At 59.5% G+C, this 56,799-nt stretch carries 55 protein-coding genes (2 of these 55 only partly in view); 41 read left to right on the plus strand and 14 right to left on the minus strand.

Features of this window, described 5'->3' with window-relative positions:
- The 4 genes from ACODR9_RS05675 to ACODR9_RS05690 form a co-directional block, all read right to left on the minus strand.
- Positions 1-340, minus strand: partial view of a DciA family protein gene (locus tag ACODR9_RS05675; protein ID WP_089082893.1) — the 5' portion only. It extends 95 nt beyond the left edge of the window; 340 of the gene's 435 nt are visible here — the first part of the coding sequence; it begins with the start codon at positions 338-340; its stop codon lies beyond the left edge, outside the window.
- A 132-nt stretch (positions 341-472) separates the two neighbouring features.
- A complete protein-coding gene (locus tag ACODR9_RS05680) occupies positions 473-1,522 on the minus strand; it encodes a fimbrial protein (RefSeq protein ID WP_488808095.1) in 1,050 nt (349 codons plus the stop codon).
- A 913-nt stretch (positions 1,523-2,435) separates the two neighbouring features.
- The gene (locus tag ACODR9_RS05685; protein ID WP_488808097.1) at positions 2,436-3,752 is read right to left on the minus strand and encodes an ABC transporter ATP-binding protein; all 1,317 of its coding nucleotides are present in this window, start codon (positions 3,750-3,752) and stop codon (positions 2,436-2,438) included.
- 14 nt (positions 3,753-3,766) lie between these two features.
- Positions 3,767-5,506, minus strand: a complete 1,740-nt coding sequence (locus ACODR9_RS05690) for an ABC transporter permease (RefSeq protein ID WP_488808098.1) — start codon at positions 5,504-5,506, stop codon at positions 3,767-3,769.
- 189 nt (positions 5,507-5,695) lie between these two features.
- Here ACODR9_RS05690 and ACODR9_RS05695 point away from each other — a divergent pair, with 189 nt between their 5' ends.
- The 8 genes from ACODR9_RS05695 (at position 5,696) to ACODR9_RS05730 (ending at position 14,288) form a co-directional block, all read left to right on the plus strand.
- Positions 5,696-5,923 (plus strand): hypothetical protein, encoded by a 228-nt coding sequence (locus ACODR9_RS05695; RefSeq protein WP_488808099.1) that lies wholly within the window; start codon positions 5,696-5,698, stop codon positions 5,921-5,923.
- Positions 5,924-5,992: 69 nt separating this feature from the next.
- The gene (gene secA, locus ACODR9_RS05700; protein WP_488808100.1) at positions 5,993-8,710 is read left to right on the plus strand and encodes a preprotein translocase subunit SecA; all 2,718 of its coding nucleotides are present in this window, start codon (positions 5,993-5,995) and stop codon (positions 8,708-8,710) included.
- A gap of 178 nt (positions 8,711-8,888) precedes the next feature.
- Complete coding sequence (locus ACODR9_RS05705; protein WP_488808101.1) at positions 8,889-9,485, plus strand: Maf family protein; 597 nt, start codon at positions 8,889-8,891, stop codon at positions 9,483-9,485.
- A gap of 14 nt (positions 9,486-9,499) precedes the next feature.
- Complete coding sequence (gene rng, locus ACODR9_RS05710) at positions 9,500-10,996, plus strand: ribonuclease G (RefSeq protein ID WP_488808103.1); 1,497 nt, start codon at positions 9,500-9,502, stop codon at positions 10,994-10,996.
- A gap of 49 nt (positions 10,997-11,045) precedes the next feature.
- Positions 11,046-11,831 carry a serine O-acetyltransferase gene (gene cysE, locus ACODR9_RS05715; RefSeq protein WP_488808104.1) on the plus strand — a complete coding sequence of 262 codons (786 nt, stop codon included), beginning with the start codon at positions 11,046-11,048 and terminating at the stop codon, positions 11,829-11,831.
- Positions 11,828-12,607, plus strand: a complete 780-nt coding sequence (locus ACODR9_RS05720) for a DUF3658 domain-containing protein (protein ID WP_488808105.1) — start codon at positions 11,828-11,830, stop codon at positions 12,605-12,607. Before cysE ends, ACODR9_RS05720 begins: the two co-directional genes overlap by 4 nt.
- 104 nt (positions 12,608-12,711) lie before the next feature.
- Positions 12,712-13,554: an isopenicillin N synthase family dioxygenase gene (locus ACODR9_RS05725; protein WP_488808106.1), complete on the plus strand. Its 843-nt coding sequence runs from the start codon at positions 12,712-12,714 to the stop codon at positions 13,552-13,554.
- Positions 13,555-13,751: 197 nt separating this feature from the next.
- Entirely contained in the window at positions 13,752-14,288 is a 537-nt protein-coding gene (locus ACODR9_RS05730; RefSeq protein WP_488808108.1) for a cell division protein FtsI, read from the plus strand.
- Here the strand turns inward: ACODR9_RS05730 and ACODR9_RS05735 are convergent.
- Entirely contained in the window at positions 14,275-14,964 is a 690-nt protein-coding gene (locus ACODR9_RS05735) for a flagellar basal body L-ring protein FlgH (protein ID WP_488808110.1), read from the minus strand. The genes ACODR9_RS05730 and ACODR9_RS05735 overlap by 14 nt on opposite strands.
- A gap of 192 nt (positions 14,965-15,156) precedes the next feature.
- Between ACODR9_RS05735 and ACODR9_RS05740 the strand changes: the two genes are divergently transcribed.
- The gene (locus ACODR9_RS05740; RefSeq protein WP_488808111.1) at positions 15,157-15,384 is read left to right on the plus strand and encodes a hypothetical protein; all 228 of its coding nucleotides are present in this window, start codon (positions 15,157-15,159) and stop codon (positions 15,382-15,384) included.
- A gap of 17 nt (positions 15,385-15,401) precedes the next feature.
- Here ACODR9_RS05740 and ACODR9_RS05745 read toward each other — a convergent pair whose 3' ends face one another.
- Positions 15,402-16,205, minus strand: a complete 804-nt coding sequence (locus tag ACODR9_RS05745; RefSeq protein WP_488808113.1) for a substrate-binding periplasmic protein — start codon at positions 16,203-16,205, stop codon at positions 15,402-15,404.
- Between the two features lie 157 nt (positions 16,206-16,362).
- On the opposite strand from ACODR9_RS05745, the gene uvrD reads away from it, so the two are divergent.
- From uvrD to ACODR9_RS05835, 18 genes are all read left to right on the plus strand, one after another.
- A complete protein-coding gene (gene uvrD, locus ACODR9_RS05750; protein WP_488808114.1) occupies positions 16,363-18,513 on the plus strand; it encodes a DNA helicase II in 2,151 nt (716 codons plus the stop codon).
- Positions 18,514-18,547: 34 nt separating this feature from the next.
- Positions 18,548-20,260: a response regulator gene (locus ACODR9_RS05755; RefSeq protein ID WP_488808115.1), complete on the plus strand. Its 1,713-nt coding sequence runs from the start codon at positions 18,548-18,550 to the stop codon at positions 20,258-20,260.
- On the plus strand, positions 20,248-20,982 hold the full coding sequence (locus ACODR9_RS05760) for a LytR/AlgR family response regulator transcription factor (RefSeq protein ID WP_488808116.1): 735 nt from the start codon (positions 20,248-20,250) through the stop codon (positions 20,980-20,982). Before ACODR9_RS05755 ends, ACODR9_RS05760 begins: the two co-directional genes overlap by 13 nt.
- Before the next feature lie 215 nt (positions 20,983-21,197).
- Complete coding sequence (locus tag ACODR9_RS05765; protein WP_488808117.1) at positions 21,198-22,643, plus strand: diguanylate cyclase domain-containing protein; 1,446 nt, start codon at positions 21,198-21,200, stop codon at positions 22,641-22,643.
- Positions 22,644-22,751: 108 nt separating this feature from the next.
- Positions 22,752-22,931: a DUF3460 family protein gene (locus ACODR9_RS05770; protein WP_488808118.1), complete on the plus strand. Its 180-nt coding sequence runs from the start codon at positions 22,752-22,754 to the stop codon at positions 22,929-22,931.
- Between the two features lie 120 nt (positions 22,932-23,051).
- Positions 23,052-23,717: a class I SAM-dependent methyltransferase gene (locus ACODR9_RS05775; protein WP_488808119.1), complete on the plus strand. Its 666-nt coding sequence runs from the start codon at positions 23,052-23,054 to the stop codon at positions 23,715-23,717.
- A gap of 143 nt (positions 23,718-23,860) precedes the next feature.
- On the plus strand, positions 23,861-24,274 hold the full coding sequence (locus ACODR9_RS05780; protein ID WP_488808120.1) for a biopolymer transporter ExbD: 414 nt from the start codon (positions 23,861-23,863) through the stop codon (positions 24,272-24,274).
- A 3-nt stretch (positions 24,275-24,277) separates the two neighbouring features.
- Positions 24,278-25,243 carry a TonB C-terminal domain-containing protein gene (locus ACODR9_RS05785; protein WP_488808122.1) on the plus strand — a complete coding sequence of 322 codons (966 nt, stop codon included), beginning with the start codon at positions 24,278-24,280 and terminating at the stop codon, positions 25,241-25,243.
- Positions 25,244-25,300: 57 nt separating this feature from the next.
- Positions 25,301-26,602, plus strand: a complete 1,302-nt coding sequence (gene tolB / locus ACODR9_RS05790; RefSeq protein WP_488808123.1) for a Tol-Pal system beta propeller repeat protein TolB — start codon at positions 25,301-25,303, stop codon at positions 26,600-26,602.
- Between the two features lie 31 nt (positions 26,603-26,633).
- A complete protein-coding gene (gene pal, locus ACODR9_RS05795) occupies positions 26,634-27,164 on the plus strand; it encodes a peptidoglycan-associated lipoprotein Pal (protein ID WP_488808125.1) in 531 nt (176 codons plus the stop codon).
- Positions 27,165-27,296: 132 nt separating this feature from the next.
- The gene (gene ybgF / locus ACODR9_RS05800) at positions 27,297-28,061 is read left to right on the plus strand and encodes a tol-pal system protein YbgF (RefSeq protein ID WP_488808126.1); all 765 of its coding nucleotides are present in this window, start codon (positions 27,297-27,299) and stop codon (positions 28,059-28,061) included.
- A 53-nt stretch (positions 28,062-28,114) separates the two neighbouring features.
- Positions 28,115-28,936, plus strand: coding sequence for a CPBP family intramembrane glutamic endopeptidase (locus tag ACODR9_RS05805; protein WP_488808127.1), 822 nt, complete (start codon positions 28,115-28,117; stop codon positions 28,934-28,936).
- A gap of 121 nt (positions 28,937-29,057) precedes the next feature.
- Positions 29,058-29,546, plus strand: coding sequence for a 5-(carboxyamino)imidazole ribonucleotide mutase (purE, locus tag ACODR9_RS05810; protein WP_287880358.1), 489 nt, complete (start codon positions 29,058-29,060; stop codon positions 29,544-29,546).
- Positions 29,547-30,677, plus strand: coding sequence for a 5-(carboxyamino)imidazole ribonucleotide synthase (locus ACODR9_RS05815; protein ID WP_488808129.1), 1,131 nt, complete (start codon positions 29,547-29,549; stop codon positions 30,675-30,677).
- Positions 30,678-30,681: 4 nt separating this feature from the next.
- On the plus strand, positions 30,682-31,095 hold the full coding sequence (locus ACODR9_RS05820; protein WP_488808130.1) for a VOC family protein: 414 nt from the start codon (positions 30,682-30,684) through the stop codon (positions 31,093-31,095).
- Positions 31,096-31,159: 64 nt separating this feature from the next.
- Complete coding sequence (locus ACODR9_RS05825; RefSeq protein WP_488808131.1) at positions 31,160-32,041, plus strand: phosphoribosylaminoimidazolesuccinocarboxamide synthase; 882 nt, start codon at positions 31,160-31,162, stop codon at positions 32,039-32,041.
- A 138-nt stretch (positions 32,042-32,179) separates the two neighbouring features.
- Positions 32,180-32,761 carry a GNAT family N-acetyltransferase gene (locus ACODR9_RS05830; protein ID WP_488808132.1) on the plus strand — a complete coding sequence of 194 codons (582 nt, stop codon included), beginning with the start codon at positions 32,180-32,182 and terminating at the stop codon, positions 32,759-32,761.
- Between the two features lie 134 nt (positions 32,762-32,895).
- The gene (locus ACODR9_RS05835; protein ID WP_488808133.1) at positions 32,896-33,840 is read left to right on the plus strand and encodes an alpha/beta hydrolase; all 945 of its coding nucleotides are present in this window, start codon (positions 32,896-32,898) and stop codon (positions 33,838-33,840) included.
- Here the strand turns inward: ACODR9_RS05835 and ACODR9_RS05840 are convergent.
- Positions 33,837-34,205 (minus strand): DUF1294 domain-containing protein, encoded by a 369-nt coding sequence (locus ACODR9_RS05840; protein WP_488808134.1) that lies wholly within the window; start codon positions 34,203-34,205, stop codon positions 33,837-33,839. The genes ACODR9_RS05835 and ACODR9_RS05840 overlap by 4 nt on opposite strands.
- A 222-nt stretch (positions 34,206-34,427) precedes the next feature.
- Between ACODR9_RS05840 and ACODR9_RS05845 the strand changes: the two genes are divergently transcribed.
- A complete protein-coding gene (locus ACODR9_RS05845; protein WP_488808136.1) occupies positions 34,428-36,449 on the plus strand; it encodes an oxidoreductase in 2,022 nt (673 codons plus the stop codon).
- 80 nt (positions 36,450-36,529) lie between these two features.
- On the opposite strand, the gene ACODR9_RS05850 is transcribed toward ACODR9_RS05845, so the two are convergent.
- Complete coding sequence (locus ACODR9_RS05850) at positions 36,530-37,018, minus strand: TlpA family protein disulfide reductase (protein ID WP_488808137.1); 489 nt, start codon at positions 37,016-37,018, stop codon at positions 36,530-36,532.
- A gap of 137 nt (positions 37,019-37,155) precedes the next feature.
- Between ACODR9_RS05850 and ACODR9_RS05855 the strand changes: the two genes are divergently transcribed.
- The 5 genes from ACODR9_RS05855 (at position 37,156) to ACODR9_RS05875 (ending at position 42,063) form a co-directional block, all read left to right on the plus strand.
- Entirely contained in the window at positions 37,156-38,103 is a 948-nt protein-coding gene (locus tag ACODR9_RS05855; RefSeq protein ID WP_488808138.1) for a carbohydrate kinase family protein, read from the plus strand.
- 187 nt (positions 38,104-38,290) lie between these two features.
- Positions 38,291-39,574, plus strand: a complete 1,284-nt coding sequence (gene gshA, locus ACODR9_RS05860) for a glutamate--cysteine ligase (RefSeq protein ID WP_488808139.1) — start codon at positions 38,291-38,293, stop codon at positions 39,572-39,574.
- Positions 39,575-39,578: 4 nt separating this feature from the next.
- The gene (locus ACODR9_RS05865; protein ID WP_488808141.1) at positions 39,579-40,511 is read left to right on the plus strand and encodes an XAC2610-related protein; all 933 of its coding nucleotides are present in this window, start codon (positions 39,579-39,581) and stop codon (positions 40,509-40,511) included.
- Between the two features lie 57 nt (positions 40,512-40,568).
- Complete coding sequence (gene gshB / locus ACODR9_RS05870; RefSeq protein WP_488808142.1) at positions 40,569-41,525, plus strand: glutathione synthase; 957 nt, start codon at positions 40,569-40,571, stop codon at positions 41,523-41,525.
- 151 nt (positions 41,526-41,676) lie between these two features.
- Positions 41,677-42,063, plus strand: a complete 387-nt coding sequence (locus tag ACODR9_RS05875) for a diacylglycerol kinase (protein WP_488808144.1) — start codon at positions 41,677-41,679, stop codon at positions 42,061-42,063.
- Here the strand turns inward: ACODR9_RS05875 and ACODR9_RS05880 are convergent.
- Positions 42,060-42,809, minus strand: coding sequence for a hypothetical protein (locus tag ACODR9_RS05880; protein WP_488808146.1), 750 nt, complete (start codon positions 42,807-42,809; stop codon positions 42,060-42,062). The genes ACODR9_RS05875 and ACODR9_RS05880 overlap by 4 nt on opposite strands.
- Before the next feature lie 124 nt (positions 42,810-42,933).
- Here ACODR9_RS05880 and ACODR9_RS05885 point away from each other — a divergent pair, with 124 nt between their 5' ends.
- Positions 42,934-43,314: a DUF1622 domain-containing protein gene (locus tag ACODR9_RS05885; protein WP_488808148.1), complete on the plus strand. Its 381-nt coding sequence runs from the start codon at positions 42,934-42,936 to the stop codon at positions 43,312-43,314.
- Here ACODR9_RS05885 and ACODR9_RS05890 read toward each other — a convergent pair.
- The 5 genes from ACODR9_RS05890 to ACODR9_RS05910 all read right to left on the minus strand — a co-directional run bounded on the left by ACODR9_RS05890 (position 43,305) and on the right by ACODR9_RS05910 (position 49,085).
- On the minus strand, positions 43,305-43,703 hold the full coding sequence (locus ACODR9_RS05890; protein ID WP_488808149.1) for a hypothetical protein: 399 nt from the start codon (positions 43,701-43,703) through the stop codon (positions 43,305-43,307). The two genes, ACODR9_RS05885 and ACODR9_RS05890, sit on opposite strands and share 10 nt — an antisense overlap.
- A gap of 297 nt (positions 43,704-44,000) precedes the next feature.
- Positions 44,001-46,298: a type I DNA topoisomerase gene (topA, locus tag ACODR9_RS05895; RefSeq protein ID WP_488808150.1), complete on the minus strand. Its 2,298-nt coding sequence runs from the start codon at positions 46,296-46,298 to the stop codon at positions 44,001-44,003.
- A gap of 170 nt (positions 46,299-46,468) precedes the next feature.
- The gene (locus tag ACODR9_RS05900; RefSeq protein WP_488808151.1) at positions 46,469-46,927 is read right to left on the minus strand and encodes a Smg family protein; all 459 of its coding nucleotides are present in this window, start codon (positions 46,925-46,927) and stop codon (positions 46,469-46,471) included.
- A gap of 41 nt (positions 46,928-46,968) precedes the next feature.
- Positions 46,969-48,051 (minus strand): DNA-processing protein DprA, encoded by a 1,083-nt coding sequence (dprA, locus tag ACODR9_RS05905; RefSeq protein ID WP_488808152.1) that lies wholly within the window; start codon positions 48,049-48,051, stop codon positions 46,969-46,971.
- Positions 48,048-49,085: a LysM peptidoglycan-binding domain-containing protein gene (locus ACODR9_RS05910; protein WP_488808153.1), complete on the minus strand. Its 1,038-nt coding sequence runs from the start codon at positions 49,083-49,085 to the stop codon at positions 48,048-48,050. Before ACODR9_RS05910 ends, dprA begins: the two co-directional genes overlap by 4 nt.
- Before the next feature lie 126 nt (positions 49,086-49,211).
- Between ACODR9_RS05910 and def the strand changes: the two genes are divergently transcribed.
- From def to ACODR9_RS05945, 7 genes are all read left to right on the plus strand, one after another.
- Entirely contained in the window at positions 49,212-49,715 is a 504-nt protein-coding gene (def, locus tag ACODR9_RS05915) for a peptide deformylase (protein ID WP_159880031.1), read from the plus strand.
- A gap of 84 nt (positions 49,716-49,799) precedes the next feature.
- On the plus strand, positions 49,800-50,720 hold the full coding sequence (gene fmt / locus ACODR9_RS05920; RefSeq protein ID WP_488808156.1) for a methionyl-tRNA formyltransferase: 921 nt from the start codon (positions 49,800-49,802) through the stop codon (positions 50,718-50,720).
- 43 nt (positions 50,721-50,763) lie between these two features.
- A complete protein-coding gene (gene htpX / locus ACODR9_RS05925) occupies positions 50,764-51,606 on the plus strand; it encodes a zinc metalloprotease HtpX (RefSeq protein WP_488808175.1) in 843 nt (280 codons plus the stop codon).
- Positions 51,607-51,716: 110 nt separating this feature from the next.
- Positions 51,717-52,970: a 16S rRNA (cytosine(967)-C(5))-methyltransferase RsmB gene (gene rsmB / locus ACODR9_RS05930; protein ID WP_488808157.1), complete on the plus strand. Its 1,254-nt coding sequence runs from the start codon at positions 51,717-51,719 to the stop codon at positions 52,968-52,970.
- Positions 52,957-53,529, plus strand: coding sequence for a DUF4390 domain-containing protein (locus tag ACODR9_RS05935; protein WP_488808158.1), 573 nt, complete (start codon positions 52,957-52,959; stop codon positions 53,527-53,529). The genes rsmB and ACODR9_RS05935 overlap by 14 nt, the downstream gene beginning before the upstream one ends.
- On the plus strand, positions 53,478-55,634 hold the full coding sequence (locus ACODR9_RS05940; protein WP_488808160.1) for a sensor histidine kinase: 2,157 nt from the start codon (positions 53,478-53,480) through the stop codon (positions 55,632-55,634). Before ACODR9_RS05935 ends, ACODR9_RS05940 begins: the two co-directional genes overlap by 52 nt.
- A protein-coding gene (locus tag ACODR9_RS05945; RefSeq protein ID WP_045846398.1) for a sigma-54-dependent transcriptional regulator crosses the window boundary here: on the plus strand, positions 55,634-56,799 show its 5' portion. Its footprint extends 103 nt past the window's final position; only the first 1,166 of its 1,269 coding nucleotides appear in the window; its start codon is at positions 55,634-55,636; its stop codon lies off the right edge, out of view. The genes ACODR9_RS05940 and ACODR9_RS05945 overlap by 1 nt, the downstream gene beginning before the upstream one ends.

The following is a 56,799-nucleotide window of genomic DNA, read 5'->3' on the forward strand; positions in this document are numbered from 1 at the left end:
GTGCCTGCTGGCTGATGCCAATGCGCTTGGGCGGCGGCGGGGGAGGCGTCAGGTGGATGTCCACCTTGATACGTACTTTGCTGGCGCTATAGCCGCGTGCCTCCAGCGGTGCCAGCAGGCTGTTGCCCATCATGCGCAGCCGGGCTGCAACAATGCCGTTATTGGCAAATACCACCAGCTCGCCATCGCGAATGCGCACCGCACGGCAGGCCTCGGCCAGCTGCGGTGGCAACTGGCTGCGGAATACCTGGTCCAGCGCCATCAGCGCATTGGCCTCGCGCGTAAGCTGGCGCAGCGTGCTGTCGCCACGGGCGATATCTTCAAACTGGCGTTCTGACATAGGGCATCGCAGTAGAAACAGAGCAGTATTGTAGCCGATCTATCTGACGCGAGGGTGCGGCCTTGATCAACGATTGCTGACGGCGAACTTGACAGGCATGGGTTAATTCACCGTCAGCAGAATCATGTGCTGTTATTGATATGAGAGTGTGAAGGTTGTAATAGCCTTCACGGAACCTGCAGTGATGGTGCCAGTACGAATATAATTGGCACTAAATGGCAGGTTTACCGTGCCACTGGTCGAGCCCACCTGGAACTGATTGGTGTTATTGGCCACGCTGGAATCGGGGCCCATATAGACGGGCTGGCCATTGCGTTGAATCTGTATTCCCACTCCTTTGGCGCTGGAATCGCTAGTCAGGCTAATAATATTGCTGGTCTGTCCGGGATTGCTTTTATCTGTGATAGTCATAAACAAATTAACCGGACTAGGGCAGTAAAGAGGCAGGTTGAATGCTGTGTTGCCGGTAGTGGAGTTAATACTATTCAGCTGAATAGCGTCAACTTTGGGTAACGTTACTTGTAGATTTGAAGACAGGACACTGCATGTCTGAAAAATGCTGTTGGTGAAGGTTGCTGCAGGGTTGGGCGCATTAAACCGTGAGTAATTATTACTGAACGTCGCATCGGTGGGTTTTCTCCAATAAGGAACAAAGTATGTATAACCGATTCCGTTAATTGAATTTGTGTTTTGTAGTGCAGCAATGCGTATTGCACGCACCTTGTAAGTTGCATATGCCTGACCAGTAGCGTCGGCATTGGTATTGAATTCATTCATGGTTCCTGCTGGTATATTAGACCCACTCTTCTGCAATGCAGGTTGCATGGTGCCACCCACTGGGCCTGCTCCTGTAATATAGCCAACGGCTTCCGGTAGAGTAGAACTATAATATACATAGATTGGGTAGACTTTACCATCGGCTGGATCGGTAAAGTAGCTGCCGGCGAAACGGGAATTTCCGGCTGAAATGCCAATAATTAGCGGCTCATTGGCTTTGCAGCCATAAAAAATACCTACGGTTGACGCGACCCATGGGCTTAAAGGAGTGATTAGTGGGGCATTTGGACCGGGTACGGTTAATGAGAGCTGAATGTTAGAGATTGCACTATAACTGCCGGAACAGTCGGCATGGCTTGATGTGGCCTGAAGCAGGCAGAACAAGACAAGTAAATAACGTAACATGGATTATCTCACTGCGATTGATTGGTATTGTGGCACTGACTTGATATTGCGGGCTTAGTATTGATACGAATTGTAAGTAAATTTATAATGACAAACTAATCAATGATCATGCTTATGGCGGATATATTTCAGCAAAGCAGCGTGAAAAAATTGAATCGTGGGTTGAAATCTCAGTGTTATCGTTAAGCGTACAATTGATTCAGTGGTTTTCTTCTCGCCAATCCTGCTCAAGGCTAATGCCAGCCCAGTTACTTTCTTGGCCTCTTATTCAGCTTGCCGTACAGCAAGGGTAACTTCCCCTTGCTTGGGCGAGCTGGAATCCGACCTCTTCAGATAAGTATTGCTCAAGCAGTCCGTTCAGATTTTGCTTGCATCTTCTCCGCCTGAAACTGTAGATGTCTGTAAAGAAACACGCCGCCTTCAATTGCCTGGCAGGCTTCTGACAACAAGCTAACTTTTTGCCGTTATAGAGCATGGTCGTTCGTTTTGCAGTGCGTTTTTGGCCTGGTGTCGATTGGCATGCTGGTTTCTGCCTGGTACATCTGCGGAGAATGTTTTTACAATGACAAATGCGTTGATTGCTAGCTGTTTGACCTAAGCCTTGGGTATTGCGGACTTGAATCTGATGCCTTTGTTTCAGGTTAGGTGATGGTGTTTCATTCTTGTGTTTCAAACAGGCCAGTCTAAGGAACAGGGGAACTTACCTCATCTCACTAACTGCCTTCAGGCATGCCCGTCGTTGTACTTACTACTTGAATCCACTAATGGTAAGTTGGAAAGATTTTGTTGGAATTGTGCTTGCCTGGGTATGAGAAATTTCCTAATTTAAAAACAAAGGCCGCACCAAAAATGGTGCGGCCTTTAGTTTTGTCAAGGATGACGGCGGCAAGGAGCTTGCCGGTTGGCTGCTGGCTTACTGCGCGCCTTCCACGTCTTCCATACTGAAGGTTTCGGTGTGGTCGTTGTAGGAGAAGATTTCTGCGTAACGCCCCCAACTGATTACCGTATCCAGCGTTTCCTCGGCAGCGCTGTCGCTGAGCGAGTCTTCCAGTTCCTGTTCAAAGCGCAGGCGTGGTGCGCGCTGACCGGGGCGTTCCTGCAGCACGCGGCGAATACGGGCTGCCAGCGGGATATGGCGCAGCAGGTGCTCGGCAAACATTACCTTGCGCTCCTGGGTACCATAGTCGGCAAACAGTTTGCCGGCAGCGGTCAGCTCGATATCGCCGTCACGCAGTTCGACAAAGCCCAGATGTTCCAGCGTTTCGGCCACCGGGAACAGGTCGTCCACTTCCAGCAGTAGCTTGCTGCCAATTTCCGGCAGGTCGGCGCGGCCGTTGTACGGTGCGGCGGCCAGTGCTTCCATCAGGCCGGCCATCAAGTTGGTGGACACTTCGGTCAAGGGGCTGCCGATTTCCAGTTGTACCTTGTGCAAGGTGTCGGCGCTGCGGCGCTGGGTCATCAGTGCATAGATGTCGTCCACCATTTTGCGGAATACCGGGTCCAGCCGGTTACGCGGGTGGGCAAACGGTACCTTGATCTCGGCCACCACGCGGCCAGGATTGGACGACAGCACCATGATGCGGTCGCACATGAACACCGCTTCTTCGATGTTGTGGGTAACAATCAGGATGGACTTGATCGGCAGTTGCTTCTGGTTCCACAGGTCCAGCAGGTCGGTCCGCAGGGTTTCGGCCGTCAGTACGTCCAGCGCGGAGAAGGGCTCGTCCATCAGCAGCAAGGTGGGGTTGACCACCAGGCCACGGGCAAAGCCCACACGCTGGCGCATGCCGCCGGACAGTTCGCGCGGGTAGGCGTTTTCAAAGCCATCCAGGCCAATCAGGTCGATGGCGGCCAGGGCGCGGCGGCGGCGTTCCTTGGGTTCCACGCCCAGTGCTTCCAGTCCGGCTTCCACGTTTTGCAGCACGGTCAGCCAGGGGAAGAGGGCGAAGGTTTGAAACACCATGGCTACGCCTTCAGCCGGGCCGGTGAGCGGTTGGCCGCAGTAGTTCACTTCCCCGGCGCTGGCTTGAATCAGCCCGGCAATGATGCGCAGCAGGGTGGATTTGCCCGAGCCGGAACGGCCCAGCAAGCCGACGATTTCACCCTCATGCAGGGTGAGGTTGACGTCGTCCAGTACCTGGATGTCTTCTTCGCCACCCTTGTGATAGCCCTTGTCGACATGTTTGAGGGAGAAGATTTCCTGTCGCAGGGTTGTGGTTTCGTTGTGCATGCTTTTCCCCCTGGTCAGTTGAGACGGAGTTTGTTTTCAGCGATGGCGTACAGCGGGCGCCACAGCAAACGGTTGAACAACACGACAAACAGCGACATCACGCAGATGCCGAGCAGAATCTTGGGAAAATCGCCGGCAGCGGTAGTCTGGGCGATGTAGGCACCCAGACCGTGGGCGGCCAGCTTGTCATTCCCCCAGGACACCATTTCCGACACGATGCTGGCATTCCAGGCACCGCCAGACGCAGTGATGGCACCGGTGATGTAATAGGGGAAGATGCCCGGCAACATGACTTGCCGCCACCATTGCCATCCTTTGATATGGAAGTTGGCAGCGGCTTCGCGGAAATCATTGGGGAAGGCACTGGCACCGGCCACCACGTTAAACAGGATGTACCACTGTGTACCCAGCACAATAAGCGGCGACAGCCAGATATCCGGGTTCAGCTTGAAGTGAACGATGAACACCACGAAGACCGGAAACAACAAGTTGGCCGGGAAAGCAGCCAGGAACTGCGCTATCGGCTGGATCATCTCGGCCAGGCGCGGACGCAGGCCGATCAGCACGCCCAGCGGCACCCAGACGATGGAGGCCAGCGCAATCAGCAAGGTAACGCGAATCAGGGTGATGAAGCCCAGGCCAATTACCTTGAAGGTTTCACCCAGCCCCACTTCGCTACTGATAAAGCTGTACAGCTTCCAGCTGACATAGCCACACAGCAACACCATGACACCACCCCACACGATATCCAGCCCACGCGATACGCTGGAATGTGGTGCGCTGTGGATGACGCGAGGCAGGGTAATGTTCAGCCGCATGCGCGCCAGTTTTTTCAGCAATTTGCCAAAGGGGCGTAGCAATTGCTGGATAAAACGGGTGCGCTGGATCAGGTTCAATACCCAGGATTCCGGTGCCGCCTGCGACATGGTGTCTTCCAGGCGGAATTTGTCAGCCCAGGCTACCAGCGGACGGAACAGGAACTGGTCATAAATGATGATGACCACGGTCATGGTGAGGATGACCCAGCCCACTGCGGCCAGGTTCTTCTGTGCAATGGCCATTGCGAGATAGGAGCCCACCCCCGGCAGGGTGACGGTCTTGTCGCCCACGGTAATGGCCTCGGAGGCCACCACGAAGAACCAGCCGCCTGACATGGACATCATCATGTTCCAGATCATGCCCGGCATGGAGAAGGGGACTTCCAGCTTCCAGAAGGTCTGCCAGCCGGACAGGCGCAGGTTCTGTGACACTTCTTTCAGATCGTTGGGCACGGTGCGCAGCGATTGATAAAAGCTGAAAGTCATATTCCATGCCTGCGAGGTGAAAATCGCAAAAATGGCAGCAAATTCAGCCCCCAGCACCCGACCGGGAAACAGCGCCAGGAAAAAAGTGACAGTAAAGGAGATGTAACCCAGCACCGGCACCGATTGCAGGATGTCCAGAATGGGTACCAGCAATTGCCCGGCGCGACGGCTCTTGGCTGCCAGCGTGCCGTAAACCAGGGTGAACACGATAGATGCCAGCATGGCCGCCAGCATGCGCAGCGTGGTACGCACGGCGTATTCGGGCAGATTGGCCGCATCCAGCGAGATCGGTTCGGTCTGCAAGGCACTGATGGGTGCCCAAGTACCTTCGATGCCGGTGGTGGCAAACAACAGGAAACCCAGAATCAGCGGGAAAGCAATCAAGTCCCAGCGATTGGGTAGCAGCCTTTTGGCTGTGGCGGGAATAAATGGACGGATAACGCTAGTCATCAGGCCTCTCCGATTGGTGTGGTTAACCTGGCGGTACGGTGCAGGCTCCGTTCCGCTTCTTCATCAGATGAGCACCATCTTTTGTTATGTCACGGCGGGCCGTGGGCAAACATCAAACTGGCTCTGCAAACGCGCACGAATGATAACAAGGCAAACATCAAGTTTTGATGAAATCTGACAAATTTTTGTATGGATTATGTAACGACAACATTAGCTGAAAAATATCTGCAACATCCCGATTTGCAAGTATTAAAAGTGATCAGCACCCGCGCTGGCAATTTATCCATGTTGCCGTGCTTTAAGGGTGGCGGGGCCTTTGCTGCAGGCCATGGCTGGCAGCTTGCCATCGCGGCCTCGCTCCGGCGACTATTTGGCTGCCATGGCTTGATTCAGCGCAAGCTCGCCCCCATAACCTAGTCTCGCGGATGTGCTACACTTTCGCCTATTTTGTTTTGTCGGCCCATCCGGGCCTCTGGATTGGAATACATGATTTCCTCGCTACTCAAGAAAGTATTTGGCAGCCGCAACGACCGTCTGCTGAAGCAGTATCGTCAGGAAGTGGCGCGCATCAATGCCCTCGAAGATGGCATGCAAGCGCTGTCCGACGAGGCTTTGGCGGGAAAAACCGCCGAGTTCAAAAAGCGCATCGCAGATGGCGCCACACTTGACAGTATCCTGCCGGAGGCTTTTGCCGTTTGCCGCGAGGCCTCGCGCCGCGTGCTGGGCATGCGCCATTTCGATGTCCAGCTGATTGGCGGCATGGTGCTGCACAACGGCAAGATTGCCGAAATGCGTACCGGTGAGGGCAAGACCCTGGTAGGTACCCTGCCGGTGTACCTGAATGCGCTCACCGGCAACGGCGTGCATGTCATCACCGTCAACGACTACCTGGCCAGCCGTGACGCCGGCATCATGGGCCGGCTGTACAACTTCCTCGGCCTGACCGTGGGCGTGAACCTGTCGCAGATGGCGCATGACGACAAGCAGGCTGCTTATGCTTGCGACATTACTTACGGCACCAACAACGAATTCGGCTTTGACTACCTGCGCGACAACATGGTGTTCACCACCGGTGAAAAAGTGCAGCGCAAGCTGTCGTTTGCCGTGGTCGACGAAGTGGACTCCATCCTGATCGACGAAGCGCGTACCCCGCTGATTATCTCCGGCCCGGCCGAAGACAATATCGACATGTACCAGCGCATGAACGCGGTACCGCCGCTGCTCAAGCGTCAGGAAACCGAAGACGGCGAGGGCGACTACTGGGTGGATGAAAAAGCCCATAGCGTACTGCTGTCAGAAGCCGGTCACGAACACTGCGAAGACATCCTGGTCCAGCTGGAGATGCTGAAAGAAGGCGACAGCCTGTATTCCGCCACCAACATCACCCTGATGCACCACCTGATGGCCGCTTTGCGCGCCCATTCGCTGTTCCATCTGGATCAGCACTATGTGGTGCAAGATGGTGAAGTGGTGATCGTGGACGAATTCACCGGCCGTCTGATGGCCGGTCGTCGTTGGTCCGAAGGCCTGCACCAGGCGGTGGAAGCCAAGGAAGGCGTGGAGATCAACCGCGAAAACCAGACCCTGGCATCTATTACCTTCCAGAACTACTTCCGCCTGTACGGCAAGCTGTCCGGCATGACCGGTACCGCCGATACCGAAGCCTACGAATTCCAGAGCATTTATGGTCTGGAAACGGTGGTGATCCCCACCAACCGCCCGATGCAGCGTAAAGACGCGCAGGACAAGGTTTACCGCTCCTCTCGCGAGAAATACGACGCCATCCTGGCCGATATCAAGGACTGCCAGGAGCGTGGCCAGCCGGTGCTGGTGGGTACCACCAGCATTGAAAACTCCGAGCTGATTGCCGAGCTGCTTAAGCAGGCCAAGCTGCCGCACAACGTGCTTAACGCCAAGGAACACGCGCGTGAAGCGGACATCGTGGTGCAGGCTGGTCGTCCGGGTGTGATTACCGTGGCCACCAATATGGCCGGTCGTGGTACCGACATTGTGCTGGGCGGTAACCCGGAACCGGAAATCCGCGCGGTGCAGAAGGACGACAGCCTGTCCGAAGACGAGCAGAACGCCCGCATCGAAGCCATCCGCGCCGAATGGAAGCTGCGCCACGACGCCGTACTGGCGGCTGGCGGTCTGCACATCATCGGTACCGAACGTCACGAATCGCGCCGTATCGACAACCAGCTGCGTGGCCGTTCCGGCCGTCAGGGCGATCCGGGTTCCTCCCGCTTCTACCTGAGCCTGGAAGACCCGCTGCTGCGTATTTTCGCCTCCGACCGCGTGGCGGCCATCATGGACCGCCTGAAAATGCCGGACGGCGAAGCCATCGAACACCCGTGGGTTTCCCGCTCCATCGAAAACGCCCAGCGCAAGGTGGAAGGCCGCAACTTCGACATCCGCAAGCAATTGCTGGAATACGATGACGTGGCCAACGACCAGCGCAAGGTGATCTACCAGCAGCGCAACGACATCCTGCAGGACGAGGATGTCAGCGATGTGGTGGTCAATATGCGCGAAGGCGTGCTGTCTGACCTGGTTGACCTGCACCTGCCGCCGGAAACCATGGAAGAGCAGTGGGATCTGGTTGGTCTGGAGAAAACCCTGGAAGCCGAATTCCAGCTGGTCGCCCCGGTGGCCGACTGGATCAAGGCCGAATCCACACTGGATATTCCGGATATCAAGCAACGCATCATCCAGCTGGCTGCCGATACCTATCAGGCCAAGGTGGAACTGGCTGGCGAACAAGTGATGCGTCAGTTCGAGCGCAGCCTGGTATTGCAGATGCTGGACACCCACTGGCGCGAACATCTGGCCGCCATGGACCACCTGCGTCAGGGCATCCACCTGCGCGGCTATGCGCAGAAGAACCCCAAGCAGGAATACAAGCGCGAAGCGTTTGAACTGTTTGCCGACATGCTGGAGCGCATCAAGCGCAGCGTGGTGAATGTATTGATGACGGTGCAGATTCGCGGTCAGGAAGACGTGGACGCAGTTGAGCCGCATCAGTTGGGCGAGTATGAAATGCAGCATGCCGAGCCGGGTTCCTCGCTGGGTGCGGAGGACGACGAGGAAAACCCGCTGTCGCCGGACGTGCTGGCCGAGCAAGGCCTGCGCGTTAGCCGCAACGATCCTTGTCCCTGCGGCAGCGGTAAAAAGTACAAGCAGTGCCATGGCCGTCTGGCCTGAGTCTGACCACCGTCTGACCATGCCATGACCCACCAAACGCCCTGCCTTGTTGCAGGGCGTTTTGCGTAGGTGCTTCTACCAAGCCGGGCGCTTTTGCGGTGCAGCAGATAGTCGGCCATGGGCCGCTCTGCTAACCTTGCAGCTCATAAATATTGATAACACTGGCAGCGACAACATCATGACCCCAAGCGATACCCGTATTTACCTGGCATCCGGCAGCCCGCGTCGTCGCGAACTGCTGGAACAGCTGGGCGTGCATCTGGAACGCATCCATGCCGATATTGACGAATCCGTGCTGCCCGGCGAAAACGCCGTAGCCTATACCGAGCGCCTGGCGCGTGAAAAAGCCGCTGCCGGTTGGGTGGTGGTGCAAAACTGTGGCCTGCCCTCGCGCCCGCTGCTGTCCGCCGACACCACCGTGGTGCTGGAGGGGGAAATTTACGGCAAACCGGCAGATGCCGCCGATGCCGCCCGCATGTTGCGCGCTTTTTCCGGTCGCAGCCATCAGGTGGTCACCAGCGTGGCCATCCGTCAGGATGAGCGGGTTGAACTGCGTACCAGCATTACCGAAGTCCATTTCCGCGTGCTGAGCGAAACCGACATCCAGCGTTACATCGATAGTGGCGAGCCGTTCGACAAGGCGGGTGCCTACGGCATTCAGGGCCTGGCGGCGGTGTTCATCGACCATATCGCCGGCAGCTATACCGGGGTGATGGGCCTGCCGATGTTTGAAACTGCCGAACTGCTGGGCCTGTTCGGCTACGCATTCCCTTGAGCGGAGGTAAGACCATGCTGCATCAGTCCATTCCGCTGCCGCGCGATATCCAGCGCCCCAAGGAACAAATCCTCGTCAACATTACGCCGCAGGAAACCCGCGTGGCGGTGTTGGAAGATTCCATCGTGCAGGAGCTGCACGTAGAACGTGCCGCCAGCCGTGGCATTGTTGGCAACATCTATCTGGGCCAGGTCAAGCGGGTGTTGCCGGGCATGCAGAGCGCCTTTATCGAAATCGGCCTGGAACGCGCGGCTTTCCTGCACATCGCCGATGTGCTGGAGCAGCGTCAGCACCCCACCGAACCGCAGCGCATCGAAAAAATGCTGTTCGAAGGCCAGACCGTGCTGGTGCAGGTGATCAAAGACCCGATCGGCACCAAGGGTGCGCGCCTGTCCACCCAGATTTCGCTGGCCGGACGTTTTCTGGTGCACCTGCCGCAAGAAGAACACATCGGCATTTCGCAGAAGATTGAGAGCGAAGCCGAACGCCACAGCCTGAAGGCGCGGCTGGAAAAGCTGCTGCCGCCGGAAACACCACGTGGCTACATCATCCGCACCAGTGCCGAAACCGCCAGCAATGCTGAGCTGCAGGCCGACATCGAATACCTGTCCAAGCTGTGGTCCGACATCCGCCACAAATCGCAGCACCTGCCGGCGCAAAGCCTGCTGTACGAAGACCTGCCGCTGGCGGTGCGCGTGCTGCGCGACATGGTGAGCGACACCACCGAGCATGTGATTGTCGACTCCACCGAAAACTACAGCCGCATGGTGGAGTTTGCCGAGCAATACGTGCAGTCTGCCGTGCGCAAGATCGAGCGCTATTCGGGCGAGCGCCCGCTGTTCGAGCTGTTTTCCATTGAGGCGGAAATCGACAAGGCGCTGTCGCGGCGGGTGAACCTGAAGTTTGGCGGTTATCTGATCATCGACCAGACCGAGGCGATGACCACCATCGACGTCAACACCGGCGGCTTTGTCGGCAACCGCAACTTTGACGAAACCATCTTCAAGACCAATCTGGAAGCCACCCAGGCCATTGCGCGCCAGCTGCGGCTGCGCAATCTGGGCGGCATCATCATTGTCGATTTCATCGACATGGACAATGAAGAACACCAGACCGCCGTGCTGACCGAAGTGGCCAAGGCGCTGGCGCGCGACCGCACCCGCGTTACGCTTAACGGCTTTACCAGCCTGGGCCTGGTGGAAATCACCCGCAAGCGCACCCGCGAAAGCCTGGCGCATGTGCTGTGCGAACCTTGTCCCACCTGCCAGGGGCGCGGGGAGATCAAGACCGCCCAGACCGTGTGTTACGAGGTGCAGCGTGAGATTGTGCGCGAAGCACGCCAGTTTGATGCCAAGGGTTATCGCATCCTGGCGGCCCAGCCGGTGATCGACATGTTCCTGGACGAGGAATCGCAAAGCCTGGCCATGTTGGTGGACTTTATCGGCAAGCCGATTTCCTTGTCGGTGGAAAGCACCTACACCCAGGAACAGTTCGACGTGGTCCTGTTGTAAGCACCGGCCCGGCATGATCCGGGCGGGGCGTGGTAAGGGAGTTACAAGCATGAAGCAAGAATCCGGCGATGCCCTGTGGCTCGCCATCCTGCAGGAAGCCGAGCAGGCCGCGCGCGACGAGCCGATGCTGGCCAGTTTTCTGCACATGACGGTATTGCGGCACAGCACGCTGGAAGACGTGCTGGCCTTTCACCTGTCCAGCAAGCTGGCCAGCCCGGTGATGGACGCGCGCGCGCTGATGGAACTGTTTCGCGAGGCGCTGGCCTCGGACCCCAGCATCAGTGCCTCGGCACGGGCGGATATCCGCGCCTGTTTCGAGCGCGACCCGGCCTGTGACAGCTATTCCACGCCGCTGCTGTATTTCAAGGGTTTTCATGCGCTGCAAAGCCAGCGCATCACCCATTGGCTGTGGCAGCAGCAGCGCAAGACATTGGCCTTGTTCTTGCAAAACCGTATTTCCGAAGTTACCGGTGCCGACATCCACCCGGCCGCCCGGATTGGCCAGGGCGTGATGCTGGACCACGGCACGGCGCTGGTGGTGGGCGAAACCGCCGTCATCGGCAATAACGTCTCCATCCTGCATGGCGTCACCCTGGGTGGTTCCGGCAAGGACAGGGGCGATCGCCATCCCAAGATTGGAGATGGCGTGATGCTGGGTGCCGGTGCCGCCGTGCTGGGCAATATCCGCGTAGGTGACTGTGCCAAGGTGGGCGCAGGCAGCGTGGTGCTGGAAGACGTACCGCCGCATACCACGGTGGCTGGCGTGCCGGCCCGCGTGGTGGCGCAAACGGTGGAAGGCGCCATGCCCGCCCTCGACATGGACCAGCGCGTGTGACCCAGCCCACCGTGCATCTGCTGACCGGCCCTTCCGCCGCCCAGGCCTTGCGCACCCTGTTGCCGGGGGATGAGGTGCTGGAGGTGGTGGAAGACTTTGCCCATGGCCCGCTGGCCGATGCCGACGCCATCGATCCGCAAGTACGCGTGGCCTGGTGGAACCGCATCTGGTGGTCCATGCGCTGGCTGCCGGATATTGACGAAGCCTTTCTCAAGGACTACTGGCACTGCCGCAAGCAGTTGTTCCGCGTGTTTGCCCAGCGCCAGCCGCTCTGCCTGTGGCTGGGTGACAGCGCACATGAGCAGCTGCTGCTGGCCATGGTGTGCGCCCATGCGCATGCCAGTCAGCCGCTGTCGCTGGTGGAAGCCAGTGGCAAGGTGGTCGTGCAGTACAAGGGGCATGTCGCCATGGGCATGTGCGGCCAGCAAGACATTCAGCCGCTGATCGGTACCGCAAGGCCCATCGAGCAGGCAGAGCGTCAGCGTCATGCCGCCGCATGGGAACACTGGCAGCAAGTGGGTGCCGGTTGGCGTGAACTGCGTGATGGGCAGTTGAGCGAGACCGGGGCGGATTGTTTCGATGCCGCCTTGCTGGACGTCTTGCGCAGCGATGGCCCGCAGGCGGCGACACGTCTGGTTGGCACCGTCATGGGGCAATATGCCACGTCTTTTGTGCCGGACTGTTATCTGTTCTGGCGTTTGGCCATGCTGGCCGAAGCGGGCAAGGTGGTGTTGACCCCACAGCCGGATGCCCCGCCGAATGTGGTCTTGCGCTGAACATCAAAGGCACTGCTTTGCGTGACGCGGCAGCACGGGTAGAATCCGCCGCCGTAGTCCGTCCCGATCTTGCCTGACGGCTACCCCCGCAAGGATTCCCATTCATGAACGTTCGCGTTGTCGACTACCGCGCAGCCGATGCAGCCGAGCAATTTACCCGCTCGCTGCACGAAACCGGTTTTGGCGTGCTGGTGAACCACCCCATCGACCAGCAACTGGTGGAAAAAATCTACACCGACTGGCTGGCCTTCTTCAGCACGCCACAAAAACATGATTACGCCTTTTCCGTGGAGAAGCAGGACGGCTATTTCTCCCCGGCCATTTCCGAAACCGCCAAGGGCGCCAGCCTGAAGGACATCAAGGAATACTTCCACATCTACCCCTGGGGCCGGGTGCCAGCGGAGTTGGCCGATGATGCCCGTCGCTATTACGACAGCGCCAATGCACTGGCGCGTGAGCTGCTGGGCTGGGTAGAGCAATACACCCCTGCCGACATCGCCGCGCACTATAGCGAACCGCTGTCCGGCATGATTGCCGACAGTCAGCAAACCCTGCTGCGCGTATTGCGCTATCCGCCGCTTACTGGCGCAGAGCCAGCGGGTGCACTGCGTGCCGCCGCGCATGGCGACATCAATCTGCTGACCATTTTGCCCGCCGCCAACGAGCCCGGCCTGCAAGTGCAGGACATGAATGGCAACTGGGTGGATGTGCCGTGTGACTTCGGCATGCTGATTATTAATATCGGCGATATGTTGCAAGAGGCATCACAGGGCTATTACCCCTCCACCCAGCACCGGGTGGTAAACCCGCAAGGAGAGGCCGCACGCCACAGCCGCGTCTCGCTGCCCTTGTTCCTGCATCCGCGACCGGAAGTCGTGCTATCCCAAAGGCATACTGCTGGCAGTTATCTGGATGAGCGACTACGCGAACTGGGCGTTAAAAAATAAACTGCCAGCAGGTTGATTTATTTGGCTATGTAAATGTCTGTAAATGCCCTTCGGGGCATTTTATTTTGCTGCTAGGGTTGCTCTGTTTTAACTGTCTGGCGGGTTTAAAGGTGAATGTTCTGTGGCGCTGTCTTATTGCACCTGTGGCCCTTTCTTTAAGTGCATGCAGCCTGATTACCTCACCGCTGGTGGCTGGTGTGCAATTGGCCAGTACCGCCGTTACATCGGTTGCCAATATGGCACCCAATACCAGCACCAATGGCATGGCGCATCCGCATGATGAGCTACGCAATATCTGTATCGAGCTGAATTCAACGGTGATTGTGCAGGATTTTATTCCCGAACTGCAGCAACAGCTGCGTGACCGGGAAATTGAAAGCCGGGTTTATGCAGTTGGCAATGCACCAGCCAATTGTGATGCCGTGCTGTATTACACCGTGCTGACGCAGTGGGGTTCCCCCATGTTCAGTGATGAGTTACGCGCCTATATCACCGATATCAATCTGCTATTGAAGAAGAATGGCAAGGTGTTGGCCAATGCGGCCTATCGGCTGGATGGCATGGCTTATGATAAGTGGAGTTCCACCGGCAAGAAAATATCGCCCATGCTGAGCAAGATGTTCTCCAGCGAGAATATGGTGCAATGGCAGACCGGTAGTAGTGAGGCCGCTAACGGGGCCGCCCGTTTTGAACAAGATGTAGCCAAAAGGGCCGCAACAACTACCAGAAATTGATCAGCCCGGCAAAGAAGTTCTGCGCTGCCGTGCGTGAGGCCACTTCGCTGGCCACGCCATTGACGATTTGCTCGATGCGGGCATCACCCACATCGTTGGAAGACACGACATTTCCCACCTTGATATCACGCTTGTTCACAATGCCGGAAAATCGTAGCAGCGTGGTATTGCCGCTGGCAGCCACTGCTTTTTCGCCAGCCACTGCCATATAGCCATTGGGCAATATATCGGTTACCGAAACCATCAGGCTGCCGCTGATCTGATTGGCATTGGTTACCTGGCCAGTACCTTTCAGGCTGCTGCTACCAGTTGCTTTGCCGCTGTAATCAAAAATTTCCTTTAACAACCCTCCCATCGAAGAAAGTGCGCCCGGTCCGGATTCGGAAATCGTGGAGGTACGACTGGTCGATGTGTTGGCATTGTTACTAGAGGAAAGATTCTCGGCAATATTGATCTTCAGCGCATCGCCAACGCGGTTAGCAATAGGCTCTTCAAATAACAACATTGCCTTGTTGGGTTGGTAGATGGAGCCAGGGCTATCGTCCAGCGCAACCGGCGTAAATTGCGGTCTGATATGCACGGGTGCGGTGACAAGTGTCTGAGGGGAAGAGGCGCAGCCACTGACTATGCCGGTAAATATCAGGCAGGCTGATAATTTAATTGCCGGTGATTTCATTTGGCCGTTCCCTTGTCTTTTATTACTCCTATTTATTATATTTTGTTGGGCAGTTAATTAGCGTTAGTGATTAAAAAACAAGGTAAGAAAATGTAAAGGAAATGGCCAACTGTCTTAACGCGGCATAACGTAAATTTACATGCGCAGCTGCACTGGGCATAAAGACAGGTAAAACGGTAGGGGGAGGGCGACATGAGCACAATCAGTGGAGTTTCCACCGTAGCACGCACACCCACGGCTTATGGTGTATTGCGCCAGGGAGCAAAAAACGTAGTCGATGAACTGGGGGCTGCCGTCACGGCAACGGGTGTTGGCCTGAGCGGTGGCGTCGGTGCCACTGGCACGGCAGTGGCGCACGGGCTGACCGCAGTAGGAGACAGCCTCAGTACCTTGGGACGCACTATCAACACCTATGTGTAAGTCGGCGGGAGACTCGCCTAGTGCGCGGGCGGGCTGAAGTCGGCAATACCGGCCGGGATGTTTTCCCGGCCCATGTACTTCTGGCGTAGCCGCTGGGCATAGCCAGTTTTCACCAAGTCATCCAGCGCAGTCTGCAAACGGTTTACCGTGTCATCCGGGGTTTGTGGATTGAGTGCATACCAGTATTGACCCTGCCCATTTAGCAGCGCTGCCGGCTTTACCGTGCGTTCCGGCAGCCCGGCCTGCTGCAGTTGCCAGTGCATGGCCCAGTCCAGCATGGCGATCAGATCTACCCGGCCCAGCTTGAGTTTTGCCAGATTGGCGGCATCGCTATGCGCGCTGTCCTGCCCGGTGCCAACCGGCAGGCCAAGCTGTTGCAGCTGTTGTTGCGAGGCCGAAGCAAACAGGGTGCCGATGCGCCATTGCCTGAGCTGCCCGCGCTGACTCAGGTGGATATCGTCACGTTTCTCCAGCCGGTACAAATAGATGCGGCGAGGGCTGATGGGACCAACCCAGCGAAACAGCGGCTCGCGCTCGCTGGTGCGTACCGTGCTGAACAGCAAGGTGTCGGGTGTGTTCTGCACTAGCGTATAAGCGCGCGCCCAGGGCAGTAATTGCTGATGCAGCGGGATGCCGGCCCGTGCGGCCATGGCGGCGAGCAGCTCGCTGGCATAGCCGGTAAGCTGCTCGCCCTGCTGAAAATTCAATGGCGGCAGCTCTTCCGTATACGCAGTGATCCCGGTGGCGTGTGCAGGTGACAACAAAAGGGCTAGCAGGAAAGCGGGAGCAAGGCGCATGGTCAACGAAGCGGGTTGTTTCACGGAAATTAACCTGCCGGTCAAGGGCAGGCAAGAGCGATAAGCGATTTGCTATGCATTGCAGCACCTTGTTGTGACCATTGCATGACCACATGACCGTTCACAGCAGCCAGCTCGTGTAAAATGCGCGCATTGAACTTGCCTTGAAGAAAACCCTGCCATGAGTGAGCTACTCGCCGGACTGAACAACGAACAACTGCGTGCCGTCACCTGGCCTGCCAAGAGCGCGCTGGTGCTGGCCGGTGCCGGCAGTGGCAAAACACGGGTGCTGACCACCCGTATTGCCTGGCTGATTGCCACCGGCCAGGTCAACCCGTCCGGCATTCTGGCGGTTACCTTTACCAACAAGGCGGCCCGCGAAATGCACACCCGGCTGGGGGCCATGGTGCCGGTGAATGTGCGCACCATGTGGATTGGCACGTTTCATGGTCTGTGCAACCGCTTCTTGCGTGCCCACTACCGCGATGCCGGTCTGCCACAGGCTTTCCAGATTCTGGACTCGGCCGACCAGCAGGCGGCCATCAAGCGTCTGCTGAAAAGCCTGGAGCTATCGGACGAAAAATATCCGCCGCGCGCGGTACAAAGCTTCATCAATGGCAGCAAGGAAGCCGGTGTGCGCGCCGACCGCCTGCCGCCGCCGCTCACGCCGTACGAGGCCAAGCTGCACGAACTGTATGCGGCCTACGACGCGCAGTGTCGCCGCGAAGGTGTGGTGGACTTTGCCGAACTGCTGTTGCGCAGCTACGAACTGCTGCAGGCCAATGCCGCTTTACGCGCGCATTACCAAGGCCGTTTCCGCCATATTCTGGTGGATGAATTCCAGGATACCAACCGCCTGCAATACGCCTGGCTCAAGCTGTTGTCCGGCGAGCACAACGTGCTGTTTGCCGTCGGTGACGACGACCAGTCCATCTATGCCTTCCGTGGTGCCGAAGTGGGCAATATGCGGGCGCTGCTGACAGACTTTCAGGTGGCCGAGCCGGTAAGACTGGAGCAAAACTACCGCTCGGTCGGCACCATTCTGAATGCCGCCAATGCCCTGATCGAACGCAACGATGGCCGGCTGGGCAAAAATCTGTGGACTGATGCCGGCGAGGGCGAACAGATCCGCCTGTACGAAGCCTACTCCGATGGCGATGAAGCCCAGTTCATCATCGACGAAGTGAAAAGCCTGCAGCGCGAAGGCATGAACCTGTCCGATATGGCGATCCTGTACCGTTCTAATGCCCAGTCACGGGTGCTGGAGCATGTGCTGGTGAATGCCCAGTTGCCTTACCGCATTTATGGCGGCCTGCGCTTTTTCGAGCGCCAGGAAGTCAAGCACGCACTGGCTTATTTGCGGCTGGTCAGCAATCCGGACGACGACAACGCCCTGTTGCGTGTCATCAATGTACCGGCGCGCGGCATTGGTGCCCGCACCGTGGAAAACCTGCAGGCCATCAGCCGCGAGCAGGGCGTCACACTGTGGCAGGCTTGTTGCGCCGCAGGTGGTGGTCGTACCGCCGCCAAGCTGGGCGAGTTCGTGCTGTTGATCGAAGCCTTGCGTAACAAGAGCACCGACATGACGCTGGCGGAAACCGTCAGCCTGATCATCGACCACTCCGGCCTGCGCGCCATGTACGAGCAGGACAAGAAAGAAGGCGAAGAACGGCTGGCCAACCTGGACGAGCTGGTTAGCGCTGCTGCCGGTTTCTTCCCGGATCAGCCGGAACTGGCGATTGTCGAGTTTCTCAGCGCCGCCAGCCTGGAAGCGGGGGAACATCAGGCCGAAGCGGGCGAGGATGCCTTGCAACTGATGACCGTGCATGCCGCCAAGGGGCTGGAGTTTGACGCCGTGTTTGTTTCCGGCCTGGAAGAAGGGCTGTTCCCGCACGAAAACAGCATGAACGACAGCAAGGGCCTGGAGGAAGAGCGCCGCCTGATGTACGTGGCGGTTACCCGCGCCCGCAAGCGTCTGTACCTGAGCTGCGCGCAAAGCCGTATGCTGCACGGCCAAAGCCGCTATCCCATCCGTTCACGCTTTGTCGAGGAGATTCCAGCCGAGCTGGTACGGGTACTGTCTGCTACAGTGAAACCTGCACCACAGGCAAGCCCGCGTCGCGCACCTTGGTTGGATGAGGTAAGCGCACCAGCGGCGGCCATGTCGTTGCAGGGGTTTCGCATCGGTCAGGGCGTCAGCCATGCCAAGTTCGGCTCTGGCGTCGTGATTAATGCAGAGGGCAGTGGCAGTGATGTGCGCTTGCAGATCAACTTTGCCGAACACGGGTTGAAGTGGCTTGATTTGCGTTATGCCAAGCTGACCGCCGAATAATGATATTCCAGCCAGGCTGGCCGACGATGATGCCATGAGTGACAAGCTACCTTCCACCACCTATCAGAGCCTGACTGCCGGTCAGGGCAGTGCCGAGACCCGGCGCCGCCCCTACGAGGACCCGTATGCCAGCCGGCTGTTCCTGATCATCGACAGCCTGCCCGAAATGCAGCGGGCACTGGCCATGACCCTGGCCTCCTTCGGCGCGGACAAGGTTGAATATGCCAGCAAGGCCGGAGATGCACTGGCCAAGATGGCCAAGTTTGAATTCGACGTGGTGCTGTGCGACTACGACCTGGGCAATGGCTATGACGGCCTGTACCTGTTTGAAGAGGTCAAGGAGCGCAACCTGATCAAGCAGTCCTGCGTGTTCATGATCGTCACCGGCGAGCGTCGTTCGCAGCGGGTGATTTCCGCTGCCGAACTGGCACCGGATGATTACCTGCTCAAACCCTTTACCGGTGAAGTGCTTAGCCAGCGGCTGGAAAAAGCCATGCGTCGGCGCGAGGCCTTCCGTATGGTGGACGAGGCCATCATGCGGCATGAATACCTGGCAGCCATCGATGCCTGTAGCCGCAAGATCAGCCAGCGCGGTGAATTTACCCTGGATTTCATGAAACTCAAGGGCAGCCTGGCGCAGAAAATCGGCGACTTCGACACCGCACGCGACCTCTACATGGAAGTGCTGCGCCTCAAACCGCTGGCCTGGGCCAAGCTGGGTCTGGCCAAATCGCTTACCGGGCTGAAGTCCTATGACGAAGCCAAGCTGCTGTTTGAAGAAGTGCTGGCCGACAATGAAAGGGTGATGGAGGCCTACGACTGGCTGGCCAAGCTGCATCGCATCCATCACGATCTGCCCGGAGCCCAAAGTACGCTGGAGAAGGCAACAAGCCTGTCGCCAGTGGTGCTGCGCCGGCAAAAGCAGCTGGCCGAAGTGGCCATGCTGAACAAAGACCTGGAAACCGCCGAGGCGGCCAGTGAAGAAACGCTCAATATTGCCAAGTACACCTGGCATCGCAGCCCCACCCATTACGCCATGCTGGCCAGGGTGCAGATGGCGCGTGGCGAAACCGGTACCGCAGCGCGCACGCTGGGCAATCTGCGCCGTGACTATCGCTACAACGAAGCCGGCGAGTGGATGTGCACCGTGATCGACAGCCAGCTGCAAACCAAACTTGGCAACCGTGACAAAGCCCGTACGCTGCTGGCCGAAGCCGAAACGGCTTACCAGAAGCTGGGTAGCAATCTGCCGGCAGAAGCGCAGATGGAATTTGCCCGTGCCTGTTTTGCCCAGGGCAAGCAAGACAGCGGCAATGCCGCCATGCGCGATCTGGTGCGCAACAATCACGACAATGAAGAGCTGTTGTCCACCATTGGCGGGCTGTTTGAGGAAGTTGGGCTGGGCGATATGGGGCGCCAGCTGATTGCCGAAAACGTACAGTCGGTGCTGGAGCTAAACAACCAGGCGGTACGCGAAGCCCAGGCCGGCCGCTTTGAGCAGGCCATCGAACGCTTTGTCAAAGCGCACGAAGAAATGCCGCACAATGTGCAGGTGATGCTCAACCTGGCCAATGCCACCATGGCCTATGTGCATGGTAATGGCTGGCACGAAAGCCATATGCGCCGTGCCTACGACATGCTGGTGCAGGTGCGCGAACAGGCACCCACCAACAACAAGTTCCAGAAGATCCTCAAGGCCTGGCGGCAATTGGTAGAAAAACTGGGCAAGCCGCAATGGGTACTGTAAACAGCCTGCGCGTACTGGTGGTGGATGACGAACCGCTGGCGCGCGAACGCCTGATTGGCCAGGTGGCGCAATGTGGTGCCACGACGGTGGCGGCACTGGGTGATGCCGCGACTGCCAGCCACTGGCTGGCACGCCACGCGGTGGATGTACTGTTGCTGGACATCTCCATGCCCGGCATCAGCGGGGTAGAGCTGGCGCGCAGCTTGCGCCAGTTGCCGCTGGTGCCGCAGCTGGTGTTTACCACGGCACACGAGCAGTACGCAGTGGATGCTTTCGAGCTGGATGCCGCCGATTACCTGCTCAAGCCCGTCCGGCTGGAGCGTTTGCGCCAGGCGCTGGAAAAAGCAGCAGCCCGCTGTGGCAAGCGCCCAGTCATCGAAGCCCATTTCACCGTGCGCCACCGCGACCGTTTGCTGAATATTCCCTTTTCCGCCGTGCGCTACCTGAAAGCCGAGCAAAAATACATCAGCCTGGTCACGGCGGATGGCGAATATCTGCTGGATGATTCGCTGGTGGCGCTGGAGCAGCGTCTGGGCGATAGCGTGCTGCGCATTCACCGCAACTGCCTGATCATGCGCCATGCCTTGCAAGAGCTGCTGCGTCTGGGCGATGCGGAGGAAGAACTGTGGGGCGTGCGTCTGCGCGACATTGCCCAGCCACTGGCAGTCAGCCGGCGTCAGCTGCCCGCCATCCGGGCCGGATGGCGTAAGACAAGCAGCTAGTTTAGACAGCTAGCGGTAGGGCTTTCTAGTAAGGGCAAATAAATCTAGGTGTAACTACTTAGCCCTCCCGGCCAGCTGCGGATTCTTTACGCCAGCATGCCGCCCTTTCTATAGAATTCCCGTTTTCCCCCTTCTCCAGTCCTTGCTCCATGCGGATAAAACTGGCCACCCTGGCATGTGTGCTGCTTTGGTTATTGCTGAGTGCACTGATTTCCATGGCTTTTCTCAGTCGGGCGGTGATCAGCGCCGAGCAGGAGTTCGACATGCTGGGCGTACACCTGTCCGAACAGCTGAACCAGAAGCTGCTGGTTAACCAGACTATTCTGGACAGCTATGCCGCCTTCACCATGCTTGATCGCGAGCATGACAGCGAGCAGGAACAGCTTTTTGTCCGCCAGATGGCCGAGCGATATCCGCAACTGGTGTCGCTGGAGCGCATCCAGCGCGTCCGCCAGCAGGATCTGCCGACCTGGATGCAGGACATGCAGACACGCTGGGGGAGTGATTTCAAGCTGCATGCCTACTCCCAGTCCGGCCAAGCGGTGATCTACCCCCTGCCATATCAGACAGAATACTATCCGGTAGTCTCCATCTTGCCGCTGAACCAGGCCGTGCGTCCGCTGCTAGGCACCGACATCGTCCACGACCCACGGTTTCACACGGCATTGCAGGATGCCCGGCGCTTTGGCCGCACCGCCATGTCGGCCTCATTCATTTTTCGCGAGGGCTACCGGGGCCATCTGCTGTTGCAGCCAGTCAATGCCAGCGCACTATTGCTGCGCGGCCAGCCCGCCGAGCAGTTTGTCGCCCTGGCCTTGCGTTCCGATTATCTGTGCCCGGCCGATACGACCCTGCCAGCGGGGTTGAGTTTGCGGATTCTGGCAAGAGGCCCGCAGGCCAGCCAGCAGGCGGCCTATGTGGACGTTGCCGGTAAATCGCATGGCTGGATGGAAACACTGGGCTTCCCGCGCCTGCAGCTGGAGCGACCTGTGGGCAATGAATCGCAGCCGCTTACCCTGCGCATGGATTGGCAGCTGGGCTGGTATCTGCTCAGCGGTTTCGAACGTGCCGTCATCCTGTGCCAGTCATTGTTGGTCTTGCTGCTGCTGGCAGTGGGGCTGCGCTTTTATTGGGGGCTGCTGTCCCGGCAGCAACGGCGCGAAAGCCATCTGTTTTATCTGGCCAATCACGACCGCCTGACCGGGCTGGCCAACCGCAATCTGTTTTATGACCGTCTGCAGCATGCCATTTCACGGTTTAACCGCAGCGACCGGCGACTGGCGGTGCTTTTTCTCGACATGGATCGCTTCAAGCCGGTTAACGACAGCTATGGCCACGCCACCGGTGACAAGGTATTGCAGCTGATTGCTGCGCGCATTTTGGCCATCATGCGCAACGAAGACACCGTGGCCCGATTGGGTGGCGATGAGTTCGTGCTGCTGATGGAGGATGTGGAATCCAACCGCGAGGCCGACCGGGTGGTGGAACGCCTGAAATACGCCATTCAGCAGCCTTACGAAGTGGACGGTCACACCATCCAGCTGGGGGTCAGCATCGGCATTGCCTATTATCCCGAGGACGGCATGCTGATCGAGGAATTGCTCGATGTTGCCGATCGCAAGATGTACGGCGACAAATCGCCCGCCATCCCGCGCAGCTAGGCGGCGCTGTGGCGTTTGTGCCGGCCGGGTGGCTAAATATCCGGCAATACCGTGGTCAGTGTCGGCGCTTATCGATTAGAATCCTGCGATCATAGCCAGGGGAATACCATGTATCAGTCCGACTTCACCAAATTCATGAGCGAATTTCTGGACAAGCATCCGGAAGTAGACCAGCAGCGCCGCGAACTGCGCCTCACCCTGTGGGACCGCAATGTCAGCCTGGACGACCAGCGTCGCTGGAAAGAATCCCGCGTAGCGCAAAAGCCCTACGTCTACCAGCCGGAATAAGCAGTCCCGGCCCGGCTGTTGCCGTGGCCATTCCCGAACGCCCCCTGTTGCCACCGGACTGGCTTGCCATACCGGCCCGGCCCTGCCAGCGGGCGTTTTGTCATTTTATTGAGACTACCCATGACCAGCCGTACCGTGCCGCTGGACGGCACCTTGCATGAATACCTGATGGCCATTGGCCTGACCGAGCACCCGGTGATGCGTGAACTGCGCCAATTCACCGCTGGCCACCGCATGGCCAAAATGCAGATCGCCCCCGAGCAAGGGCAGTTCATGGGCTGGCTGGTGCAACTGCTGGGCGTGCGCCGCTATCTGGAAATCGGTGTTTTCACCGGTTACAGCATGCTGGCTGCCATGCTGGCCATGCCGCCCGATGGCGAGGCGGTGGCTTGCGATGTCAGCGAAGAGTTCACCAGCATTGCCCGCGACTACTGGCAGCGTGCCGGGGTGGCCGGGCGTATCCGGCTGGAGTTGCAGCCCGCCTTGCTCACCTTGCAGCAGCTGCTGGCAGAGGGACAAGCCGGCCAGTTCGACCTGGCATTCATCGACGCCGACAAGCCCTCTTATCAGGATTACTTCGATACCTGCCTGCAACTGGTGCGGCCCGGCGGCGTCATCGCCATCGACAATATCTTTTTGTCTGGCCGTGTGGTGGCACCGCGCCCGACCGACCCGGCCGGCGTACACCTGATGCATGCCTTCAATGTCCGCCTGCAGCAAGACAAGCGCATTCGCCATTGCGTACTGCCAATTGGCGACGGCCTGACCCTGTGTACTCGGCTGTGAGCCATGCGCCAGCCCGCCCGCCAGATGAGAACTTTCCGATGGCGCTGCTGGTCAGACCCCTTTTTTGTTAAGCAAGATGTTTGTCATCCGGCCGCTGCGGTTGCGGTGCTATGATGGCACGCTGAACTTTGGTCTGGATTGTCATGCTCAACCGCCGTCCCCGCCGTCAAATGAACCAGATGAACGTGGTGCCCTACATCGACGTCATGCTGGTGTTGCTGGTCATTTTCATGGTGACCGCTCCCATGTTCACCCCCGGGGTGATTCAGGTTCCCAGCGTATCCCAGGCGGCAGCATTGGATGCACCGCCACTGGAAGTGGTACTGGATGCCGGTGACAAGCTGCAAATCAAGGATGGCGACAAGGTAACGGCGGTGGAATCACGCAGCACGCTCGCCAGCCAGGTGGCCGCCATGCTGGCCGGTGCCGACCGCCCGGTGGCCATTTCAGCCGACAAGGACCTCAAGTATGCCGACGTGGTGGGTGTGGCCGACGATCTGCACAAGGCCGGCATCAAGCGCGTGGCGCTTACCGTTAAGCAGCAGAATCATCAATAAGGCATGAAGCGCACCGATTCAAGCTCCCCGTCCTGGCCCTTGCTGGCCTCTTTGCTGCTGCACGGGGTGGTCATCGCCCTGATGCTGTGGGCTGGCCTTGCCAGCAAGCAGCCCAGCATGGAAGTGCCGCTGGCACTGGAATTATGGAGCAGCCCTCCACCCGCACCGGCAGCCGTAACCCAACCGGAACCGGTCAGCAAGCCGGTTCGCGTTGCGCCTCCGCCAGCTCCGCCTGCCCCGCCCCCGGAACCGCCCGCCGAGGTGAACCTGGGTGCGAAGAAAAAGCCGGAGCCCAAGCCGCAGCATCTGGTCAAACCTCCGGTTGAAGTGCCGAAAAAGCCTGACCCGGCACATAAGCTGCTGCAGGAAAAGCCCAAGCCGGATCCGGTGAAAACCGCGCCCGTCAAGCCGCCGGAGCCTGCGAGAAAGCAGGAAAAACCACCCAAATCGGTAGAAAAAGCCCCGGCCAAGCCCGTTACGCCCGTTGTGGCGGAGAAGAAACCAGCCAAGCTGCCGCCAGCGGTCACACCGGGCAAGGGCAGCAAGCAGTCCAAAACCTATAGCAACGAAGCCGATGACGCACTGGCTACGCTGGGCAGCCCGGATACCGGCCACAAAGCCAATGCCCGTAGCACCCAGGCTGGCAGCGCCAATGGCATGGCTGGTGGATCGGTCAATGGTTCGGCGGCAGCCAAGGGCGCGTGGATCGACAAGGTCAAGGCCAAGATCACTCCGCTGGTGCAGATTCCCCCCGATCTGAGCGGCAATCCCAAGGTGGTAGTGCTGGTGACCCTGTTGCCGACGCTGGAGGTGAACAAAGTGCAGGTGATCGGGCCCAGCAACAGCAGTGCTTACAATGAGGCGGTCCAGCGCGCCATCAGGGAGGCGGGCACCTTCCCCAGCCTGCCGGCGGGGGCTAACTTCAACGATGGCTATCGTCAGTTCAAGATGGAATTCCGCCCCCGCTAGTTAAGCAAGGGGATGGTAAACATGGTTTTTAGGAAATTTCGCATTCAGAGGGAACTCATGCTGGACATTCGTACTCTGTTTAAGGCATTGCTAATGTTTGTCTTGCTGGCTGGCCGTGGCGCGTACGCGGAAATGACCATCGAGATTGTCGGTGGTGGTGCCAGCAAACATGCCATTGCCGTGGTGCCGTTCAAGGATGAAACCACGCGCATGCGCGAGGCGCTTACCCCCATCATCCGCAGCGATCTGGAGCTGTCCGGCGTGTTTCGCATGGTGGATGGTTCGGCCATTGCCAATGTGCCGGTGGAGCCAGCTGACATCCGCTACCCGCTGTGGCAGGCAGCCGCTGCGCAGTCCATCGCTATCGGCAAGGTCGAGCCTGCCGCTGGCGGGCAGGTGAAAATCAGCTTCCGCCTGATGGACGTGGCACAGAAGAAACAGCTGACCTCCGGTGAGTTTACCGTGACGCCAGACCGTGGCCGCGAAGTGGCGCACACCATTGCCGACATGATTTATCAGGCCATTACCGGGCAGAAGGGCATTTTCAATACCCGCGTGGTGTACGTGCTCAAGAGTGGCCGCAACTACATGTTGCAAGTAGGGCTGATCAGCGATGTGGACAGCAACCGGGCGCAAACCATTCTGCGCTCCAAAGAGCCCATTATCTCGCCCAGCTGGAGTCCGGATGGCCGCTATCTGGCTTATGTGTCTTTCGAGAGCAAGAAGCCGGTGGTGTGGGTGCAGGATCTGGCCACCGGCCAGCGCCGTGCGGTGGCCAACTTCAAGGGCAGCAATTCAGCCCCGGCCTGGAGCCCGGATGGCAGCAAGCTGGCGGTGGTACTGACCACCACCGGCAACTCGCAGATTTATCTGGTGAATACGCTGGGCAGTGCACCGCGCCGCCTCAGCTATAGCGATGCAATTGATACCGAACCGGCCTTTACCCCGGATGGCAGCCAGATCTATTTTGTCTCCGACCGCACCGGTGGTCCGCAAATTTATCGCATGGCTGTCAGCGGAGGCGCAGCCCAGCGCGTTACTTGGCAAGGTAACTACAATGTTTCGCCGCGTGTGTCGCCGGATGGCCGTACCCTGACCTTCATCCGGCGCGAGGCGGGCCGTTTTCGCGTGATGGCGCAGGATCTCACCACGGGTGATGTGCGTGCGCTGTCGGAGAGTGGTTACAACGAACGCCCCAGTTTTGCGCCCAATGGCCGCATGGTGCTGTATGCCAGCGAGTCCGGCGGCAAGAGTGTGCTGTATGCCACCACGCTGGATGGCAGCAGCAAGGTAAGACTGGCAGTGATTAATGGCGAAGTGCAGGACCCGTCATGGGGTCCTTTCAACAATCCGCAATGATGTAATGCATTCAAATCCAAGGAGCGAAGGCATGAACTGGAAACAACTCGTACTCGGCACCGCCACAGTTACCCTGCTGGCCGCCTGCGCCAGCACCAAACCGGCTGCAGTCACCAGCAATACTGGCACCGCCGCCACCGGCACCCAGACGGTAATGCCTGCGGATACCGGCAGCAGCAACCAGGGCAAGCTGAACGCCGACCCGCTGCACGACCCGAACAGCCCGCTGTCCAAGCGTAGCGTGTACTTTGACTTTGATTCCTCCACCGTCAAGGGCAGCGACAAGCCCACCGTGGAAGCCCACGCCGGTTACCTGAAGGATCACGCTGACCGCAAGGTGATCGTACAGGGCAATACCGATGCCCGTGGCAGCCGTGAATACAACCTGGGCCTGGGCCAGCGTCGTGCCGAAAGCGTGAAGCGTTCGCTGGAAGTGCTGGGCGTGAAGGATAACCAGGTTGAAGCCGTCAGCCTGGGCAAGGAAAAGCCGAAGGCCACTGGCAATACCGAGGCTGACTACGCCGAGAACCGCCGCGCCGATATTCTGTACAACGGCGAGTAAGGCATGTTGCGGCACACCCTTGCGGGTGTGCCATCATGTCGGACACGATCAGGCCGGACATCTAGCCAGAAATTCACTTCGGGCTGCTATGATGTCCGGCCAACCTGTATGCAACGGACCGAGAACCGCCCCATGAAACGCCTTGCCCTCAGCGCGGCGCTGCTGCTTACCCTGTCTGCCTGCGCCACCACCAGCGATATCGAAGCCACCCGCAACCAGATCGACCAGGTCAACCGCCAGGCCAGTGCACGCCTGAGCGAAGTGGAAAGCAAGCTATCCAACGAGAAGCTGCTGGAAATGGTCAACCAGATGGAAAGCCTGAAAGCCGAAGTGGCCAAGCTGCGCGGTGAGGTAGAGCTTGCCAACTACAATCTGCAAACTACCCAGAAGCGTCAGAACGACCTGTACAACGATCTGGACGGCCGACTGGCCCATCTGGAAAGTGCAGGCAAGGAGGCGGCTGCTCAGCAGAACGCCAGCCAGCCAGCGGCCAGTCAGCCCGCCGCCGCCGCCGCCGCCGCCGACACCCAGACCAGCCCGGATTACGACAAGGCGCTCAATCTGCTGCGCGCGCGCGATTTCCCCAAGGCCACCGCTGCGCTCAGTCTGTATATCCAGCAGAACCCCAATGCGCCACAGGACGTCGATGCCCTGTACTGGCTGGGCGTGGCGCATACCGCCCAGCGCCAGTACGACGCGGCCATCGAAATCCACCGCCGTTTTGCCGAGCAATACCCGGACAATCCCAAGGCACCGGATGCCTTGCGCAACGTCGCCAATTGCCAGCGCGATCTGGGCCAGATGGATATTGCCAAGGCCACGCTCAAGCGCCTGATCAAGCTGTATCCATCCAGCTCCGCCGCCCAGAAGGCGCGTGAGCAACTCACCAAGATGTAAGTCAAGCAGCCCGTTTGCACGGCAGCTGCCGACAGACGGGCTGAGCCCACTCCATGATGCTACCCGCCCCCGTCGAACTGGCCAGCTTTGGCTGGCTGGCCATCGCCCTGCTCCTGCAGTGCCTGGGCCTGCCGCGCTCATCGCTGCTAGCCGGCCTGGGGGCGATTGGCCTGGCCGCCTTGTGCGGGTTGTTGCAGCCGCTGGGCTTGTTGGCGCTGGCTGTAGCCGGTGGCCTGAGCTATGCGGTTTACCGTTTTCCGCGTCCAGAATGGCGGGTGCTGTGGCTGGCCTTATTACTGGCCTTGGCATTGCATGCGCTGCCGGGGTTTGAAAATCCCATGCTGTGGCAGGGGCGGGCGACGCCGGACAGCCAGGTATATCGGCTGTTCTGGAGTTTCGACAAAGGCGTGGCCGGCTGGCTGTTGCTGCTGGGCCTGCACGATGCTCCACACCGTGGCCGGGCCTGGGGTGGCACCGTGGCCATGGTGGGCCTGCTGCTGCTGGTATTGGTGCTGGCGCTGGCACAGGAAAGCGGGCTGATTGCCTATGCGCCCAAGCTGCCCGCCTGGCTGCTGCCGTGGCTGTTTGCCAATTTCTTCCTGACGGCCTTGCCGGAAGAAGCGCTGTTCCGTCATGGTCTGCAGCGCTGGCTGGAAAACCGGGTAGAGCCCTTGCCTGCGCTGATTGCGGCCTCGCTATTGTTTGGTGCCGCCCATGTGGCGGGCGGCTGGGGCTGGGTGGGGCTGGCCACGCTGGCTGGCCTGGGCTATGGCCTGGTGTATGCCGCCACCCGGCAGGTGGCACTGGCGGCGCTGGCGCATCTGGCCTTCAACACGGCCCACCTGCTGCTGTTTACCTATCCGCGTCCGGGCTGAGCCAGAGACAGCGTGCACGACAGTTGGCGCAACTGTCTTGATATCAAAATAAAAAACCATTCCGGCCCCAGCCGGCTCTCAGGTAAAATCACGTCTTTATTCCTCCCTGAGCTTCACCGCCATGATTGAAGTCGGCATCGTGATGGGTAGCAACAGCGACTGGGAAGTCATGCAGAACGCCGCGCGCGTGCTGAAAGACTTCGGTGTTGCTTTCGAAACCCGCGTCGTCTCCGCCCACCGTACCCCGGATTTGTTGTTCCAATACGCTGAAACCGCCGCCGCGCGCGGTCTGAAAGCCATCATCGCCGGTGCCGGCGGTGCTGCCCACCTGCCGGGCATGCTGGCTGCCAAGACCCACCTGCCGGTGCTGGGCGTGCCGGTGCCGTCCAAATACCTGCGTGGCGAGGATTCCCTGTTGTCCATCGTGCAAATGCCCAAGGGCATTCCGGTGGCCACTTTTGCCATCGGTGAAGCCGGTGCGGCCAATGCCGCACTGTTTGCCGTGGCCATGCTGGCCAATGCCGTGCCGGAACTGGCCGAGAAACTGATTGCCTTCCGCAAGCGCCAGGAAGAAACCGTGCTGGGCATGACCTTGCCGGAGGTGGAATAAATGGCGGCTATCCTGCCTCCGTCCATGCTGGGCATTCTCGGCGGCGGCCAGTTGGGCCGCATGTTCGCCGTGGCTGCCAAAACCATGGGCTACCGTGTGACGGTACTGGACCCGGACAGCAATGCCCCGGCCGCCCAGTTTGCCGATGTGCATCTGTGCGCGCCCTTCAATGATGCTGCCGCGCTCAAGACGCTGGCGCAGACCTGCGCTGCCGTCACCACCGAGTTTGAAAACGTCAACGCTGACGCCATGCGCGAACTGGCCCGTACCACCCGTGTATCGCCTTCCGGTGATTGCGTGGCCATCGCCCAGGACCGCATTGCCGAAAAATCCTGGATCAACAAGGCCGGTCTGCCGACTGCGCCTTATCTGGCCATTGAAAGCGTGGAAGACATCCAGGTTGATCTGACGCCTTACCTGCCTGGCATCCTGAAAACCGCCCGGCTGGGTTACGACGGCAAGGGCCAGGTACGGGTCAGCACCCAGGACGAAGCCCGCGCGGCCTATGCCAATCTGGGTGGTCAGGCCTGTGTGCTGGAAAAAATGCTGGATCTCAAGCTGGAAGTCTCGGCCATTGTCACCCGCGTCAGCGCGGCGCAGATGGCGGTGTTTCCGGTAGCGGAAAACAGCCACGAAAACGGCATTCTGGACGTGTCCATCGTCCCGGCGCGCATTGCCCCGGCGCTGGCGGCATCCGCCCAGCAGATGGCGCAAAGCCTGGCCGAAGCGCTGGATTACGTCGGCGTGCTGGCGGTGGAGTTCTTTGTGCTGGCGGACGACAGCCTGGTGGTGAATGAAATCGCCCCGCGCCCGCACAACTCCGGCCACTACACCCTGACCGCCTGCCTCACCGACCAGTTCCAGCAGCAAGTGCGCGCCATGTGCGGCCTGCTGCCGGGCCGCACCGACCTGCTCAGCCCGGTGGTGATGGTGAACCTGCTGGGTGATGTGTGGAAGGACGATGGCCGCGAACCCAATTGGGACGTACTGGCCGAAGCCCCGAATGCCCAGCTGCACCTGTACGGCAAGAAACAGGCGCGTCCGGGCCGCAAGATGGGCCACTTCAATGTGATGGCCGCCACTGCCGACGAGGCACTGGAACAGGCCGAAGCGCTGAAGGATACGCTGTAAGCGCATGACAATTAGCGGGCTGAATCACCTGACACTGGCTGTAGCCGATCTGGAGCGTGCCTGGCAGTTTTATACTGCGCTGCCAGGTGTACGGCCACAAGCACGCTGGTTGAAGGGTGGTTATCTGCTGTGGGGCGATGTCTGGCTTTGTCTGTCACTGGATGAAACAGTGGCCGGGGGAGTAAAGGCAGGCTACACACATGTCGCTTTCAGTGTCCAAGCTGAAGATTTTGTTGCTGTAAGAGCGGCGCTGGTGGCTTTAGGTATTACTCCTTGCAAGGAGAATCGCAGCGAGGGTGATTCATTTTACTTTCGAGATCCCGACGGCCACCTGCTTGAATTACATGTTGGTTCGTTAGCGAGTCGTTTGGCAGCTTGTCGGCAAAGGCCTTATGAAGGTATGCAATGGTTCGACTGAGGCACAGCACCAGACAGCAACACCGAACCAGGATCAATACGATCAATTTGATGAAAGACGTGTCATGACCGGACTCAATACCACCAATCTGAAAAGCCTGAAGAAAATCTACTCCGGCAAGGTACGCGATCTGTACGAAATCGACGACAAGCGCATGCTGATGATCGCCACCGATCGCCTGTCCGCCTTCGACGTAATTCTGGACGACCCGATTCCGGCCAAGGGCCAGATCCTCACCGCCATTTCCAACTTCTGGTTTGAAACCCTGAAGGACGTGGTGCCCAACCACCTGACCGGTGACAAGCCGGAAGACGTGGTGTCCGCCGAAGACCTGCCGCAAGTGGAAGGCCGTGCCGTGGTGGCCAAGCGCCTGAAGGCCGTGCCGATTGAAGCCGTGGTGCGTGGTTATCTGGCTGGCTCCGGCTGGAAGGAATACCAGAAGTCCGGCACCGTGTGCGGCATCGCCCTGCCGGCCGGCCTGCAGGAATCCAGCAAGCTGCCCGAGCCCATCTTCACCCCGTCCACCAAGGCGGCCGTGGGCGATCACGACGAAAACATCAGCTACGCACAGTGCGAAGCCATTGTTGGTGCCGAACTGGCCGCCAAGGTACGTGATACCGCCATCCTGCTGTACAAGACTGCTGCCGAATTTGCTGCCAAGCGCGGCATCATCATCTGCGATACCAAGTTTGAGTTTGGTCTGGATGAAGACGGCACCCTGGTGCTGATGGACGAAGCGCTGACCCCGGACTCCAGCCGTTTCTGGCCGGCTGACAGCTATGCTGCCGGGACCAATCCGCCGTCCTTCGACAAGCAGTTTGTGCGCGACTGGCTGGAAGCCTCCGGCTGGAACAAGCAAGCCCCGGCCCCGACCGTGCCGCTGGACGTGCGCGAAAAAACCGCCGCCAAGTACCGCGAGGCGCTGGAACGCCTGACCGGCAACTAAGCCCGACTTCACGGCGGCGGATGGTGCATGACAAGGCCCGGCATTGCCGGGCCTTGTGCCATCTGGAGTGGTGCTTGAGCGCGGCATGGCGCAACGCTTACACTGCCTGTCTGCCGCCATTGTCAAAGGATCAGCCTCATGACCACCTTACAAGCCGTGCTGGTCACCCCGCGCCTGCATTTGCGGCCCGCCAACATCAACATGGCACTGCCCATGCTGGAATATCAGGTACGCAACCGCCAGCATTTTGCCGCCTGGGACCCCAAGCCCGGTGACATGTTTTTTACCGAGCTGTACTGGACCATGCAGCTGCGCCAGCAGGCGCTGGGCTGGGAGCAGGGCGTGTGCGCGCGTTACCTGCTAACCCTGCCTGATGCGCCGCAGCAGGTAGTGGGTACGGTCAGCTTGAGCAATATCGTGCGCGGCGTATTCCAGGCCGCCCACCTGGGCTATGGCATCGACCAAACCCTGCAAGGGCAGGGGCTGATGCATGAGGCAGTCAGCGAGGTTATCCGCTTTGCCTTCGACGACATGCGCCTGCATCGGCTGCAAGCCAATTACCAACCGCACAATCAACGCAGCGCTGCCTTGTTGCAGCGCCTGGGCTTTGTCGAAGAAGGCCTGGCGCGTGATTACCTGTATATCAACGGCGCGTGGCGCGATCATGTGCTGACTTCGCTGACCAATCCGCAGTTCGATCCGGCCAGGATGCTGGCCTGATCATGTCATGGTGGTTGTCAGCCACCGCTGATTCGTGTTTTCTTTAGCCATGCCTGTGCAATACCGCACAGTCTGACAGCAATAGTTGCGCCCCCGGCAAGCTCGGCAAGCGTACATGGGTCAACGAGGAAAACATGGAGTACTTCACCCTGCCGGCGGCTGATGGCCACCGCATTCATGGCTGCAGCTGGCAGCCAGCCGCTTCCCAGACCGTCCGCGCCGTATTGCTGATTTGCCACGGCATGAGCGAACATGCCGCGCGTTATCAGCCGCTAGCCCTGCAACTGGCGCAACACGGCATTGCCGTGTATGCCCACGACCACCGGGGCCATGGCCCGCATGCAGCCCATCATGGCTGGTTTGCCGCCGCCGACGGTTGGGACAAGGTGGTGGCGGATGTGGACAGCGTGCGCCAGTTCATCGCCAGCCGCCATCCGCGTCTGCCACTCATCCTGCTGGGCCACAGCATGGGTTCCTTTATCGCGCGGCATTACTTTCTGCAGCATGGTGCACACTTGGCCGGGCTGGTGTTGTCGGCCACCGGCTACCGCCAGCGCCCGCTGGCCTGGCTGCTACGCCAGCTTGCCCGGCTAACTGGCAAGCTGGGCGGTGCCAATCTGCCATCCGCCTTCATGGCCCGGCTGATTTTCGGCAGTTTCAATCTGGGGTTTTTCCCGGCGCGTACCCGGGTGGACTGGCTGTCGCGCGATACGGCACAAGTGGATGCTTATCAGGCTGATCCGCTATGTGGCTTTGACCCCACGCCCGGTCTGTGGGCAGACCTGTTTGGCGGCATCATGGCGTTGGAGCAGGGCGAGGCCAATGCCCGCAGCAGTTTGCCACGGACGTGTCCGGTGTATTTGCTGGCAGGCAGCCGCGATCCGGTCAGCCTGGGTCGGCTGGCATTGAGCCAGCTGGAAATTCGTTATCGGGATGCCGGTCTGCTGGATGTAAGCAGCAAGGTCTATCCCGGCGGGCGGCATGAAATGTTCAATGAAACCAATCGGGACGACGTGGTGGCAGATCTGCAGATCTGGCTGGAGCGGGTGCTTAAGGCCGCGCCTGGGCGTACCGGCTAAACCGGGTGCGCCACATGCCAGCGCCAGGCAATCCAGCAGCCCCATAACAGCCAGTGGGCCAGCACGATCAGCCAGAACATCAGCTGATAGCTGCCCTTGCTGGATTTGTGGTGTAACCAGAACTGGCCTAGCAGGCCACCCGGCCAGCCGCCCAGCAGCTCCAGCCAGTGCAGCAATTTTTCCGGTGTGCGCCGACCATGATGAATGGCCTGGCGCTTGTCCCAGCCATACACGGCAAAAGTCAGCAGGCTCATCAGCAAATACAGCAGGACAGGCCAGAACAGGCTGTCGGTGAGCGCAAAGCTGCCAGCGGCCAGCAAGGGCGGCAGGGCCAGCAGATTGGCCAGCGGGCGGGGCAGGTGCATGATGCTTCCGGACAAAAGCCATAGTGTAAGCAGGCTGCGGGTGCAGGCCAAGCCTGCTGAGCATTGTCGCAAGTCCGCATACCGGGTGGATGGCTTGCGTTGACAACTTACTTACTAGTAAGTATTGTCGAGCAACAATAATCCATGCCATGCCGGCAAGTAACCGGCGCATGCACCACAATCAGGGTGAGCGCCTGCTCGCCACGTCGACGAGGACGAAACATGACTGCTTATCCGCATCTGCTGGCCCCGCTGGATCTGGGTTTTACCACGCTGAAAAACCGCGTATTGATGGGCTCCATGCACACCGGGCTGGAAGAAGCACCCGGTGGTTTTGACAAGATGGCGGCCTTCTACGCCGAGCGTGCGCGTGGCGGTGTGGGCCTGATTGTTACCGGCGGGGTGGGGCCGAATGCCGAAGGCTGTGTGGCCGAAGGGGCCTCCATGCTGGCCGATGAACAGCACGTGCCGGATCACCGCAAGGTGACCGATGCCGTGCATGCCGCAGGTGGCAAGATCGCGCTGCAGATTCTGCATTCCGGCCGTTACAGCTTTCAGGAAAAATGCGTGTCGGCCTCGCCGCTGATTGCGCCGATCAACTTCTACCGTCCGCGCGAGCTGTCCGATGCCGATGTATGGCAAACCATTGCCGACTTTGCCCGCTGCGCCAAACTGGCCCAGCAAGCCGGTTACGATGGTGTCGAGGTCATGGGTTCGGAAGGCTATCTGATCAACCAGTTCATCGCCCGCGCCACCAACAAGCGCACTGACGACTGGGGCGGCAGCTTTGAAACCCGTATCCGTTTTGCCATCGAAACCGTCAAGGCCGTGCGGGCTGCGGTGGGTAGCAACTTCATCATCATCTATCGCCTGTCCATGCTGGACCTGGTGCAGGACGGCAGCAGCTGGGACGAGGTGGTGCAACTGGCGCAGGAAATCGAGCGCGCCGGCGCCAGCATCATCAATACCGGTATCGGCTGGCACGAAGCGCGTGTCCCCACCATTGCCACCATGGTGCCGCGTGGCGGCTTTGCCTGGGTTACCAAAAAGCTGATGGGGCAGGTGAAGATTCCGCTAATCACCACCAACCGCATCAACACCCCGGACGTGGCGGAAGACATCCTGGCCAGCGGCTGTGCCGACATGGTATCGATGGCGCGCCCCTTCCTGGCCGACCCGGACTTCGTTAACAAGGCGGCGGCGGGTAAGGCCGACAGCATCAACACCTGTATCGGCTGTAATCAGGCCTGTCTGGACCATATCTTCCAGGGCAAGCTCACCAGCTGCCTGGTGAATCCGCGTGCCTGTCGTGAAACCGAGCTCAACTACACTCCGGCGCCGCAGCGCAAGCAGATTGCCGTGGTGGGTGCCGGCCCGGCTGGCCTGGCCTGTGCTACCACTGCCGCCGAGCGCGGCCATCAGGTGACATTGTTTGATTCCGCCAGCGAAATCGGCGGTCAGTTCAATGTGGCCAAGCGTATACCCGGCAAGGAAGAGTTTGTCGAAACCCTGCGCTACTTCGCCAATCGCATCGCGGCCACCGGGGTGACGTTGCGGCTGAACACCCGCGCCGATGCCGCCATGCTGCGTGACTTCGACGAGGTGGTGCTGGCCACTGGTATCGCCCCGCGTCTGCCTCAGATCGACGGCATCGACCACCCCAAAGTGCTCAATTACCTGGACGTGCTCAAGCACGGCAAACCGGTGGGGCAGCGCGTGGCCATCATTGGTGCCGGTGGCATCGGTTTTGATACCGCGGAATTCCTCACCCATGAAGGCAAGTCCACCTCGCTGGACGTGGCGGCTTTCATGCAGGAATGGGGCGTGGACATGCAGGTGGCACACCCCGGTGGCCTTAGCCCGCAAGGCCCGCAACCGCATGCCAGCCCGCGCGAGGTTTACCTGTTGCAACGCAAGCAAAGCAAGGTGGGCGATGGCCTGGGCAAGACCACTGGCTGGATTCATCGCGCCAGCCTGCAAATGAAAAAGGTAAAGATGCTGTCCGGCGTCAGCTACCACAAGATCGACGATGCCGGCCTGCATGTGGTGATCAAGGATGAAGCACAGGTGTTGCCGGTAGATAACGTCATCATCTGTGCCGGGCAGGACCCGCTGCGCGAACTGCAGCAGCCACTGCTGGATGCCGGTAAGCGCGTGCACCTGATTGGCGGTGCCGATGTGGCGGCAGAGCTGGATGCCAAGCGTGCCATCCGGCAGGGCAGCGAGCTGGCGGCCAGCCTCTGAGTGCTTTAGTCACCAGATGTCAGAAATGAAAATCCCCGCTGATTATGGCGGGGATTTTTGTTGTTGGTCTGGCAAAGGGCTTACAGGAAGTGGCGCAGCGTGTCTTCCAGGTTCTTCTCGTTCAGGCGGCCCAGCAGGCTGCCCACCTGCTTGCCATTACGATCCAGGATGATGCTGTAAGGCAGGGCACCCGCCGGATTACCCAGCGTACGCAGCAGGCTGAGGGTGTCGCTATCGCCAAGTATGATGGGATAAGTAATTTTCAGCTGGCGGGCAAAATTATAGGTTTCCGTCTTGTTGTCCAGCGCAATGCCTACCACCTCCACACCTTTGGGAGCCAGACGCTCGCGCAGGGCATTGAGCATGGGCATTTCCTCGCGGCAGGGGCCGCACCAGGTGGCCCAGAAATTCACCAGTACCACTTTGCCTTGGTAAGCACGCAGGGAGACGGAGCTGCCGCTTTGGTCGGTAAAGCGGGTTTGTGCCAGGGTAGGGGCTGCACTGGCCGCCAGCGGCAGCAGGCAGAGCAGGGCGGCCAGCAGCGTGGCGCGCAGGGATGTCAGGCTCATTTGGCCTCCTGAACAGGGTTGCATGGGAAAGCAGCAGTCTGACGCAGTTGGAGGGTGCCGACAGCTTCAAGTTTCACGCCGCATGAGCAAAAAAGTTTCATGTTAAAATGATCGGCTGACTTTTTTGCGGAGTGAGCATGTCTCTCCTGGTATGCGGGGCGCTCGCCTACGATACGCTGTTCTCGTTTCACGGTCGATTCGACAGCCAGATCCTGCCCGATCAGCTGCACAAGATTTCCACCACCTTTCTGGCCCCCAGCATGCGACGCGAATTTGGCGGCATGGCGGGCAATATCGCCTACAGTCTCACCTTGCTGGGCGAAAAACCGCTGGTGATGGGCACGGTAGGCGAGGATTTTCAGCCCTACCGCCAGCACCTGCTGCGCGCCGGGGTGGACGACAGCCATATCCGGCTGATCGGCAAGCAATACACCGCACAGTGTTTCGGCATTGCCGATGAAGACGGCAACCAGCTGATGGCCTTCCACCCTGGTGCCATGGATTTCTCCATTGACAATCATATCGCCGACATCCAGCAGCCGGTGGAGCTGGCCATCCTGTCGCCAGGTGGTCATCGCGCCTTCTTGCAGCACTCGCAAGAGCTGGCCGAGGCGGGTATCCCCTTTATCTTCGACCCCGGTCAGGAACTGCCGCTGTTGTCGCGCGAAGAAATCCATCAGATTGTCGAGCTGGCCAGCTACGTCACCATCAACGACTACGAAAGCGAGTTGATGCGCGAACGCGCCGGGCTGACGGTGGACGATTTACGGCGCAAGGTGAGCGCCGTGGTGGTGACCCGTGGCGCGCGCGGGGCCGACCTCTACGTGGGGGCCGACCACATTCATCTGCCACGGGTAGCGATGTCACAGCCGGCGGTGGACCCGATGGGCTGCGGCGATGCCTTCCGCGCCGGGCTGATGTACGGCATCAGCCATCAGCTGGACTGGCAACTGACCGGTCGTCTGGCCAATATGATCGGTGCCATCAAGGTCACCACCGCCGGTTGCCAGAACCACTTTTTTGACTGGGAACAGTTGCACGCCATGTATCAGCGCACTTACGACACAGTCTGGCCGCTGGATTAAGCGCTGCCTGGCCTGTCTGGTGTGCCGCCTGGCCGCCAGACTGGCTGGCAAGCTTAATTGCACTTGTCATGCAGGCACACATGCCGCCAGGCTGAAGCATTCCTTCATTGAGCAGGGTTGAATTCCCCGCTGCCAACCCCCACCATAGATCAATTACTCGCAAGTCATCCGACGCCTAGGGGAGCCCATGACCGTCCCACATCTGTCCACCGCACTGACCGGCCCGCTGCTGGAACTGGAAAGCCGCATTCTGACCGCCCAACCACATATCGAGCACTGGTTCCGTAGTCAGTGGCATAACCATGCTGCACCGTTCTACGGCTCGGTCGACCTGCGCAACAGCGGTTTCAAGCTGGCTCCGGTGGATATGAATTTGTTTCCCGGCGGGCATAACAACCTGAATCCGGATTTCCTGCCCTTGTCCATCCAGGCGGCGCAGGCTGCGGTGGAAAAGGTTTGTCCGGAAGCGCGCAGCATTCTGCTGATTCCGGAAAACCACACCCGCAACACCTTCTATCTGCAGAATGTGGCCACGCTGGTGCACATTTTCGAGCAGGCCGGCCTCAAGGTACGCCTGGGTACGCTGAACCCGGAAATCACCGAAGTCACCGAACTGACCAGTGCTGGCGGCGACATCGTCAAGCTGGAACCCATCCTGCGTCAGGGCAACCGCCTCAAGCTGGCCGATGGTTTCAACCCCTGCGTGGTGCTACTGAATAACGATTTGTCCGGCGGCATTCCCGACATCCTGAAGGACCTGGAACAAAACCTGTTGCCGCCACTGCACGCAGGCTGGGCCGTGCGCCGCAAGAGCAATCACTTTACCGCCTACGACCAGGTGGCCGACGAGTTCTCGCAGCTGATCTCCATCGACCCGTGGATGATCAATCCCTACTTCGTCAACTGTAGCGGGCTGGATTTCCATGCGCGTCAGGGCGAGGACGCCTTGGCCGAATCCGTGGCCAGCACGCTGGACAAAATTGCCGCCAAATACCGCGAATACGGCATCAAGAACGACCCCTTCGTCATCGTCAAGGCCGATGCTGGCACCTACGGCATGGGCGTGATGAGCGTGAAGAGCCCGGAAGAAGTCATCGGCCTTAACCGCAAGGCGCGTAACAAGATGTCGGTGGTAAAGGAAGGGCTGGAGGTTTCCGAAGTTATCGTGCAGGAAGGCGTCTATACCTTTGAAACCGTGGGCGAGGCCGTGGCCGAGCCGGTGGTCTACATGATGGATCGCTTTGTCACGGGTGGCTTCTACCGGGTGCATACCGGCCGTGGCATTGACGAAAACCTCAACGCACCGGGCATGCAGTTTGTGCCGCTGTCGTTTGAAACCCCCTGCCTGCCAGACAAACACGGCTCGCCAGACTGTGCGCCCAACCGCTTCTATGCTTACGGCGTGATTGCCCGTCTGGCGCTGCTGGCGGCTGCACTGGAGCTGGAAAACACCGACCCCGAGCGCGACTGAGTCCATGCGAACCCTGCGCTGGCTGTGGCTGCTGTTATTGCCGACCATGGCAACGGCAGCCAGCTTTGATTGCAGCAAGGCGGCAACGGCTACCGAGCAGGCCATCTGCCGCCAGCCGGAATTATCCGTGCTGGACGAACAAGTGGCGACTGCCTATCGCCAGCACAACCCGCAAGGTTTGCTGCAGGAAAACCAGCGCGCATGGCTGGCTGGACCGCGTGCTGAATGCAAGGCGGACGTTGCCTGTCTGCAAGACAAATACCGGCAGCGGCTGGAGCAATTGCAGGGCGCAACGCTGATCCGCCAGCACATCGATAATGCCGCACCGGCTTACCGCTTCGACATCAGCCTGCTTAACTGGGGTGAGCGCGACTGGGCTGCCGAAGGCCCGGCGCTGATCAATATCATCGACAAGCGCAGCCAGCGTAGCGTACAGCAGCTGCGGCTGGACAATGTGTATATGGCGCATGGCGACGATGGCAAGCCACTGGTCAATACCGCGCGGCTGTATGATTTGCAGGGTGTGATCAATGTGGCTGACTTCAACTTTGACGGCCATGCCGATTTTGCCGTGCAGAACGGCAATGACGGCCCTTATGGCGGCCCCACCTACAGCGTTTATCTGTACGACAATGCCAGCCAGCAGTTTGTGCTGAGTGACGAATTATCGACGCTCACCAGTGAAACGCTGGGCATGTTCCAGGTGGACGCCAAGCGCAAGCGGCTGAGCACTTTTGCCAAAAGTGGCTGCTGTTACCACGAAACCACCTACTACCAGTTTGATGCCCGCCACCGCCTGCAGGCGGTGGAAAAGCTGATTGAAGACGCGCAGGACCCGGCAGGCAAAGAGGTACGCGTGACGCGCGAAACCCTGGTCAATGGCCGCTGGAAGACATCCACCCGGCGTTATGCGCTGGATGCCTACTATCATCAATGAATCCCATGGCCGCCAGCCGGCCCGCCAGTGTGTGCTGGCGAAACCCTGGAGAGCACTATGCGTATCCTGTTCATCGCCGATCCGCTGGAACAGTTCAAGATCTACAAGGACACCACCTTTGCCATGATGGAGGAGGCGGCACGGCGCGGCCACGCGCTGAGCTTTGCCGAGGCGCGTCAGCTGTCGGTAGAGGGCGGCCGCCTGCTGGTGGATGCCCGTGGCCTCACCATTACCGATGAGCGCAAGGGCGATCATCCCGCCTGGTACAAGCTGGAAGATGTGCATCGCCAGCCGCTGACCGCCTTCAATGCGGTGGTGATGCGCAAGGACCCGCCGTTCGACATGGAATACCTGTACGCTTCGCAGCTGTTTACGCTGGCCGAGGCGCAGGGCGTCAAGGTATTTACCAGTGGCCAGGCGCTGCGTGATTTCAACGAAAAGCTGGCCATCCTTAACTTCCCCGAGCTGACCGCGCCCACCATGATCACCGGCGAAACCCCACGCTTGAAGGCCTTTATTCGCCAGCATCTGGACGTAATTCTCAAGCCGCTGGACAGCATGGGCGGCGACAGCATTTTCCGCGTGACCCCGAACGACCCCAATCTGTCGGTGATTCTGGAAACCATCACCCTGCGCGGCAAGCGCACCATCATGGCCCAGCGTTATATTCCGGAAATCCGCGATGGCGACAAGCGCGTGCTGGTGATTGACGGTGTGCCGGTGGACTACTGCCTGGCGCGCATTCCTGCTGCCGGTGAAACCCGTGGCAATCTGGCCGCCGGTGGCCGTGGCGAGGCCCGCCCGCTGAGTGCGCGCGACCGTGAAATTGCCGAAACCGTGGGCCCGGAGCTGAAAAAGCGCGGCATTCTGCTGGCCGGGCTGGATGTGATCGGCAATTACCTGACCGAGGTGAATGTCACCAGCCCCACCTGCTTCCGCGAAATCATGGACCAGACCGACATCAATGTGGCTGGTCTGTACATCGATGCCCTGGAGCGGGCCTGCCAGCACTGAGTCCTGCCATCAGCCTGTCATCTGCCGGCGGCAACATCGCCGCTGACATGGCAATATGGCCAGCGCTTGCCCATGACGGCGGCAGCGCTTAACATGCCGCTCGCCAGACTGGCAGCAGACCAGACAGCACCGCGCAACTACAGGACCCGACATGAGCAAGCATGAGGAAAGCCCGTTCAAGGGCAAGACCGGCATCCGCCGGCTGATCAACGCCTTCGGCTATTCTCTGGATGGCATCAAGGCGGCCTTCCGTCATGAGGATGCCTTCCGCCAACTGGCCTTGCTGGCCATCATCCTCATCCCTGCCGCACTATTTATCGTTCCGGCCAGCCCGCTGGCCCGTGCGCTGCTGGTGGCCAGCTCGCTGGCCACGCTGGTGATCGAGCTGCTGAATTCCGCCATTGAGGCGGCGGTGGATCACACCTCGCTGGAGCGCCACCCGCTGGCCAAACGCGCCAAAGATATGGGCAGTGCCGCCCAGCTGCTGGGCCTGATCAATCTGGCGGCCATGTGGTCGCTGGTGTTGTTTGGCCGCTAGGCGGGCAACAGCCGACGGGACTGCAGCTGCAGGCTGATCGAGATCAGGGTGGCCAGCAAAAAAGCCAGATTGCCTTCCAGCCTGGGCAGCAAGCAGACCAGCGCCAGACAGAAACCGGCAAAGCTCAGCCGCCCCAGCAACATGCCGCGCAGCAATGCCTGTACTGCAGCCGTGCCTTGCATGCGTTGGGTAGACACGGCCATCACCACCGCCAGTAGCGGAAATACTGCAACCACCCCGCTCCAGTTTGCACCCAGCTTGCTTGCGGCCAGGCTAGCCAGCAAGGTCAGCACGGCTGCTGCCAGCATGCGTAAGCCCAGGGTCTCGTTTGTGGCGGTTGCCACCTGTGCCACCGCCGGTCTGGGCAAGCAGATGCTATTGATCAGCACGGCCAGCCCTGCCATGGCCAAAGCGGACGGGAGCGTTAATGTCAGCCCCTGTACCAGCAAGGCAGCCAGCAACCAGCCGCACAAGGCCGCAGCCAGCGTGAGTGGCCAGCCAGACCGGGTGGCGCAACGGGCGTAGACCAGATTGAACAGTTCGGAAGCGGCAATGGCCGCGATAGCCTGCATGGCGGCACGCGCGGCAAAGTCAGTACCATGCTCTTGCATCAGCAGCCACAGGATGGGGCCGGCTACGATCGGAAGGCCTGCCATCCAGCCTGCCCGGTGCGGCCCGTAATACCGTGCCACCAGCGCCAGCAGGTAGAGAAAAGCAGGAACCAGCGTCAGTTTCAGTAGCAGCATGCGCTTGGATTGGCTGGATAATTCAATAGCATAACATGCGCGTGCATGATCAGACTCTCTGTAGCTGCTGCCCGTCTGCCTTGTGTGTATGCTGGGGCATCCACATCAAGCGCGAGGAAATAGCATGCTGTCACCCGCTGAATCCGGAGTGGAAGAACTGGTTCTCAATCTGGTGCTATGGCTGAAACTGGCGGTGGAAGCCAGTGGTGCCGTAGTAATCGGCATCGGGGTGCTGGTGGCCGGGGTGCGCTACCTGCAAGGCTGCTTTGAGCCGGGCATGGCGCAATACAATGCGGTCAGGCTCAGTTTTGCCCGTTTCCTGGCACTGGCGCTGGAGTTGCAGCTGGCGGCTGACATCCTGTCTACTGCCGTGGCCCCCAGTTGGGACCAGATAGGCAAGCTGGCCGCCATCGCCGTACTGCGCACCGCGCTCAACTTTTTCCTGGCCAGGGAAATCCGCGATACCGAGTTAGAGGGTAAAACCTTGGTGGCTGATCAGCCCTGATGCCCTCGCGATGGCTGACGGCGATACAGATAGCCGGGATAGACGCGGATACAGCCACTATCGTCTTCTACCTTGCCATACTCGCCCACCAGCTCCCAGCAGGCACCATTGGCCTGCAAAATCCGGTAAACAGGGCTGCCCGCCTGATAGAACATCAGCTCGTCACCGTGGAAATGGTCCAAGGGCAGCAGCGGGTGCTGGCTGGGCAGGATCAGCAGCATGGCCGCCGTGCGCTCATCCATGTCGGCCAGTTGCTCCCTATCGGCCATGACCATGCCGCAGAACGCCAGCAGGAAGGCGATGGGTAGCATCAGCCAATGGCCACTGGCCAGGCCAAACAAGGTCAGTACCGTGGCACCGGTAAAAAAGAAGCTGCTGTGTGTTTTCATGATGTGTGCTTTGCCCGGGAGGAATAGCCCGTAAAACGGCAAACGCCGCCTGGCATGGAGGCGGCGTATTGTCTGGAAGCGATGCGGTCCGTCGCAGGAACCTTCAGGCTGGTTAGCTGCTTACGGTTTAGCCTGATTTCCGAATTATATGGCGGCTTTTCTGAACTTGATTAATAAAATCAGCGCATTGCCAATGCTGATGGCGTAGCGCCTCTACTTGCATGGTTTGGCTACGATGGCCAAAAAAACAACGCCACCCGAAGGTGGCGTTATCTGGTGCAATCCGCTGGCGGCGATTTACTCTTCCGCAGCCTTGGCTTCCGGCGGGGCAATCACCTCGCTGTAGCTGCACTCCTTCTGCGGGCAGACTTTCTCGGTACCACGACGCTTGGTGGTCTTGATGGTGAGAATCGGCCAGTTGCACTTGGGGCAGGGCTCGGCCACCGGCGGGTTCCAGGTGGCGTACTTGCACTTGGGATAGGTATTGCAGCTGTAGAACAGCTTGCCGTAACGGCTCTTGCGCTCGATCAGATGGCCGGATTTGCACTCCGGGCATTCCACGCCGGTGTCACGCGGCTTTTCCAGCGGTTCGATGTGCTTGCACTTGGGGTAGTTGGCGCAGCCGATAAACTTGCCGTAACGCCCCTTCTTGATGTGCAGCGCGCCGCCACAGTCCGGGCAGACACGGTCTTCAATCACCGTCGGGGCTTCGGCCTCTTCCGCTGCCTGTTCGGCGGTTTCACCCATATTGCGGGTGTAGTCGCAGTCCGGGTAGCCGGTGCAGGCGATAAAGCGGCCACGCTTGCCAAACTTGATCGACAAGGGCTTGCTGCATTTGGGGCAGGCTTCGTCCAGGCTTTCGGTGGTGACTTCGGCGCGGGAAATGCTTTCCTTCTCGGCAATCTGCTTGGAGAAGCCCTTCCAGAAGCTGTCCATCACCGGCACCCACTCACGCTGGCCGCTGGCAATGTCATCCAGCTGGTTTTCCAGCTTGGCGGTGAAGTTGTAGTCCACGTACTGGCTGAAGTGTTCAGTCAGGAATTTGTTGACGATGTCGCCGGTATCGGTGGGCAAGAAGCGCTTCTTGTCCAGGATGACGTATTCGCGGTCTTTCAACGTGGAGATGATGCTGGCGTAGGTGGACGGACGGCCAATGCCGAATTCTTCCAGTGCCTTCACCAGGCTGGCTTCAGAGAAGCGCGGTGGCGGCTGGGTGAAATGCTGTTCACCGTACAGCTTGTCCACCGGCAGGCTGTCGCCTTCTTCCAAGAGCGGCAGCTTGGCGTTGTCTTCGTCCTCGGCATCGTCCACGTCTTCTTCGTAGACGGCCAGGAAGCCAGCAAAGGTCTGCACTTGGCCGCTGGCACGGAAAATGCCCTCGCCCATGGTGATGTCCACGCTGGTGGTGTCAAACTTGGCCGGGGCCATCTGGCAAGCCAGGGTACGCTTCCACACCATGTCATACAGCTTGAACTGGTCGGTGGTCAGGAAGGGTTTGACCGAATCCGGCGTGCGCAGGATGGACGTCGGGCGGATGGCCTCGTGCGCTTCCTGTGCATTCTTGGATTTGTTTTTGTAGGCAACCGGGTTTTTGGGCAGGAAGTCGTTGTTGAAGGTATCGCCGATATAAGTACGGATTTCTTCCACGGCTTCGTTGGCCAGTGCCACCGAGTCGGTACGCATGTAGGTGATCAGACCCACCGTGCCCTGGCCGATGTCGATACCTTCATACAGCTGCTGTGCGGTACGCATGGTGCGGTCGGTGGTCATGCCCAGCTTACGCACGGCTTCCTGCTGCAGTGTCGAGGTGGTGAAAGGGGCAGCCGGGCTGCGCGATTTCTTTTTCTTCTCGATGCTGGTGACGGTGGCCGGCTGGTCTTGCAGGCGGGCCAGAATGCTGGCGTGTTCGCCATCATTAGGGATGTCGAACTGATCCAGTTTCTTGCCGGCAAGCTGGGTCAGTTTGGCGGAAAACTTGGTACGGCCCTTGTGGCTGTCCAGATGCACCGACCAGTATTCCTGCTGCACAAAGGCCTTGATCTCGTTTTCGCGTTCGCAGATCAGACGCAGCGCCGGGCTTTGTACCCGGCCGGCAGACAGGCCACGGCGGATTTTCTTCCACAGCAGCGGGGACAGGTTGAAACCCACCAGGTAGTCCAGTGCCCGGCGTGCCTGTTGGGCATCGACCAAGTCCTGTGCAACCTCGCGCGGGTTGCCGATGGCTTCCAGCACGGCATTCTTGGTGATTTCGTGAAACACCACGCGCTGGGCAGTTTTATCCTTCAGCAGCTTCTTGCTGTTGAGGATTTGCACCAGGTGCCAGGAAATGGCTTCGCCTTCGCGGTCCGGGTCAGTTGCCAGATAGACGTGGTCGACTTCGGCCACGGCCTTGACGATGGCATCAACGTGTTTGCTGTTGCGGGCGATCAGCTGGTATTTCATGGCGAAGCCCTTTTCAGGGTCTACCGCACCGTTTTTGGGTACCAGATCGCGCACGTGACCGTAGGAGGCCAGGACTTCAAAGTCCGGTCCCAGGTATTTCTTCAGCGTTTTTGCCTTGGATGGCGACTCAACGATCAAGAGGCTGGAGGGCATGTTTTCGTTTCAGTGTGTACCGGAAACATCCGGCTGATAGCGGTTCTATCTATCAAATAAAGCAAGAGCGCAAATAAAACAAGAGCGCATTTGGCGCTCTTGTGCAAAATTCCCTGCCATTATCATCAGGCGAGGCGGGATGGTAAGCCCGTACCGCCAGTGCTGACAAGTTATTGCATGGTTGGTTCGCCGTGAATGGCGTCCAGCAGTTCTTCCCCCAAGAGGATGGGCAATTCCGCTTTTTGTGCCCACAACACCATCAGCGCCACCAGCTTGGCCGAGCCGACGTTGATGTCATCGTCGGGCAGTTCGCACAGGCGGTCTATCACCATTTCACGCTGTGAGGGTGAAAGGGCACCGTGATCTTCCAGAAACTGGATCAGGCCGCGCACTTCCGTGGGCAGGCGTTCCAGTTCAGCATCGGCGTAGATGCGCATGCCAACCGCGTCATCCGCGCTGGCATACAGGCCGTCCACCATATTGGCGACATTGTCCAGCCAATCCAGTGCGTCGTTGATTTCCTCATCCTCGAAGCCGGCGGCTTCGAGCTGGCGCATCAGGGAGCCACGGTCGCCAAAGGCATCCGGGTCACGGTATTGCTCAAACAAATAAGTGAGAACGTCAAACATCAGGTCTTCTTCAAATGGGCTGCCACACGATCTGGTCCGGGTCAGACCAGCCGCTGGACCTGCCCGCCGGGCAAGCTGGCCAGCTTGCCGGCAAGCTCCAGCTCGAGCAGCATCGCGTAAAGCTCCCCTTGCGTCAACCCGAGTTGTACGGCAAGTGTCTCACTACTGACCGGATCGAAACCCAGCAATGCCAAAACCGGGTGCTCGGCGGCGGTGCTATCCACCTGTGGCAGTGGGGATGGCGGGCGGATGACTGCCGGTCGGCCCACCTCTTCCAATACATCCTCCACAGTTTCGATCAAGCGGGCACCGTCTTTTAGCAACCGGTGGCAGCCACGTGCTTGTGGATTGTGAATGGAACCGGGAATGGCCATGACTTCCCGCCCGTACTCGCCGGAGAGCCTGGCGGTAATCAGCGAACCGGAGTTGATATTGGCTTCCACCACCAGGCAGCCGCGTGATAGTCCGGCAATGATGCGGTTGCGGCGTGGAAAGTGGCTGGCGAGCGGGCCGGCCCCCAGTGGGAATTCGGACAGAATCAGGCCGGCACTGCCAAGCTGGTGGGCTAGTTTGCGGTTGCTGGCCGGATAAACCCGATCGATACCGGTGCCGATGACTGCAATGCTGGAGCCTATTTCCTGCAGGGCACCTTGGTGTGCTGCGGCGTCAATGCCGCTGGCCATGCCACTGACGATGGTATAACCCAGGGCGGATAGCCGGCGGGCAAAGTCTTCGGCAATCTGCTTGCCTGGTGGGGTGGCGTTGCGGCTGCCCACTATGGCCAGCATGGGGCGTTGCAATAGTGCCCGCTGGCCACGGGCAAACAGTAGTGGTGGTGGCGACGCTGTTTCGGCCAGCGACTGCGGATAATCATCATCCAGCAGGCTGAGCAAGGTGCAGTCAGGCTGGGATGCCCAAGCCAGCGCGGCCTCCACGGCGGGGCCGGCCAGCCGGTCGCGCAGGGCGCGTGCCACTTCCTGGCCCAGGATGGGCGTGGTCTGTGCCGTCGTGGCGGCAAGGGCTTGGCTGGCCGAGCCGAAACTGGCAATCAGCTTGAGAAAGCCAGCCGGGCCTATGCCCGGCGTCAGTGCTAGCACCAGCCAGTCTTCCGTGGTCTGGCTCATTCGTCTTCCGGTGGTGCGATCACATCTCCGACGCTGGTGGCATCCGTGCTTTCCAGCACCAGCCCATAGGACACCTTGTCAAACACCCGGTAGACAAAAATCTTGCCGATAGTCTGACCCGGCAGAATGACTTCCTTCTTCTCTCCATCGGCCATCACCAGAGTGACGGGCTTGGCATTCTTGTAGATGCTGAACACATCACCAGCTTCTACTTGTTCGCGCTTACCACGGTTGATCACGACATTGGAGTATTGCGCTGCGCCATCCACACCGTCGTACACCGAGATGATCTGCCCACGGATATTGCCATCCGGGCTGTGTGGTACATAGCTGACAAACTGGTCCTTGGGGGCCTTGATCATGCGATCGCCCACCAGAATCTCGCTGTTCACCTTGGTCAGGTGCATGGCCTGGATTTCATCACCCAGCTTGTCCACCACCGCATCGCCGCCATACATCACCTCGTAGCCGAGGTTTTCCTTGGTGACCGGATCAATCAGTGGCTTGCTGGCGCGATAGACCTGCCAGTTGCCCATTTCGCCCACCCCATTGGCAAAGACGCGGTCTCCGGTGCCAAATGCCAGCCGCTCACCCGGACCGGCAACCAGTCTGGGTGAGGTGGCGAATTCTTCTTCGTTGACCACCAGCGGGCGATACAGGAATGGTTCGATCGCCTTGGCCGGAATACTGGAGACGGCCTTGTCGATGTCGGACATGCGCACCTGCGGTGACAGGCGTACATCACCCTGGCGGGATTTTTCCAGCGACAGGCGCGGCTGACCGTTTACATAAGTCAGTACCAACACGTCACCGGGATAAATCCAGTGCGGGTTCTTGATTTCAGCCTTGTTCATCTGCCACAGGCGGGGCCATTTCCACGGGCTCTTGAGATAATGGCCTGAAATACCCCACAACGTGTCGCCCTTAACCACGGTATAGCGCGCCGGTGCGCCGGATTTGATGGTCAGCGTGTCGGAAAAAGCCGGGAGAGCCAGTCCCAGAGCCAAAGCAAGCGATATAATACTTTTACGCATGAAAAGTGCCCCAATATTTGAGTGTAATGAGCGCCCGCGAGCGCTCCTTTGACAAACGAGCATGCGTCAGACACATCTATTATCGACGTGCTGATGGCATTACGACAACTTGGAGCAAGAAAACCGATGGCGCTGCTGAATATTTTGCATTATCCGGATGCGCGTCTGCATACCGTGGCTACGCCGGTCGAGACGTTTGACGCAGCCCTGCAGACCCAGATCGATAATATGTTTGAAACCATGTACGAAGCCAAGGGCATCGGACTGGCTGCCACCCAGGTGGATTACCACCAGCGTCTGGTGGTGATGGATATCTCCGAGGAGCACAACGAACGTCGCGTCTTCATCAACCCGGTCATCCTCGAAAAAGAAGGGGAAACCGTGTACGAAGAAGGCTGCCTGTCTGTGCCCGGCATCTACGACAAGGTCACCCGGGCCGAACGGGTCAAGGTGCGGGCACAGGATGCTACCGGTGCCGAGTATGTACTGGAAGCTGACGGTTTGCTGGCCATTTGCATTCAGCATGAAATTGATCATCTGGACGGCAAGGTGTTTGTGGAATACCTGTCCGAACTCAAGCAGGGCCGTATTCGTACCAAGCTGAAAAAGCGCGAAAAACAGAATATGTGATCAATAGCGCCGCTCTGCACAGGCAGGCGACGGTGCATCTGAAAAGGACAGGCCAGCCCTGTCTTTTCTTCTTGTGGGCTTACGATGAAACTGATTTTTGCCGGTACGCCGGAATTTGCCGCCGCCGCGCTGCGCACCTTGCTGGCAGCTGGCCATGAAATCGCCCTGGTGCTAACCCAGCCGGATCGTCCGGCCGGGCGCGGCATGAAGCTTAAACCCAGCCCGGTAAAGGAAGTGGCGCTGGAACATGGCTTGCGCGTGGAGCAGCCGCTGTCGCTCAAGACGGAAGAAGCCCAGGCGATGCTGCGCGACATCGGTGCCGAGCTCATGGTCGTGGCGGCCTATGGCTTGCTGTTGCCCAAGGCGGTGCTGGACATTCCGCCGCGCGGCTGTTTGAACATTCATGCGTCCTTGCTGCCGCGCTGGCGTGGTGCCGCGCCTATTCAGCGCGCCATCCTGGCTGGCGATAGCGAAACCGGCATCACCATCATGCAGATGGATGTGGGGTTGGATACCGGTGCCATGCTGTCGATCCATCCGCTGACCATTGCCCCCGACGACACCGCCGCCAGCCTGCATGACAAACTGGCGCGTTGTGGAGCGGAGGCCATTGTCAGCACCCTGGCCGGGTTGGATGGGTTGCAGGCACAGGCACAGCCTGAAGCAGGTGTGACCTATGCCCACAAGTTGACCAAGGCCGAGGCCGAAGTGAACTGGAGCCTGCCCGCCGCCGATATCGCCCGTGCCATCCGGGCCTATAACCCGGCCCCCGGTGCCTTTACCCAGTTGGGCGGCGAGCCGCTGAAGCTATGGCAGGCGCAGGCCATTGCCGGACAGGCCGAGGCGGGTGTCATCGTGCGTGCCGACGCCGAAGGTGTGGTGGTGGGGTGCGGCGATGGACTGGTGGTGCTTGGCCAGCTGCAAGCAGCAGGGGGCAAGCGTCTGAGCGCGCGCGACTTTGCCGCCGGTCGTGCTGCATTGGTGGGAACCCGGCTGGGGCAGTAAGCGTCTGTAAGGGTCACAGCAAAAGGAGGATGGTGTGAACAATATGTTCAAGACGGCCATGCTGATGGCCGCATTTGTCGCATTTCTTGGTGTGGTCGGTGCGCTGATCGGCGGCAAGAGCGGCCTGTTGCTGGCCTTGCTGTTTGCCGGTGGCATGAATCTGTTTGCCTATTGGAACTCCGACCAAATGGTGTTGCGCATGTACAACGCCCAGGAGGTGGATGCCCAGTCCGCGCCGGAATTTTACGGCCTGGTGGCCGAGCTGGCACAGCGCGCCGGCCTACCCATGCCACGGGTTTACGTCATCCACGAAGAGCAGCCCAATGCCTTTGCCACCGGGCGCGATCCGGAACACGCAGCCGTGGCCGCCACCAGCGGCATCATGCGCATGCTGGATTACCGTGAGCTACGCGGGGTGATGGCGCACGAACTGGCCCATGTCCGGCATCGTGACACCCTGATTTCCACCATTTCCGCCACCATGGCTGGTGCCGTGTCGGCCTTGGCCAACTTTGCCATGTTCTTTGGCGGGCGGGATGAAAACGGTCGTCCGGTCAATCCGCTGGCCGGCATTCTGCTGGCCATCCTGGCACCGCTGGCGGCCAGCCTGATCCAGATGGCCATTTCCCGTGCGCGTGAATTTGAAGCTGATCGTGGCGGTGCCGAGATTTCCGGCGATCCGCTGGCATTGGCGGCAGCGCTGCAGAAGATTGAGTACTACGCTCAAGGTATTGCCATGCCCACGGCACAGGCCCATCCGGAAACGGCACAGATGATGATCATCAACCCGCTGGCCGGGCTGGACGTGGGTGAGCTGTTTCGTACCCACCCGCACACTGAGGAGCGCATTGCCCGCTTGCACGCTATGGCGCGCGGCGTGGGCTGAACGTATCATGCGCAACTGAACAAATCACGGGCCGGTACCGCCAGGCGGGCACCGGCCGTTTTCATACGGCGAGTGTGCAGTGCTCGCCGTTTGCCATTTAAGGTTTTTACATGCATCGCATACAGCAACTGGCCGCCGACGTGCTGGGCCAGGTGGAATCCGGCCATACCCTGACCGAGGCGCTGGCCCAAGCCCAGCGCCAGGGCAGTGAACTGACGCCGCAAGAGCGTGCCGCCCTGCAGGACATCTGCTATGGCAGCCTGCGCCAACTGGCCCGCCTGCGCTTCTGGCTGCGTCGGCTGGTGCCCAAGGCCTTGCCGGAACCACAGCTGGAGCGCGTGTTGTTAGTGGCTCTCTATCAGCTGGTGTACACCCGTGCAGCTGACTACGCCATCGTCAACGAGGCGGTCAAGCTGGCCGAGCGGCTGGCGCGCGGCAAGTTCAAGGCGCTGGTCAATGGCGTGCTGCGCAATTTCCTGCGTCAGCGTGAAGAAATGCTGCGTCTGGCCGACAAAGATCTGGAAGCCGCCACCAATCACCCGCGCTGGTGGGTGAAAGCCATCCAGCAAGCCTATCCGCAGCAATGGTCAGACATCCTGCAGTGGAACAACAGCCACCCGCCGATGACGTTGCGCGTCAATGCCCGCAAGAGCACGGTGGCCAGCTATTTGGCCCAACTGGAAGCGCTGGGCATGGCGGCAACCGCGCTGGATGAGCAGGGCGGCATCCTGCTGGACAAGCCGGTCAATGTGCGCGAACTGCCCGGCTTTGCCGATGGCGTCGTGTCGGTGCAGGACTGGGGCGCGCAGCAGGCGGCCCGTCTGCTCGACCTGCATGTCGGCCAGCGCGTGCTGGATGCTTGCGCGGCTCCCGGCGGTAAAACCTGTCACATGCTGGAGCTGGCTGATGTCGACATGACGGCGCTGGACATCGACCCGCAGCGCCTGGCTCGCGTGGCCGACAACCTGCAACGTGGCGGGCTGCAGGCCATCTTGCATGCAGCCGATGCCGGACTGGCCGCCGACTGGTGGGATGGCAAGCCCTTCGACCGCATTCTGGCCGACGTACCTTGCTCGGCATCCGGCGTGGTACGCCGCCATCCCGACATCAAGTGGCTGCGCCGCCCGGGCGACTTTGCCACGCTGGCAAGACAACAGGCGCAAATGGTTGACACGCTGTGGGGGCTACTCGCGCCAGGCGGAAAAATGCTATACGCTACGTGCTCGATTTTTCCGGAAGAAAACCAACAGCAGCTGGAGGCTTTCCTGGCACGCCATGCCGATGCCGAATGCCAGAACCAGCAACAGCTGTTGCCCTGTGAGCGTCATGACGGTTTCTATTACGCGCTGCTTGCGAAACATTAGCCTGGTGTTATGGCTACTGGTCTGTGCCGTCACGACGGCGCAGGCCGACGGCATTCTGGCGCGCCGTGCCGATGCAGAGCTGACGCCAGATGGTCAGCTCTCGCTCAGTACCCGTTTTCAGACCAAGCTTTCCAGCAGCCTGAATGATGCCCTGGCACAGGGCGTTGCCTTGACCTTCCGGCTGGAGTTTGAACTAACCCGGCCCCGCAGCACCGCGTATTACCTCAATCTCAAAGAGTGGTTCGAACCCCACGCCAGCCTCACCTTCAAGCTGTCCTATCAGTCGCTGACCAGCCGTTACCGTGTCACCATCGGCAGCTTTTCAAATTATTACCGTTCCCTGGCCGAGGCCATGGGTGCGCTAGGCTCCATCCAGGATTGGCGCGTCTTGCAAAGTGGCGCACTGGACCCGCGCAGTCCGGGCAATGTGGCCGGTCGCGTACGGCTGATACTGGATATCAGCGAGTTGCCCAAACCCTTCCAGCTCAATGCGCTGGGTTCTGGTGAATGGAGTCTGTCCTCCAACTGGACGGCCATCAATATGAAAGAAGCAAGCTGATGCGCTATGCCGCCATTGCCCTGGCGACATTCGGAGCCATCATGCTCTACCTGCTGGCCGTAGCAACCGGCAATGCTTCCAAGCTGGCCGAGTACTACTGGTGGGTATTCGGGCTCAACAGCCTGTTGCTGGTTGGTCTGCTGGGCGTAGTGGGGCGGCAATTGCTGCGCCTGCGTCAGCGGGTAAAAGGGCGGGTATTCGGTGCCAAGCTGACACAGCGGCTGGTGATGATGTTTGCCGTGGTGGCCTTGGTGCCCGGCTTGCTGGTATTTACCATTTCGGCCCAGTTTCTGACGCGCAGCATCGAAAGCTGGTTTGATGTGCGGGTAGAGTCCGCCCTTGATCGCGGGCTGGAGCTGGGCAAAGGCGCACTCAACTATGTACTGGATGATGTCGCCCGCAAAAGCCGCGTGGTGCTGGATGATATCGATGGACTGCCCAGCATCATGCTGCCTTCAAGGCTAGAGCGCTTGCGCGAGCAACTAGGGCTGCGCGAAGTGGCCATCTTCAACAAATCCAGCCAGTTACTGAATTTTGCCAGCAGCAATGCAAAGCAGCTGCCCATGCCGCCGTCGCGGGACAGCCTGCGTGGCCTGAAACTGCGCCAGAGCAGCAAGTCGATCGAAAATGATGCCAGCGGGCTGGCCTTGCGCGTGCTGCTGTCATACCGCACCGCCGAAGGAGAGTGGCGCGTACTGCAGGTCATGCAGGCTGCCCCGCAATCCATTGCGCGCGATGCCGAGCAGATTGAGAGCGCCAGGTCCGAATACCACCAACTGCTATTGTCACGTGACGGCCTGAAAACCTTCTACATGCTGACGCTGGCACTGGCCTGTCTACTGGCGCTCACCTCGGCGCTGGCATTTGCACTGTTCTTGTCCGAGCGGCTGTCTGCACCGCTATCCGAACTGGCCGCCGGCACGCGAGCCGTCGCGCAGGGGGACTTTTCCAAGCGCCATCCGGTATATCGGCGTGACGAACTGGGCATGCTCACCACGCTGTTCAACCGCATGACCCAGCAGCTGGATGAAGCCCGACAGACCGCCAACCAGACCCAGCAAGCGCTGGAAAGCGGCAAGCTTTACTTGGAAAGCATTCTGGCCAATCTCTCCGCTGGGGTGATTGCACTGGATGCGGCCTGGCAGCTGCGCGCAGCCAATACCAGTGCCGGACGCATACTGGGTGTTGATTTCTCCGAACTGGTGGCCTACCCGGTCGAACAGTGGTCAACCCGAGTTCCGGCCTTGATTCCTCTGGTGGACACCATGCTGCAACATGGGGAAAACAAGCTGGAAGAAGAGTGGCAAACCCAGCTGGATTACGTCACCGGCCACGGCCAGCGCAGCCTGCTGGTACGCGGTGCCCGCTTGCCGGAACGCTCAGGAAGCGGTTATGTTGTGGTGTTCGACGACATTACCGAGCTGGGCAGGGCGCAGCGGGATGCGGCTTGGGGCGAGGTGGCCAAGCGGCTGGCGCATGAAATCCGCAATCCGCTCACCCCCATCCAGCTGTCGGCCGAACGACTGGCCATGAAACTGACAGCCAAGCTCGACGGGGCGGATGCCGACATGCTCAAGCGCTCCACCGATACCATCATCAAGCAGGTGGCTGCGCTAAAGAATATGGTGGATGCCTTCCGCGATTACGCCCGGGCACCACGCATCAAACTCAGTGAACTTGATCTCAATCAGGTGGTGCGAGAGGTCAGCACGCTGTACGAATCCAATCCGGCTGTTAAGATTGAGTTGGAAGACAGGCCGCTGATGATCATGGGGGATGCCGCACTATTGCGGCAGGTATTGCATAACCTGATGCAGAATGCGCAGGATGCGGTCCTTGACGTTGACATCCCGATGATTCACATTAGCAGCCGACAAGAAGGAAGAAACGCGATCGTCTGCGTGCAGGACAATGGTTCGGGCTTTCCGGCCGAGCTCCTGCCACGCGCGTTCGAGCCCTATGTGACCAGCAAGCCCAAGGGTACGGGGCTGGGGCTGGCGGTGGTGAAGAAAATAGCGGAGGAACACCATGGTCAGGTCACATTGGGGAATGGCGAGCAGCAAGGCGCGCGCATTCTTCTCACCCTGCCATTGCTGGAGGCCTAATGCGTAGCAGCGATATATTGATTGTTGATGACGAGATCGGAATTCGTGAACTGCTCTCGGAGATCCTGCAGGATGAGGGATACACGGTTGCCCTGGCGGAAAACGCCGAGGTAGCCAGGCAGTTGCGCAACCAGACGCGTCCCGCGCTGGTGCTGCTGGACATCTGGATGCCAGACTGCGACGGGGTCACCCTGCTCAAGGAATGGGCCAAGTCCGGTCAGCTGAACATGCCGGTGGTGATGATGTCTGGCCATGCCAGTATTGACACTGCGGTGGAAGCAACCCGTATCGGGGCTTTTGATTTCCTGGAAAAGCCGATTGCCCTGCAAAAATTGCTTACCACGGTGCAACGCGCGCTGAAGTATGGCGACATGCAGGCCAATACCTCGCTGAACCTGGACAAACTGGGACGCAGCGAACCGATTCAGGAGCTCAAGCGCCAACTGGAACGGGTGGCCAAGGTTAAGTCCCCGGTGCTGCTTACCGGCGAACCGGGTTCCGGATTTGAACTGGTGGCGCGTTTTTTCCATCAGGGCAATACGCCCTGGGTGACGCCGGCCAAGCCCGAACAACTGGCGGATGCGCCGCTGGAGTTGCTGCAAAAAGCCAATAACGGCGTGCTGTTCCTGCCGGAAATCGGCCAGTACAACCGCCGGGTGCAGCAGGGCCTGTTGTTTCTGCTCTCCAAACTGGACCGCTTCAATGTGCGCCTGCTCTGTTCTTGCAGCCGCCCATTGCAGGAGTTGCTGGTTGATCCTGAGTGCGACAACCGCCTGCTGACCGCACTGTCCAGCGTGATCGTGCCGATTCCGCCGCTGCGCGAGCATGCGGAGGACATCATCTTCATCGCTGAGCAGATCCTGATCGAGCTGGTGGAGTCGCGTCAGATTCCTAACAAGAAGCTGACCACGGCGGCCTTGAATGCGCTGCGTCAGTATGACTGGCCGGGGAATCTGGAGCAGCTGCGCAGCATCATCAAGAGCCTGGCGCTGACCTCTGAGTCGGATGATGTGGATGCACCGGAAGTCAACAAGGTGCTGGCGCAGTTCCGCCATGAAAAACCGGTGGAAGAGTCCGGCTTCGACTTCAACATGCCTTTGCGCGAATTGCGTGAACAGCTGGAACGTCGTTACTTCGAGTACCACATCTCGCTGGAAAACGGCAA

The organism is Aquitalea sp. FG25, from assembly GCF_057809375.1.

Coding starts and splice junctions, on each gene's coding strand:
- ACODR9_RS05900 (WP_488808151.1), bottom strand. CDS start 46,927: ATGTTTGACGTTCTCACTTATTTGTTTGAGCAATACCGTGACCCGGAT.
- ACODR9_RS05885 (WP_488808148.1), top strand. CDS start 42,934: ATGCTGTCACCCGCTGAATCCGGAGTGGAAGAACTGGTTCTCAATCTG.
- ACODR9_RS05755 (WP_488808115.1), top strand. CDS start 18,548: ATGAGTGACAAGCTACCTTCCACCACCTATCAGAGCCTGACTGCCGGT.
- ACODR9_RS05865 (WP_488808141.1), top strand. CDS start 39,579: ATGCGAACCCTGCGCTGGCTGTGGCTGCTGTTATTGCCGACCATGGCA.
- ACODR9_RS05910 (WP_488808153.1), bottom strand. CDS start 49,085: ATGCGTAAAAGTATTATATCGCTTGCTTTGGCTCTGGGACTGGCTCTC.
- def (WP_159880031.1), top strand. CDS start 49,212: ATGGCGCTGCTGAATATTTTGCATTATCCGGATGCGCGTCTGCATACC.
- ACODR9_RS05855 (WP_488808138.1), top strand. CDS start 37,156: ATGTCTCTCCTGGTATGCGGGGCGCTCGCCTACGATACGCTGTTCTCG.
- ACODR9_RS05875 (WP_488808144.1), top strand. CDS start 41,677: ATGAGCAAGCATGAGGAAAGCCCGTTCAAGGGCAAGACCGGCATCCGC.
- uvrD (WP_488808114.1), top strand. CDS start 16,363: ATGAGTGAGCTACTCGCCGGACTGAACAACGAACAACTGCGTGCCGTC.
- ACODR9_RS05780 (WP_488808120.1), top strand. CDS start 23,861: ATGCTCAACCGCCGTCCCCGCCGTCAAATGAACCAGATGAACGTGGTG.
- gshA (WP_488808139.1), top strand. CDS start 38,291: ATGACCGTCCCACATCTGTCCACCGCACTGACCGGCCCGCTGCTGGAA.
- ACODR9_RS05840 (WP_488808134.1), bottom strand. CDS start 34,205: ATGCACCTGCCCCGCCCGCTGGCCAATCTGCTGGCCCTGCCGCCCTTG.
- purE (WP_287880358.1), top strand. CDS start 29,058: ATGATTGAAGTCGGCATCGTGATGGGTAGCAACAGCGACTGGGAAGTC.
- ACODR9_RS05775 (WP_488808119.1), top strand. CDS start 23,052: ATGACCAGCCGTACCGTGCCGCTGGACGGCACCTTGCATGAATACCTG.
- ACODR9_RS05680 (WP_488808095.1), bottom strand. CDS start 1,522: ATGTTACGTTATTTACTTGTCTTGTTCTGCCTGCTTCAGGCCACATCA.
- ACODR9_RS05765 (WP_488808117.1), top strand. CDS start 21,198: ATGGCTTTTCTCAGTCGGGCGGTGATCAGCGCCGAGCAGGAGTTCGAC.
- rsmB (WP_488808157.1), top strand. CDS start 51,717: ATGCATCGCATACAGCAACTGGCCGCCGACGTGCTGGGCCAGGTGGAA.
- rng (WP_488808103.1), top strand. CDS start 9,500: ATGCTGCATCAGTCCATTCCGCTGCCGCGCGATATCCAGCGCCCCAAG.
- dprA (WP_488808152.1), bottom strand. CDS start 48,051: ATGAGCCAGACCACGGAAGACTGGCTGGTGCTAGCACTGACGCCGGGC.
- cysE (WP_488808104.1), top strand. CDS start 11,046: ATGAAGCAAGAATCCGGCGATGCCCTGTGGCTCGCCATCCTGCAGGAA.
- secA (WP_488808100.1), top strand. CDS start 5,993: ATGATTTCCTCGCTACTCAAGAAAGTATTTGGCAGCCGCAACGACCGT.
- ACODR9_RS05815 (WP_488808129.1), top strand. CDS start 29,547: ATGGCGGCTATCCTGCCTCCGTCCATGCTGGGCATTCTCGGCGGCGGC.
- ACODR9_RS05835 (WP_488808133.1), top strand. CDS start 32,896: ATGGAGTACTTCACCCTGCCGGCGGCTGATGGCCACCGCATTCATGGC.
- ACODR9_RS05825 (WP_488808131.1), top strand. CDS start 31,160: ATGACCGGACTCAATACCACCAATCTGAAAAGCCTGAAGAAAATCTAC.
- ACODR9_RS05770 (WP_488808118.1), top strand. CDS start 22,752: ATGTATCAGTCCGACTTCACCAAATTCATGAGCGAATTTCTGGACAAG.
- ACODR9_RS05805 (WP_488808127.1), top strand. CDS start 28,115: ATGATGCTACCCGCCCCCGTCGAACTGGCCAGCTTTGGCTGGCTGGCC.
- ACODR9_RS05845 (WP_488808136.1), top strand. CDS start 34,428: ATGACTGCTTATCCGCATCTGCTGGCCCCGCTGGATCTGGGTTTTACC.
- ACODR9_RS05685 (WP_488808097.1), bottom strand. CDS start 3,752: ATGCACAACGAAACCACAACCCTGCGACAGGAAATCTTCTCCCTCAAA.
- ACODR9_RS05735 (WP_488808110.1), bottom strand. CDS start 14,964: ATGAAATCACCGGCAATTAAATTATCAGCCTGCCTGATATTTACCGGC.
- topA (WP_488808150.1), bottom strand. CDS start 46,298: ATGCCCTCCAGCCTCTTGATCGTTGAGTCGCCATCCAAGGCAAAAACG.
- ACODR9_RS05725 (WP_488808106.1), top strand. CDS start 12,712: ATGAACGTTCGCGTTGTCGACTACCGCGCAGCCGATGCAGCCGAGCAA.
- ACODR9_RS05850 (WP_488808137.1), bottom strand. CDS start 37,018: ATGAGCCTGACATCCCTGCGCGCCACGCTGCTGGCCGCCCTGCTCTGC.
- ACODR9_RS05830 (WP_488808132.1), top strand. CDS start 32,180: ATGACCACCTTACAAGCCGTGCTGGTCACCCCGCGCCTGCATTTGCGG.
- ACODR9_RS05690 (WP_488808098.1), bottom strand. CDS start 5,506: ATGACTAGCGTTATCCGTCCATTTATTCCCGCCACAGCCAAAAGGCTG.
- ACODR9_RS05760 (WP_488808116.1), top strand. CDS start 20,248: ATGGGTACTGTAAACAGCCTGCGCGTACTGGTGGTGGATGACGAACCG.
- ACODR9_RS05705 (WP_488808101.1), top strand. CDS start 8,889: ATGACCCCAAGCGATACCCGTATTTACCTGGCATCCGGCAGCCCGCGT.
- ACODR9_RS05940 (WP_488808160.1), top strand. CDS start 53,478: ATGGAGTCTGTCCTCCAACTGGACGGCCATCAATATGAAAGAAGCAAG.
- htpX (WP_488808175.1), top strand. CDS start 50,764: ATGTTCAAGACGGCCATGCTGATGGCCGCATTTGTCGCATTTCTTGGT.
- gshB (WP_488808142.1), top strand. CDS start 40,569: ATGCGTATCCTGTTCATCGCCGATCCGCTGGAACAGTTCAAGATCTAC.
- ACODR9_RS05785 (WP_488808122.1), top strand. CDS start 24,278: ATGAAGCGCACCGATTCAAGCTCCCCGTCCTGGCCCTTGCTGGCCTCT.
- tolB (WP_488808123.1), top strand. CDS start 25,301: ATGCTGGACATTCGTACTCTGTTTAAGGCATTGCTAATGTTTGTCTTG.
- pal (WP_488808125.1), top strand. CDS start 26,634: ATGAACTGGAAACAACTCGTACTCGGCACCGCCACAGTTACCCTGCTG.
- ybgF (WP_488808126.1), top strand. CDS start 27,297: ATGAAACGCCTTGCCCTCAGCGCGGCGCTGCTGCTTACCCTGTCTGCC.
- ACODR9_RS05890 (WP_488808149.1), bottom strand. CDS start 43,703: ATGAAAACACACAGCAGCTTCTTTTTTACCGGTGCCACGGTACTGACC.
- fmt (WP_488808156.1), top strand. CDS start 49,800: ATGAAACTGATTTTTGCCGGTACGCCGGAATTTGCCGCCGCCGCGCTG.
- ACODR9_RS05820 (WP_488808130.1), top strand. CDS start 30,682: ATGACAATTAGCGGGCTGAATCACCTGACACTGGCTGTAGCCGATCTG.
- ACODR9_RS05695 (WP_488808099.1), top strand. CDS start 5,696: ATGGATTATGTAACGACAACATTAGCTGAAAAATATCTGCAACATCCC.
- ACODR9_RS05740 (WP_488808111.1), top strand. CDS start 15,157: ATGAGCACAATCAGTGGAGTTTCCACCGTAGCACGCACACCCACGGCT.
- ACODR9_RS05880 (WP_488808146.1), bottom strand. CDS start 42,809: ATGCTGCTACTGAAACTGACGCTGGTTCCTGCTTTTCTCTACCTGCTG.